Genomic DNA, 57,179 nt, shown 5'->3' with positions numbered 1-57,179 from the left:
TGCATCGCCCGGGAGAGGACGAAGACCAGGGCCTTGTCGGCTCCTGTGCCGCCGCCCGCGCTTTCGATCTCCGACAACAACTCCAGACACAGCCGGGTCTTGGGGCTCTCCCGCAGCGCGGTGGCGGATGACAGGCCCCGTGCATCCGAGAGCAGCGCGGGATGCTGATAGAGCTTCTGGAGCGCGGAGAGCGCCCAGAACGAGCCTTCCGAGGACATCTTCCGCGCGATGAGCCGTTCGTGCGACTCCTGCTCCTCCGTCATCTCGACCAGCCTGCGATGCGGCCTCTTGGGTGGCAGGTCCTTCAGGGCCTCCGCCTTCTCCCGCCGCAGCAGGGTGCATCGCGGAGAGGGATAGCCCAGGCGTTGGCGCAGCGTCTGGGCAGCCTGCTCTCCCTGGTGTTCTTCCTGGAATGCCGCGCGCGTGCCGAAGACACGGGGTTGCTGGCACTGGAGCGCGTCGTAGATGGCCCACACATCCAGCAGCTCGTTCTCCACCGGCGTGCCCGTCAAGCCGACCGCGAACGAGCGCTTCAACGCACGGGCAGCGCGCGAACGAAGTGTGTCCGGGTTCTTGAGGTTGTGCGCCTCGTCGAACACGACGACGTCGAAGTCCACCTTCAACAACGAGCGCTGGTAGGCCCCCAGCGTCTCGTAATTGGTGAGCACCATGTCCTGCCGCGACAGGAAGGTTCCGTTGAGTTCCCCTTCGCGTTTGACGGCTTCCAGACCGGGCCCGTGGAGGATGAAGGGCTCCCAGGTGGACTCGACGAAGAAGCGCTCCAGTTCCTGGCGCCAGTTCTCCAGCAGGATGGTCGGACACACGACGAGCTGAGGCTTCAATCGTGCCCCAGGAGGAAGCCGCTCCTGGAGCGTCATGCGCCGCAGCGTGAGGAAGCAGGCCACCTGAAGGGTCTTTCCCAGGCCCATGTCATCCGCCAACAGGACACCGGGCGTCGCTTCTCGCGCGCGACGCCACAACCACTCGAGGCCCTGTCGCTGATGAAGCTTGAGTTCGACGCCCGTCACCATCACGGAGCGCAGCAGCGCCCAGGGCACCGCGGCCTCGTCGCCTGAGCGGGAAGCCCCCGTGGTCGAGGCGTGCAGCTCACGCACCTTCACGGCTTCGAGGGACTTCTTGGCGCGGGAAGAGGGCTCCGGGCCTCCGCTGGTGGCGGGAGCCGTTTCGGACTCCGGCTCCGACAACTGGAGCGCCGTCACCAATTGGCGCCGCAGAGACTCCCCTGGCGCGATGCGGGTCCCCGCCACGACGAGCGGCTCCGTGCTGCCTTGCGCCAGCGCGGCCTCGTTCGCGGCGTGGAGCTCCAACGCGAGTTCCCGCGAATCCAACCGCAAGGGCACGGCATCACCGCCGTCCGGCGAATCAGCGCGCAGCGTGAATGAGAAGTCGCCCTCCTTGTCACATGGGTCGAGCCATTCGAGCCCCGAACCCTCGACGCCCACGGCGGGGTCCCGCCCTCGAAGGACCTCGAAGCCCAGCACGCGCGCGGAGTAGTGAGAGAGGTCGATGATGGCATCCGCGTTCACGCCCTCGGGGATGATGACCGTGGGGTCCTCCATCTCCCGTTGGACGTCCGCGGCGAGGCGGCGCTGGAGGGAACGGACGTTCTCCAGGATTCGTTCAGTGCCTTCGGGAAGGACCAGGGGCCGCCGGGCATCGTCCCCGGCGATGCCTCCCGCCTGAAGACTCGCGAGCGGCAATGCGGTCTGGGTCCCATCCGGATGGACCGCGTAGGGTCGCAGCGAGACGACCTCGGTCGCCTCCGGGTCCTGCTCCCAGCGCAATCCCACGCGGGCGACGGGTTGCGGCTGAAATCGGCTCAGGTATCCCCGCGCGGTGTACCGGACACGGTCTGGCAGCAGCCGAGCCACCTCCTCCAGGACGCCGCGAACCCGCATCACCCGCGCGAGCTGTTCCTTCCGGGGTGCATGGGTTGCCAGGCGGGCTTCCACACACGCCCAGGCGGCGGAGGGTCCCAACAGGATGGCCTCGCCGCGCTCGGACAAGACGAACCATGGAGTGGGATGGGGCGCGTCGGGGAGCAGCGCGTCCGCTACTCGAACCCGGTATCGGGCCCCCGCTCCACCCGGGACACCCACCACCTCACAGCCGATGTCCTGCTGTTCGAGCCCGACCAGGTCCATCAGGAGGTGCTGGAGGACCCCCCATTCCTCATGCAGCGATTCGCGCTCCTCGTCGTCCCCTCCCCCTTCCACGGGCCTTCCCAAGGCAGCCCATTCGCCCTGGGAGAATCGGAGCTGGTGTCCATCGAACCAGCCTCGCGCCCGCCATTCGGCCTCGCGAAGGCCGACACGGAATGCGAGTTCCGGTGGCAAGTCCCGCCGGAGGATGCACAACTGCCCCGCGTCGATGGACCAGCGCTGAATCGTCCCGCGAGGCGTGGACGTCCGTGGCTCAAGAGACGGCATCGGGATGGCCCCCGCAAGCGGCTTTGCTTGCACGCGTGAATCAGAAGCAGGCCTTCCACTCGGACGCACTACCACCGGGGGGTGATGGCCAGGAGGAGGAAACTCGGCATTCTCCTGGCGCTCATCGCACGGTGTCGTGACTCACCAGCCGTGCCGATGGGGCTCCACACCTCCATGACACCAGCCAAAGAAGATGCCTTGTCAAAGCACCGACACCGCAGAGCTGCCGCCATCACCTTCCTGATGTTCGTGCTGACTCTTGCCCTCACGCTCGACTCCACGCGTTCTCCCGTGGATGCGTCGACACCTCTATCCGAGACAGCCGATCCCAGAACGCCACTCCCACTTCGTGCACCGCTGACACCAGAAGTGACCCTACAAATCGGAGATGCCTCGGTGTCTCGGCCCTCTATGTGGCTGCGGGGGCGGGTCGTCTCGGCGCGAACCGGGCTGGGCGTTCCCACCGCTATCATCGTCGTCCTACGTCAGGGCAGAGTCGAATCCCTCCAGAGCAACCGGGACGGCGATTTCGAGTTCGTGCCTTCGATACCGGGCGACTACGTCGTCGTTGGGGCGTCTCATCCTGACTTTCAGCCTTTCGCGCCCGCCCACGGGAACGACGGCGTGAACCTCCGATTTGAACCGGGGACCTCCTTCGCGAACTTCACGCTCGTGCTCGCCCCGCTGCTCTTCTGCGACGGCATTGTGAAAGACGAACAGGAGCGGCCGGTCCCGCACGCAAAGGTCCACTTCCTGTCCACAGGTCGATGGGACCCTGTGAGCGCGCCATCCCAGAGGACCTTCGAGGCCGATGAGACAGGCCACTTCCGCATCCCCTTGATTCCAGACGCACTGATTCAAGCGGAGTCCGGACAGGCCCACTCCAAGGTCGAGTGTCTGTGCCTCATCACCGAGTGCCCGCTCCGGCTCGACCTGAGTGATGAAACGCCTGCCGCGAACCTCCCCTACATCGAGGGCACGGTACTCGACACGCAGGGTGACCCCGTGCCGAACATCCGCGTCAGCGCCACATCGGCAGGCCTTCGACGAGCTCGGAAAGAGGGTGAAGCCCCCATCAATGACGGCGGCATCGACGAGGACCTGCTCAGCATGTTGCTGGAAATCGGGACTCGCGACGAAGCCATCACCGATGAAAGCGGCCACTTCGTGATCGGCCCGCTCTGGCACGAGCCATACGACGTCTTCATTTCTACAGCCCCAGAGACAGCGGTCACAGTGATGGCCGGAACCCAGGAACTCCTCCTCACGCTCCCTGAGACAGGACAGGCGCGGGGACATGTCTTCGCGCAGGAGGATGACAGCCCCGTTACCAGCTTCTCGCTCGTGGTCGAGAAGTTCCGCCCAAACGGAGCGCTTGCAGGCGGACTGCTCGGGGACAGATTTCGTCAGAGCAGCATGCTGCATGACGCATCGGGCTCCTTCGAGCTCCGTCAATTGATGCCTGGGGAGTATCGTGTTCAAGCGGCGGCGCTCGGCTTCTCCTCCGCCACTCAGACTGTCGCGGTACGCGCCGGAGATACGGCTCAACTGTCCTTTGCCCTGAAGCGGGCAAGTGCCGTCCGCGGTATCGTCACAGACGCGAAGACCGGGCGCCCATTGAGTGGCGCCATGGTCACCTCCTGGAGGTCCCCGTTACAAGGCGATTGGTCGGAGGCTGTTGCCATGGGCGCCATCAACACCCGACCCCTCCTGGCTCGCACCACCGTGGACGGCTCCTTCGAGCTGGCGTCGGGAGATGAACCACTCTGGATCAGCCACGAAGGCTACAACCCGTGGGTGCTTCGGGAGCGCGCACAAGCGGGACGCGCCCTGCATGTCATGCTCTCTCCCCTTGGGAGGGGACAAGCCCCGTTCGAGGAGTATGGAGGCGTGGGCATGGTCTACGAGCAAGCTCCTGGGCTCGACGACACGTGGCGGGTCGAGCGAGTGGTCCCAGGAAGCCCGGCGGAGCGATCAGGCATCAACGAAAGTGACATGCTCCTCGCCATTGATGATGTCTCCGCCATCGGCATGGACATGCTGGAGGTCGGCTCCCGCGTCCGGGGAGAGCCCGGGACCCAGGTTCGGCTGCGCCTCTCGACCGGTAGCGCAGGTCGTGAATATGAAGTCGTGCTCACGCGGACGCGCCTCCCGCAGTGACGGTTCCGAAATCGAGCTCTTCTCGACCAACGGGAACCTCCTTGTCACGCCACCCAGTCGCTCGACAACCGGGTGGGCAACGCGCGCCAATACAGTCCCGGCGGCTCCCGCATGACGGTGCGCATCCACGGCGAAGCGTCACGGGTCATGCTGTGCGTCCACAACGAGGGGCCCCTCATTCCCGACGACCCCAAGCAGCGGCTCTTCCGTCCACTCCAGCGGGCTCGGAAGCACGACGCCAACGCGGGGCGCAGCACCTGTCCGGGGCTCTTCTTGATGTCTCGCACACGGTGCGAAGCCATGACTTCAGACACACTGAAGGTTTCCATCCTGGAATGCCCGGCGCGCGTCGCGTCATCCATGGCGCTGTTTCGTCTGCCCATTCGATGACCTACGCTCGAAGCGCGGCAAACACGGAAACCCCATCAAGGAGCACACATGCGAGGCATTCTCGGAGGACTGCTGTCGGTCGCGCTGCTGACGGGCTGTGGCGGAATGGAGCAGGTCGAGGCGGAAACGGCTGCCGCTCCCACTGAAGGCAATGACGTGTCGGCGATGAGCCTCTGTCCGACCAATTACCTCCTCAAGTACTACGACTCGACCTACACCACCCTCATGGGCTCGGTGGAGTGTGAGTGTGGCTCGGAGCCCATCTTCCGGGGAGAGATCACGCCCTATTACAAGAAGTACACGCTGAACGTCTGCCCCTGAGCGACGACTGGTCCGCTCCCTGTGACGGAGCGGACCAGTCGCACGCGGGGGTCGACCGACGTTCTCAGCCGTGGCCCCAAGGTGCGCGCCAGTGACCAGGTCGGCTCACGGAAGGGCGGTGGGGACCACGCAGATATGGACCGAGGCGGAGCGGACGCCGCCCAGCAGGTCGCTCGCCGTCATGGTGACGAGGTAGTTGTTGCAGGGCGCAGCCGGGAGCTCTCCGCGGCGGAAGCCTGGCTCCCGATGACCAGCTGGACCGAGCCGGAGGACGACGCCTCCGGACCACAGCCGGCGACGAGCGCCAGCGCCGAGGCAAGGACAGACAGAGCTTGCAATGCACGCATGGGCTGTTCCTTCTCGCGCAGGCGGAGACTCGCCTGACAGGCCGCGAGAGCAACAGGGTGCATCAGCAGCAAGGCAGGCAGAATGGGGGGAGAACACTGACACCGACCCCTGGGGCCGGCGAGACACCCATTGCAGGCTCCCCCCGGCGTCAAGCCGAGGGAAGTCGTACTCGTACAGCACTGAATCCCGTCCAACTCGGACCAGGGTCAATTCCCCAGGATCCACACGGGTGACCAGTGATCTTCTCCCGTTCCAGTACCCAGGACTCCTCCCTCGTTGCTGCCCCAAGCCCACACATTGCCGTCCGAGCGCCTCGCGAGCGAGAAGTTCGCGCCCGCGACGACCATGCTGATGTCATCAAGGGCGGAGACCTGCACAGGCGTGGAGCGAATGACGTTGCGGCCGTCGCCGAGGCGCCCATTTCCACCGTGGCCCCAGGCCTCGACAGTCCCGTTGGAGATCCGTGCGAGCGAATGGACAAGGCCCGAGGAGATGGAGGTGACCCCGCTGAGTTGGGTCACCACCACGGGCTGGTATCGGTCGATGAGGGTCCCATCGCCGAGTTGGCCGTAGAGATTGCGACCCCATGCGCGGACGGTGCCATCGACGAGCAGCGCGAGCGAGAAGTGGCCGCCCGCGGCCACCGCGACGACATGACCGAGACCAGGAACGGTCACGGGCTCGAGTCGAGGAATGGTGGTGCCATCACCCAACGAGCCATCGACGTTCTCACCCCATGCGCGGACGGTGCCATCGGCGAGCAACGCAAGCGAGTGAGTAGAGCCAGCGGCCAACGCGACGACACCGGAGAGCCCGTTCACGCGCCTGGGGATGAGCCGGGTGTCGGTGGTGCCATCGCCCAGTTGACCATGCGTATTGCGCCCCCAAGACCAGACGGTGCCATCCCCCAGCAACGCAAGCGAGTAGCCGTTGTTGGCGGCCATCGAGCGGACATTGGCGAGGTTGGGAACCAGGATGGGCTGGGGTCGGTCCACCCGGGTTCCATCTCCCAGTTCACCAAAGACGTTGCGCCCCCAGGCGCGGACGGTGCCGTCAGTCATCAGTGCCAATGAGTGATAGAACCCAGCGGTCAACGAGACGACACCAGGGAGCCCTGACGGTGGAACGGGTACGGGCGTTGGCCGGTCGTCCGTGGTGCCATCGCCCAACTTGCCATGGGTGTTCGAGCCCCAGGCCAGGATGGTGCCATCGGCGAGCAGCGCGAACGAGTGATAGAGGGCGGAGAGGTGGACGACGGGACTGACGTTCAACCGCTGCGTCGACGTGGTCGCGCCTGGGAGGTCCGTCCGCCCTTCATCGAGGCCACATCCCATCAGCGCCACCATGGCGCCCAGACACATGCACAGCGATTGGCTTCTGGCTATCCGGCTCATGAGGGCCCCCTTGTCCACGATGTTCCAAACTCTCGAAAGACTGTCAGAATCCTATCATACCAGAGGTCCGCTTCGGAGCCCCGTGCGCCCGGCCCAAGATGAGAGCCAGCCTTCGCCCCGACGGGCCGACATTGCCGCCAAGCACCGCTGAAGGATCCCCTCATTTAGCGAGTTGATCCTCAGTCGCCTGCTTGGCTGGCGCGTGCGCCAAGGCAGTGGCGCGGTGCAGAAGACGCAGCCATGCTGGAGCGCAAGGTGGCCCTCAACGAAGAGCAGGTGCGGACCTTCCTCGAAGGACTCTTCGAGGAGGACCTGCACGCCAGACGAGTGCTGTCGCTTTCGTACGCGACACTGGGCGCGGTGCATGCGGCCTCGCTGTCGGTGCATGCCATCGGACAGGCGCTGGCCTGGGCGCGCGGAGGCGTGGAGAAGCATGGCATCAAGCAGGTGGACCGGCTGCTCTCCAATGAGGGCGTAGACGTCTGGAAGCTGTTGCCCTCCTGGGTGGCTTTCGTCCTGGCGGAGCGGACCGAGGCGCTGGTGGCGCTCGACTGGACGGACTTCGATGCGGACGGGCACACAACGCTGGTCGCCAGCCTTGTCACCACCCACGGCCGCTCCACGCCCCTGCTGTGGATGACGCTTCAGAAGAGCGTGCTGAAGGGCAACCGAGCCGAAGCCGAGGACACCCTGCTGCTCCACCTGAAGCACTGCGTGCCCGAGGGCGTGAAGGTGACAGTGCTGGCCGACAGAGGGTTCGCGGACAGCAAGCTGTATGCGCTGCTGGGCGAGCTGGGCTTTGACTACGTAGTGCGCTTCCGCCAGGACGTGCGGGTGGAAACGGCCCAGGGCCAGCAGCAGCCCGCCTCGGGATGGATGCCGGCCTCCGGCCATGCCAAGAAACTGGAGCGCGTGCGCGTCACCGCCGACAGGGCGCCCGTGCCCGCCGTGGTGCTGGTGCACCAGAAAGGCATGAAGGAGTCGTGGTGTCTGGCCACCAGCCTTGCTGACGGCAGCGCGCGCGAAACGGTGACGCTCTACGGCCGCCGCTTCACCTGTGAAGAGACGTTCCGAGACATCAAGGACCTGCGCTTCGGCATGGGCCTGTCCGAACTGCGCGTGAAGAGTCCGGAGCGCCGTGACAGGCTGCTGTTGGTGAGCGCCCTGGCCCAGGCGTTGCTGACGCTGCTGGGCGCCGCGGGCGAAAGTTTGGGCATGGAGAAGGGCCTGAAGGCCAACACGGTGAAGACGCGCACCTACTCCCTCTTTCGCCAGGGCTGCATGTACTACCAGGCCATGCCCATGATGAAGGAGGAGCGGCTGCTGCCCCTCGTGCAACGCTTCTCCGAGCTCCTTCACTCACACCACGTCTTCCGTGAAGCCTTCGGTTTCATATGAGGGGATAGCTCAGCAAGCACCGGGCAGCACGAGAATCCTCCCGCGTCAGGAGTTGTCGGAGATGGGGGTGTCCGCGAAGCGCACCTGCTGGAGGGCATCCTCGACCATCAGGTCATAGGTGTACTTGTGCTCCGTCGCGTTGAAGGCCGCCGTGGTGGCCGGGTGCTTCCAGTTCTTCCCTTCGTCCAGGCTGACCTGGATGGCCCCAGCCCGCTGCGGAGCAGTCCCGGGTGCCTTCACGCCAGCGAAGACGAACTCGGGGTCGAACCTGACTGGGCGTGGCCCGGTTCCGTAGACAGGTTGGTTACGCTGCCATCCTCTTCGTTGTGGACACTCGCTCGAACTCGACTGGGCTGATGTAGCCCAGGGAGGAATGACGCCGCTTCCGGTTGTAGAACACCTCCATGTACTCGAACAACGCTCGCTTTGCTTCCTCACGTGTCTTGAAGTGGGTGACGTAGACGAGCTCCAGCTTCAGCGTGGAGAAGAAGCTCTCGGCCACCGCGTTGTCCCAGCAGTTGCCCTTGCGCGACATGCTGCACGCGATGCCGCGCTCCTCGAGCAGCCGGCGGTAGTCCTCGCTCGCGTACTGCTTGGGTTCAAGGGGTCGTCGCAACACTCCAAGAAGGAGATGTCGCGATGGGCACAAGAGGACGTCGACGCGCGGAGCGGGCCGGGCGCACACGGATGTCGTCGCCCGGTCGTCCACCGGTGGGCAGGCGTGAGCATCGAGAGCGCTTTTGGGCGGCCATCGCCCGAGGTCTTTCGAGTGAGGATGCAGGGTCAGCAGCCGGCGTGTCACCGGTGGTCGGGACGCGCTGGTTTCGCGAGAGTGGCGGAATGCCGCCGTTTCGCCTGGCCAAGCTGTCGCAGCGCTACCTGTCGTTCGCTGAGCGCGAAGACATCGCTGTCTTGCACGCCCAGGGGTGCGGAGTACGCCACATCGCGCAGCAAATCGGCCGCTCGCCATCGACGGTATCGCGAGAGCTGCGCCGCAACGCTGCGACCCGGGGCGGCGCCTTGCAATACCGCGCCACCGCCGCCCAATGGCACGCTGACCGACGCGCCCGGCGCCCCAAAGCAGCGAAACTCGCGGTGAACGACAAGCTGCGTCGGTACGTACAGGATGGCCTCGCTGGCACGCTCTGCGCCGCCAATGGGGTAGCCGTGCCAGGCCCGACTGTGGGCTGGAAAGGCCGACGGCATGGTCGCAGGCAGGACCGGCGCTGGGTGACGGCGTGGAGCCCGCAGCAAATCGCCAACCGACTCCAGGTCGACTTCCCGCAGGAGTCCTCCATGCGCATCTCCCACGAGGCCATCTACCAAGCGCTCTACGTGCAGGGCCGCGGCGCACTCCGGCGTGAGCTGGCTGCGTGCCTGCGGACGGGCCGGGCCCTGCGGGTACCCAGGGGGCGCACCAAGAGGCGCGGCAAACACTTCGTCAGCCCAGACGTCATGCTTCGTGAGCGGCCTGCCGAGGCAGATGCCCGCGAGGTGCCGGGGCACTGGGAGGGCGACCTCATCGTCGGTTTGGGCAGCTCGGCCATTGGCACCCTGGTGGAGCGCACCACCCGCTTCACAATGCTGCTGCATCTGCCCCGAATGGACACCTACGGTCAGCCCCGGGTGAAGAACGGCCCTGCGCTCGCTGGACACGGCGCCCTGGCAGTTCGCGACGCAATTACAGCATCCATCATCACGCTGCCCGAACAGCTTCGCCGCTCACTGACCTGGGACCAGGGCGCCGAGATGGCGCAACACGCCCAGTTGCGCATCGACACCGGCCTGGCCGTCTACTTCTGCGACCCGCACAGCCCATGGCAGCGCGGCACGAACGAGAACACCAATGGGCTGCTGCGCCAGTACTTCCCCAAGGGCACAGACCTGGCCAGGCACTCGAGCCGCGCCCTCGCCGCTGTCGCCGCAGCGCTCAACAGACGCCCTCGCAAAGCACTCGGATGGAAAACACCTGCTGAAGCCTTCAACGAGCACCTATACTCATTGCAGTCCAACAGCGTTGCGACGACCGATTGAATCCGCCCTGGCTGCCGCGGTCCGAGTGGTGCAACTCGGGCGCGGGGCGGCCGAGCAACGCCATGTCGAGCGCGCGCAGGACGAGGCCCCGGTCGATTTTCTCGCCCATCGCCCAGCCCACCACCTTGCGGCTGAAGAGGTCCAACAGTACGGCCAGGTACAACCAGCCCTCGTCAGTCCAGACGTAGGTGATATCGCCGGCCCACGTGCGGTTGGGCCCGTCGGGCAGGAAGTTCCTCTCCAGCGTGTTCGGCGCCACCGGGTGGCTGTGGGCTGAGTCGGTGGTCCGCACGAAGCGACGCGGGACGCGAGCGCGCACGCCGGCCTGGCGCATCAGGCGAGCCACCCGCTTGCGGGCCACGCGTCGGCCACGCGCCTTCAGCTCCGCGTGCACGCGAGGAGCGCCGTATGTGCCTCGGCTCTCCTGGTGCACGGCGACCACTTCAACGCTGAGGGCCCTGTCACTCCTCTTGCGCTCGGACTCGGGCCGTTTCGCCCAGGCGTAGTAGCCGCTGCGGGAGACGCTCAGGTGACGACAGAGGGAGGAGACCGGAAAGAGGGCCTTCTTCGCGTGGATGAAGGAGAACTTCACTTCATCTCCTTCGCGAAGAAGGCCGCTGCATTTTTTAGTATCTCCCGCTCCAGCCGCAGCTCGCGGTTCTCCTTGCGCAGCCGAGCCAGTTCCTCGCGTTCCGCTGTCGTCAACGCACCGGGCTTGCCCTCGCCCCTGTCCGTCTTCGTCTGCGCCACCCACAGCCGCAGTGCCGACTCCGTCAGGTCCAGGTCGCGGGCGACTTGCGGGAAGGACTTGCCCTCCACCAGCACCAGCTTCACCGCCCCGGCCTTGAACTCCGCCGAGAACTCACGGCGCGGCCTCCGGGGCTTCTTCTGCTTCTCCTCGTTCGCGGACATCCCGTCCTCCTTCCATCACATCTCGGGTGTCCACGGAACTGGGCTACTCCCAGCCTTATGCAAGCGGGTGGAGCAGGCCAAGGTTGAACGGACTCGACGAAACTGCAGCAACTCCCACTCACGCGAGATCCACCTTTACGCTCACTGCCCTTCCACTCCAGTCATCGCCTTCAAACCGGACTCCCAACTCACTATGCTGCGAGGAGCCATGACGTTCTCACATGACCCTACACCACCAAGGGCGAGCAAGTCCGCGCCTCCCGCGACTGGGGCGACACGAGCCTACGCCGGGTACGAGTATCAACTGCTCGTCAGCCTCTGGAGCGCGTTGGTGCTGATCTTCGAAGAGAAGAGCGCGGAGCAGATCGAGATTGAGCCAGCTTCCCAGGAGGACATCGAGGCGGACCTCGACGTGCCTTTAGAGAATGCGTCAGCCGTGATTGAGGTCACTCGGCGGCTGGTTCTCCAAGTCAAGTTACACTCCTCCGCTCCCTGGTCCGTGTCCGAGTTTGAGCAAGTGCTGAAGGGACAGGACTCCTCGGGTGGAAACCGTAAGTCTGCGCTGCAGCGATTGATAGACGACCCGGGACATCGCTATGTCCTAATTACGGATGCCCAGTTGCCCCGAGCGCTCCAGGGATTCCGCATCGAGAGCCTCATGGCAGAGGCGCCAGCCCCGTTGCTCTCTAAGAAGATTCGATTGCCAACCGGTGTGGAGCGTGCGGCGCTCTCCCGAAGGATTGGCATTCTGGACCTGCAGCACTCCGAGCGGGTGGCAGCGCAGATCCACACGCTCCTCGCGCAACGGCTCTTCGTGCCTCTCACACGGGTGGAGGTTTGCAAGGAGCGACTCATGGAGCGGGCTCGTGCCAAGCTCCTGAACCGTGCGCCACGGCAATGGACACGTGGGGAGATTCTTCAAACCGCCGAGTCATTCGGTGGGAACCCGATGGTCAGCAGCGAACTCCGCACGTTCGTTCCTCCGGGGAACTACGCGAACCTTCAGCACAGGCTGGAGATAGGCCATGCGCTCGTTCTTCAAGGGCCACCTGGCGCCGGCAAGACGCAGGTTCTTGAGAAGCTGAAGCATGAGTACCGGACGAGGAGGGAGCCATTCGAGGTCCCTGCTTCATCATCCCTTCGGACACCTGGTGAGTTGCGGGAGGTATTGCAACGCGCAGGGCGCATCTTCATCGCGATAGAGGATCCCTGGGGCAAGTTTCAAAGGGAATCGGGGGCCGACCGTTGGGTCAGCGACCTCTACTCGCTCCTGAAGCTCGCGGGCCCAGACAAGAAGATCGTGATCACGACGCGAGAGGCCATCCTCCACGAGACAGGCAAGTATTCGACCGAGATGGTCCAGCGGTTCGTGGAGTCTCTAACCTACGAGCACTACGACTACAACGCACGTCGACGTATTTTCGATAACAAGCTTGCAAGCGCACACCCCTGGCAACGCGAGCTAGTCATTGGGTTTGAGCAACACATCCTCGACACGCTCTTGGCACCGCTGTCGATTGATCGATTCGTCGACAAGATAAAAGGACTCAAACGAGACAGTGATTTCGCGCTCACAAGAATGCTAAAGGAGTGCTCCGTCGATCACCTGGCGCATCACTTCATTGAGGAGTTGCAGGGTCTCGGCTGGAACGAGACACCAGTATCGGCCGCCATCGCTCTTTGGGGGCTCCTCTCGCTCTCCCAGGAGTCGACTTTCAGCGCGGAGGACTCGACCGAGTGGAGAAGACTCCTGAAGGGATGTACTCGCGCGCCGATGCCCTGGGATAAGTTCATCCAATGGATGGTGGCGGGCAGTTGGTTGACTCACGAGATGGGTCAATACAGTGCCCACTCCACCACAATAGAGGGACTTGAGCGCCTCCTCTCCGACGAGCGGGACCACGCCGAAGAGGTATTGGAGGGGCTCCTATCAAGCCTTGTCGACGCGAAACGACTGGACGATGGCTACAGCCTGTATCGCCGTGTTCCAGAAGACATCATCCGGACTCCTACAGCGATACAAGCGGCATTTCGCGATCACTTCCGGGCCCGACTCGTGGCAGTGGACCGTGCGCGATTTCAGAGCATGTTCTACATCGCCAACGAACTCTGCGATGGCGAGGACACCCCTGTGTCTTTGCTCGTAGATGGAATTGCTGGCTCCATGCGCCGCCGATCGGAACAGTGGTTCACGATAGGCTCCTTCATTCCGCCGGTCTGGACCGCAGCGCAAACAGCCTTGGTCCATATCTCCGGGGAGGCCCGGGAAGTTGCGACACGTTACATCAGGTGGTTGCTCCCTTTCAGTCTTCACAAGTGTGCGGGCGCATTGGCCTCGTGGCTATGGAGCCTTGGCTGGGACCTGACTGAGGACTTCCGGCGAGCAGTCCATACAGGACTCAGCTCCCCTGGAGGAGCTGACGGCCTGGGAGAGGCCATTCATGGCTTCCTGATGGGCAAGGAACCCGCGCACGAAAAATTGCTGGAGGCCCTCCTGCGGGCCTGGGATGTCGCGGACCAAGCGGACGAGAACGCAAGTGCATCCATCCGCCATAAGGCTCAGCAAAAGATGACGAGCGAATTCGATGCTGATGTCTGGATGGACGCAAGCGCCGAAATCCACGTCGTGAGCGATGCGCTCACTGCGGCAGTGATGGAGCGCAGGCATCTGCAGGGCTATCAATGGTTGCTGGCTCATCCCCGGCGAAATGCTCTGTTGGGCTATTGGCGGAGCGCCCTCACCGCGCAACTTCCACGCATCATCTACTCTGAACTGGATGATGAGGAGAGAGAGGACGAGCGGGAGCAGATGGAGCAGGAACTGGTGGAGAGGGCGCAGATCAAGCGGGCACATGTGCAACCCGTAACAGCAGAGGAATTGCGTGCCTTCTACCATTGCTGCATGCCCGATAATGCCTGGGCACTTTGGACCTTGGTCAAGCATTTTCAGGTACCCGAACTCGTTCCGGAGTTGCTCGAAACGCTGGTCGCCGGTCCACCAAGATACATGGACAAGTGCCTGGATGCGCTCTGTTCACTGGCGACCACGAACGACTTTCCCGAACAATTGGATGCCGCCCTGAAGCGGGCTTCGAGCACCCGCCGCGACGCCATCCTCTTTCTAGACCAAATGTACGACTGGGACAGCGTGACCCACTCCGACTCGGCATGGGTCGTCAGCCAAGCGCTCGATGCGACGTTATCGTCACCGGCGATGCCCGCACTCGTCGCCTGTCGCCAAGTGGAGGAGAAAGGCGAGCCCTCACCCGTGGTGCTTGCCAAACTCGCTCCCGAGCATCGACACGCGTTGTGGGAGTGGTCCCGTGAAATGGAGTCTCGGCTCGGACGTGTCGCGCTCGTGGTGCTCGCGGCATTAGGAGAGAACGTCACAACGGAAGCCCAAATGGCGCTTCAGTCCGGGGAAACACCGCTCCGGATGGTCGCGCTCAAAGCGCTCGGATGGAGCCGCGAGCCGAGGGCTCGCGCAAGCCTGCTGCGAGCGCTCGCCGACGAACACTACGAGTGCCGACTGCTCGCGATCCGAGGACTCACTCCAGATGCGAACGAAGCCGAGCGACAGGCCATCACCGCACTCACTCAGGATGGAAGCGCACCCGTTCGAGAGGCTAGCGTCCAGGCCATCCTCGCGGGCCGATGGACGGAGGGACTTCAGTCCCTCTGCGCCCTGCTCTTTGACTCGCGCAATAGGAACTACGGGGAGTCTGACAGGAACGTCGACCACCACGTTGCCCGCGCCGCGAGCAGCGCTCTGGCGGCATTCCAACCACTACCCATGGAGATTGTCAGTTCCCTGCTGATGTTCTTGAGCGATGGCCTCACAGCTAACGTTGACGTCCACGTTCACGAGCAGATCCTCCAGTTGTTGACGCCTATGCCCCTTCCCGCCCTTCCGAACGTCCTGACGGAGCTTCTGAAGGATCTCGCCCAGAATCCTGGCAAAGGTCAGGCCCCCCTGCGCTTCGACGGCCGATCCCAGGGCGTGAACCCTAACGTGCTCGAACTCCGATCCGTCGCGATGTGGAGTCTCGTTGAGCACCTTGAATACCAGCCTACGGCCAGGGCAACCGTGGACCTGGAGCCGCTTCTTTCCATGTCCAACCACCCGCGCGAGCGATTAGCCATCCCAGCGTGGTCGGGGCTGGCAGTCATCGGTGAGCGAGCCTGGAACGCCTGCTATGAACTCCTGACCACCCGAGAGGAGCACACCGAGGAGCAGATTGCCCTGCTGGTACTCATATCGACGAGGTTCGGATATCGAGTGCGCCAGAGCCCCATCGCTGGACTAATGCCGGAAGGCGCTCCTCTCTGGAAAGTGGCGGAGTGGTTAGCCCTTACGGAGCCTGCACTGCTTCTGGAGTGGAATACGCGTTGGGCACAGGCGCCCGCAGTCCTCGATTGGTTAAAGGCGCTCGGAAGAGGCAACGCGTGGCGAAAATACGTCTGTGCATGGCTGGGGCACCAATTCGGAGGTCCTTTTATCGAGAGCTTGAAATCTCAGCCCTGAAAATCCAAAACTTTCGTGACGTTGAGGTGTTGAAGGCTCACGCGGCCCAGACGCGCGTCATCCACGTCCTCCACCCGCCCGACCGCTACCTGCCCTCACGCATCCGCGTGTTCCTCGACTTCGTCGCCACGCGCTTCCCACCGGCGCGGTGAAGCGCGGCGCGGCCTAGCGCGTGTTCAACGCGGCGTTCAGCGCCTCCGCCGCCGCGACGGCCCAGCGCTGGCCGATGGCGACATAGCCGGGCGCGTGGATGAAGGGCGGAAGTTCCTCCCGGGACCTGCGGTCGTGGTCCATGTTCAAGGGCATGGCATCCTGCGAGGCCCTCGCCAGCCGCACCGCCCGCCACGACGCGCCCGCGGCCTCCAGGACCCGCAGGTAGTCGTCCCGCTCCAGCCAGCGCGCGGCATTCTCCAGGAAGACGGGCCGCATCGCCCGCGTCGCCGGTTGGACGGGGTGCTCCTGCTTGGCCCGCCGGCGATATTCCTTCAGCTCCTCCTGGCGCAGCGCGATGAGCCGCTCCCGGAAGGAGTCCTCCGTGTCCTCCATGAGCTCCAACGTGGCGCGCCCTTGCTTCGCATAGAACATGTCCGTCGCGTCATCCGCTCGGGCCCTGGCTTCCACGAACGCGACGTAGTCTCGGGTGGCCGCAAGCAGCGCCCGCTCCGCCTCTTCCAGGGGTTTTATCGTCGCCGGCCGTGACTCCTCCGGCACCACGACGAAGCACTCCTCATAGGGCCCGCTCAGGCCTCGCGGGTCGAGGCTCGAGTGCTTGTAGCGGTACCAGACGACGCGCTCCGGGAAGACGAGGGCGAGCTCCGGCAACGGGGGCTGTCGCGGTGGCGGCGTGTGGAGCGCCCAGTCCCCCGGGTCGACGGTGCTCAGCGTCCGGATCGCTTGCAGGCCTCGCGCCCGCTGGCGCTCCAGCCACGCGTAGAACGAGGGCTCGAAATCCCCATCGAATGCAAAGCCGCGAAAGACATCCCGCTCCCCCCTCGCCGCGCCCACCCACGGGTCGTCGAGCACCGACGCCCGCAGGTCGAGCCCACCGAGCCGCGCATTTCCGACGATGACGGCCTGCCATGCATAGAGGTGGACCAAAATGAGCATTCCCCTACCCTCCCGAGCCCTCACGCCGCTGGCAAGTCCCCACGCGCCGTACGGTTCCGCCGGCTGCGCGCCTGCCTGTGCGGCGAGTCACGGCTCACTGGATGAACCTCCTTAAAGCAAGCATTGCCAAGGCCTCCTCCCCTGGACGCAACCGCGAGGAGGCCTCTCAGGTACAGCCAATCCCAGACGGCGCGACTTCCACACCGCACCCCACCCGCTGCGTCATCGTGAATCAGTGGGGTGGTACGAAACCCAGGTGACACCGCGGCACCAGCCCAGCAACAACCCCACGCTGTAAACACGCACCTGGACCTCGCTCGATGCGGATGTGGTGAGCATGCCCCCGCTGTCGGTGACCTACACCACCGGCATTGGCACTCCGTTCCAGAACCCGTGGGAGCCAAGGATTGGGACGGTGCGCGTTCCTGACAGCACGAAGCCCCGGCGCTCCGGCCGTTTTCCTGGCAGCGCTTCGGGGATTGAGAGGGACGGACATGTTGCGTCAAATGGCGGGAGTGATGGCCTTGCTGCTGGTGGGCTGTGGCACGGAGTCCGAGGTCAGGGAGGACACGTCCCTGCAGTCACGGCGAGAAGGCATCATCGTGGGTGGCAATGACCTCATCCCGGTGGCGGCGGATGGCTCGAACATCCCGGCGAAGTACCGCCCGCTGCTGGATGCCTTCGGCCTGTTGCAGTTCGCCTCGGGGGGCTCCTGCACCGCGACCCACCTGGGCAACGGCGTGGTGATGACGGCAGGCCACTGTTTCGCCGCGGGCTCCGGCGAACAGTCGAACATCGCATGTCCCGCGAACACGACCGTCGCCTGGGGAAAGCGCGCGGGGACAGGCCCCAACCTGATCTCGCTCTGTACCCGCATCCTGGCGATGCGGAACTCGACCGCCTGGGACTACGCCTTCATCGAGGTGAGCCCGCCGCCCTCCGCGGCGGTGGGGTTCCAGTCCAACGCGGGCGGTGTCGGCAATCCGGTCGGCTCCTCTGGAACCATCTTCAGTCACCCCCAGGGCAGGGACCTCGAGTGGTCGCAGACGTGCTACATCCCTCCTCTCGCCGCCGGCTTCCTCCACTCCTGCGATACGGAGTCTGGAAGCAGCGGTGCCGCGATGATTGAAGACGACTCGCTGCAGGTGGTCGGGTTGAACCACTCGAACAATGGCATCCACAACCAGGGCATCTATCTGGACCACACCTCCATCGGGTGGCTCTGGCGGGCGCACCGGCCCACCGGGGAGCTGAAGGCGTGGGGCGGCAAGTGCCTGGACGCGCAGGGCGGCGGCACCGCGAACGGCACCCCGTTCCAGCTCCACTCGTGCAACGGTTCCTCGGCGCAGACGTTCCGGAGGGAAGGGCTGGCCTTCGTCGGCAACGCGGGCAAGTGTCTGGACGCGCCCTCCGCGACAGTCGGCGCGACGACCCGGCTCTTCGACTGCTTGGGGAGTGGAAGCCAGCAGTGGCGGATGGAGAACGTGGAGCTTCGCCACATCTCCGGCAAGTGCGTTGACGTCCCCTATGCGTATGACGGCTCGGGGACCTGGCTCTTCGACTGCTGGGGGGGCCCCAACCAGAAGTGGACGGTGACGGATTCGGGCCTCATCCGCGCGCCGGATGGCCGGTGTCTGGATGTGCCGTGGAGCACCGCGAATGGCACGCCGGTGTGGGCCTATGCCTGCCATGGCGGCGCGAACCAGCGGTGGACGTTCAACCCGGGCGGGGAGATTCGCAGCCTTGGCGGGAAGTGTCTGGACCTCGCCGATGGGGATACCACCAACCGCACCCCCTTCCGGCTCTGGGACTGCAATGGCTCATCCGCGCAGAAGTTCCATCTGCGCGGGGAGATTCGGGGGCCGGGCGGACTCTGCCTCGACAACCCCTGGAGCACGTCCGACGGGACGCTGCCGCTCGTGTGGACCTGCCACGGGGGTGACAACCAGAAGTGGGAGCATCGCTGGTAGAGCGCGAACAGCTCACCAGACTCCCGGTGAGCGTCAAGGTAGATGTCGCGTGTCGGGATGAACCACGCCCGGGAGGCGCCCACCCGTAACGACACGTTCCCAAGCGTCGAGTCCGCGACCGAGCCGCCTCTATCGCTCGTCGCGAAGAGGCCCCCGTCGACCCGGGCGCGACGCCAGTCGCGTACTCCAGGAACGCGCCCCGCGTTCCCCGAGGACGCAAGTCCGCATCGACCAACCCTGTCATTTCAAGGCCTTCGCGCATGGCATGTCAATTGCCATACCCGTTCACAGCCAGGACATTCCGCCGCACTTCTCTTGCCGGGAGCGCTTGCCCATGAACTGCGTCGATTGCAAATGCCCCTTGGTCGGCGGTGGGCTGAAGAAGTACTGCCCCAAGTGTAGCCGCGTCTACAGGAAGATTGGCCCGGCCTACCACAAATCAGACACCATCTATCGGCCGGACTTCCAACTACAGCCCGACGTCCCAACGCGAAACCCTGGGTTCAAGACATCCATCAAGGAGGTCTTTCTGAATCCACCTGCCCCGCTCAAGCCCTTCCCGTTTCAAGATCAGGGCCACTACGGCGGCTTTGGGCTCACGCACCGGCCTCTCCTCCACTTCATCTGGCTGGGAACCCCACCGTCATCATTGAAACTCAGGGCCGCACTCGACTGGGCTCACTACCTGAAGGACACCTGGGGTGGAGTCTGCCTTTGGATTGAGCCCGACTGCTTCAAACTCTTCCAAGGAATGACGGACGGGGGGGAGGTTGAGGCGCTCGAGACCCCAGGCGGCAACGTCATCAAGCCCATCGACAAGCTGACGCGCCACGGAAGCGCGCCTGTCTACTTCGCCTTCTTCGATAAACACATCAAGGTGCTTGCGAAGTCCCTCGGCCAAGACCATCAAGCCAGGCTTCACATACTGAAGGCGGCGATTGACTTCGAGCGACAGAACAGGGCTCCCTTCTCCCTGGTCCAGGTTGCCTCCGACATCCTCCGCATCATCCTGCTTCGATACTACGGCGGCGCGTACTTCGATTTCGACGTCAGCCCCAGCAGCTACTGCCGCTCCGCGAAGCTGCCAGACCCACAGAGAATTCCCCTGGGCAAGAATGGCTTCGTCTGCCATCGCAAGGGCCCTTTGAACGAGAACGACATCATCTTCTCCGACCCCTCCGTCTCCCCGCTTGTCCTGGAGGGGCTTCTCGAAGACATGTGCAAGTTCTACGGAGTCGCTCCGAGCGCGCGAGCAGACATGCTTACGCGCCTCATGGAGTCGGAGCTCCAGGAAAGAACCCAAAGCGTGCTCGACAAGTATGAGGCCAGCAGGAACCCGAGTGGAGAGCTGCTCAATCAGCTTGCCGTGCTGGTGCAGGACGACACCCACCGAGGAGTCAAGGCGACCTATCCCAAGGCGGTCGACGACGAGGTGCTCGAATTCGTCAAGCTCTTGAACGACTCCATTGAGTCAGCGACATTCTCCGGCTTCCAGTTCCATCCATCCTCTGAGAACGAGCCCAAGTGGGAGAGGATGAAGGCGCATTTCAGCCACGAAACGCTGACAAAGCCCTTCTATTCATGGAAGGACCCTGGGGCGAGTGCCGCGCTCCAACGAATTGACGCCGTCACGACAATTCAAGCCGCCATTCGGGGTTTCCTGGTGCGAAAGCAGCGCCCGGAGCAGCCCGCGCCCCAACTCTTGCATCAGGATTCAGGCGAGGGAGAGCCCATGCACGAGGAGCCTGACCTTGATGAGAGACTCTACCGGCTGCGGCAGCCCACGAAGGCATACTCCGGAAGCACCTCCTTCAATATCCTCGAAGGGACCTTCCAGATGACCCTGGAGCGCGACAACGAGCGCTACAGCGGCATCCTCCTGAGAGATGCCCGGGTGCTTGAGTTTCGCGCCGGGAAAACGTCCAGGATGCGCGACGTCCATGCGCTGCGCGTCTTCGTTCACACGGACGTGCTCCATTTCCCATTCATCGAGCTGGCCTGAGCCCGTTCCGCCGGACGTGGAGTGCGGCGGCGATCACCCGCGCTCGTCCCCGCGCTGCCCCGCTTCCTCGCGCGCTACCCGGACCTGACGCTCCGAGACCAGGAGGTGGACCCGGTCGCCAGAGGCGCGGACGTCCACCTGCGACTGGGTCCGCTGGAGGACTCGACGCTGGTCGCGAGGAAGCTGACCCAGGCTCGACTGGTGGCCTGCGCGTCACCTCTCTACATGGAGCGCCGTGGCACTCCGACGACGCCCGAGGACCTCGCGCGCCACGACTGCCTCGGCTTCATGCGCGACGGCAAGCCCCTGCCCTGGCTCTTGTGGGAGGGCGGCACCATCGTCCCGGTGGAGCCTCACGCGGGCCTGCACATCAACCACGGAGGCGCGCTGCGGATGCTGCGCTGCTGGGGCTGGGCATCGCCTGGCTCTTCGACTTCATGGTGGGCCGAGACCTGGCCTCCGGCGCGCTCGTCGAGGTGTTGGCGGCCCACGCGGCCCAGACACGCGCCATCCACGTCCTCCACCCGCCCGACCGCCACCTGCCCTCACGCACCCGCGTGTTCCTCGACTTCGTCGCCACGCTCTTCCCGCCGGCGCGGTGAAGCGCGGCGCGGACTAGCGCATGTTCAACGCGGCGTTCAGGGCCTCCGCCGCCGCGACGGCCCAGCGCTGGCCGATGGCGACATAGCCGGGCGCGTGGATGAAGGGCGGAAGGTCCTCCCGGGACCTGCGGTCGTGGTCCATGTTCAAGGGCATGGCGTCCTGCGAGGCCCTCGCCAGCCGCACCGCCCGCCACGACGCGCCCGCGGCCTCCAGGACCCGCAGGTAGTCGTCCCGCTCCAGCCAGCGCGCGGCATTCTCCAGGAAGACGGGCCGCATCGCCCGCGTCGCCGGTTGGACGGGGTGCTCCTGCTTGGCCCGCCGGCGATATTCCTTCAGCTCCTCCTGGCGCAGCGCGATGAGCCGCTCCCGGAAGGAGTCCTCCGTGTCCTCCATGAGCTCCAACGTGGCGCGCCCTTGCTTCGCATAGAACATGTCCGTCGCGTCATCCGCTCGGGCCCTGGCTTCCACGAACGCGACGTAGTCTCGGGTGGCCGCAAGCAGCGCCCGCTCCGTCTCTTCCAGGGGCTTTATCGTCGCCGGCCGTGACTCCTCCGGCACCACGACGAAGCACTCCTCATAGGGTCCGCTCAGGCCTCGTGGGTCGAGGCTCGAGTGCTTGTAGCGGTACCAGACGACGCGCTCCGGGAAGACGAGGGCGAGCTCCGGCAACGGGGGCTGTCGCGGTGGCGGCGTGTGGAGCGCCCAGTCCCCCGGGTCGACGGTGCTCAGCGTCCGGATCGCTTGCAGGCCTCGCGCCCGCTGGCGCTCCAGCCATGCGTAGAACGAGGGCTCGAAATCCCCATCGAACTCGAAGCCGCGAAAGACGTCCTGCTCCCTCCTCGCCACGCCCACCCACGGGTCGTCGAGCACCAGCGCTCGCAAGTCGAGTCCGCCGAGCCGCGCATTGCCGACGATGACGGCCTGCCATGCATAGAGGTGGATCGAGACGAGCATTGCCCTACCATCCCGAGCCCTCACGCCGCTGGCAAGCCCCCAGGTGCCGTACGGCTCCGCGGGTTGAGCACCTGCCTGTGAAGGCGAATCACAGCTCACTTGATGAGCCTCCTTGAAGCATGCGTTTCCAAGCGAGGAGTGATTCGTGAAGAACTTCGAGCAGCGGCGCGACGTCTCCGGAGTCGAGCATTCCACCACCGGGGACGAGCGGACCGACGGAGGTGCTCCGGAGTCCCCTTCCCCACATCCACGAGTGGCCGCCCTGCAAGCAATGGGGGCGAGGCTCAATCAGGGTCCACGCGAGTCGGCGTTCCCTCGGGACGCGCGGGCGTTACGTCAGGACGCCGGGGGGGCGTCTCTCTCTGAGCTCCTGTCGGGACTGGCTCGGAGCAGTGGATGGCACGCGCCTTGCCATGCAACTCACCGCTCCTCCTTTCTCCCCCGAGCCGACCATGTCTGAGTATGCAGGGAGTCGTCGAAGTGCGTCCCTGGATGCGTTGTTTGTCGAGACGCCCAAGTCCACGCTGCTTGAGTCCAGGAAGCAGCCGGAGGTCGGCAAGCCGCTCAAGAAGTCGAGCCCGCAGCAGAAGGCGCTGCTCAACCGCCTGATGGCGATGCACCCCGTCGACCACCTGTTGATGGGCGCCTCCGAACATCCGCGACTGCATCCAGGAGATGAACGAGGCGTTCCGTCTCAGTGGCGTCACCGTGAGAGGGCGACTGGTGGCCATCGAGCGGTTTTCGCCTCCGCCGCCCTTCATCAGCACCGGAATGTACCGGGACGCGTTGCTGGGAGAGCCGGCGAGCGAAGGGGAGCGCGAGCGCCGCCGGCAGGAGCCCATCCCGAGGGGCATGGATGACTACTACGGGACCATCCGAGACAGGTGCCTGACGCTCCGGGAGCGCTACCTGCCGCACGTCACCCTCTTCGTGGCGGGGAACCTTGGAGACCCCATCAGCGGAGGCATTGGCGTCACGCACTGGGACGAGTCCATCGTGGTGGTGCCAGCCGCCAAGCTCCTGGATGAGCACGCGCCCGCGCACGAGATAGGTCACCTCTTTGGGTGTGAGCACAACCGGGAGGCCGTCACGGTGCGCATGGGCGCATCCTGCTACGGCTACATCGCCGACCACTGGCGCACCATCATGGCCTACAACACCACCTATCCCCCACGCAGGGTCCCCGTCATCGGACGCTTCAGCAATCCCAACGTCATCTACGACGATGAAGTGAACCCGCCGCACGTCACGGGTGACGAGGGCGCGAACAACGTCGCGCAAATCAATACATTTGCTCCGACGATTCTCGGGATTCGCGGCTGAGGATGCACCCGCCCTTAGGATGGAGGAGCCCGAAGCCACGCTGCTGATGTAGAGGCGGGTTTTCTCAAGGCAACCAGCCCCGAGCCTTCAGGGCTGGCTGGAGACTCCGTCCATGCCGAGGGTGCGCCGCGAGCCAGGTCTCTCCCGATGCGCGCCCCGCGACGAGCACCTCGCATCCCTCCCAGACTCCCGCGCGGTAGGACGTCCCTGGCTCCAGCCCCTCGAGGACCGTGAGGCCGGGAGCCTCCACATCCAGTTCCGAGAGCGGCACCGACAGGGACCAGGACGTCCCAGGCAATTTCGGGAGGCTCACCGCCTCCACGTGGCGCGCGGCGAGCCACTCGATGAGGGCTTCATAGCGCGCATGAGCGAAGCGTGTTCCAGCCGAGGTGGCGAAGGGGCGCTCGGGGACGACCCAGAAGGCATCCGCCAGTTGCACCGTCGAGGGCGACAGAAAGGGGAACGGACGGGAGAGCCCCGGCAAGGTCTCCACCTCGGGCTTGCACACCACGGTCGTCGAGTACCACCCACCCACACCCAGCAAGACCAGCGCGTGGCCCACACAGGGCAGGTAGCCGGGGAAGCGCGGACGCACGGTCCCCTCGTTCGCGGAGATGCCCAGCACGGGTGGGTCGGTGACGTCGGGCTCCGACTCGTCGGTGATGGAGAAGCCCACGCCTCCCGTGTCGGTCTCCACGAGCCGGAAGCGCCGAGGCAGGTCCGAGAGCGTGAGCTGAAACCCGTCACCCCGTGAGCGCCACGTCTTCAGGTACCGCTCCGCCTGACCAGGACCGCGCGCCAGCTCGGGGTCTCCGACCGAGTCGGCGAAGAGCGAAGACCAGCCGATGACCTCCCAGAAGGCTCGGAGGTGAGCGGACTCCTCCGGCCCCAGGGGGACGTCGCGTCGCATGGGGCCATAGCTCGGCCGGAAACGCTCCAGCAGCGCCCGCAGGCGGAGGGCCTCCTCGCGAATCACGTCGGGGGGTGGGGGCGTGAGCGGGGTCATACCGAGACAGGCTCCTGGGAACCGGGCAGCACGAGGCTTCGCACGCGTCCGGAGTGGTTGGAGTTGGGGTGTCCGCGAAGCGCACCCGCAGGACAGCAGCTTCTCTCGTCAGGTCATGGACATACCATGGGGAGACGCAGGCAGATGCATTCATCTTGTCATTGCAATAGACTGGCTTCTGTTCCACTCACCCGACGAGGCCACTCATGAAGCACTCTCTTGCTGTGACGGCGGTGTTGCTCAGCCTCTCTCTGCTGGGCTGTGGCGGTCCGGTTTCCGAGCCTGCGCTGGAGCCAGAGGCGGTGTCAGAGAGCGGCGAGTCCTCGACGGTCTCCCAGTTTGGTACGTGTACGGCGCAGTGTTCGGGAGGCCAGACAGTCTCCTGCTCCGGCAACACCTGTTCCCAGACGGACTACCAGGGCGTGACGTGCGACGGTGTGTTCACCGCCTGCCCGTCTTCCCCAGCGTGCACGGGCCACATTTCTTGCAGCGTGCTGGTGGGCAAGCGTTGCTTCATCGAAGGCGAAACGCAGCCCTGCTGCGACGGCGCCTCCACCACTGAGCTCTATTGCGCGTATTACAACAACAACAGATTCATCTGGGTGCACTGACGAGCCTCCAGGGACTTGGGGCCCTCACGTGCTCGCCATGGCGCTCGTCGCGCGTAGCGAGGACGCTGGCATCTCTGTGTATTGATGGCCGTCACGCTCACGCTGGCGCGAGGCGGTGCCCCAGCTCCACGGCCAAAGAAAAAGCCCAGCAACCTCACGGCTGCTGGGCTTCTCACTGCTGTGGAGGCGGAGGGAATCGAACCCTCGTCCGAAAGCCTTCGGTTCTTCGACCCTACGTGCGTAGTCCGCGATTTGCTACGTCCTCAGGACTCCCACGGACGGGATTCCTGAAGCCGGTCCTGGAAAGATCTCGCCACCTCGGGCCCAGGCACCCTTGGCAGCCAGCCCGCATTATGACGGTCGATCCCAACCCCACGGGCCGAGAGCGGGGGGACCGCGCACTAACAGCTGTTTTTAGGCAGCCAGCGCGAGCTCAACGTTGTCGTTGGCTTTTGTGTCTTTGCCGGGTTGGATTTACGAGCTACCTGACAAGCTCGGCACGCGTCTCGAACTTCTATGCCCCCGTCGAAACCGGGTCGCCCCCGGGGTGTTGACTGACTGCCTGCTGCTCTTGCGGCCACCGCTTCGACCGCGTCTTCCTCACATTAACCGCTGACGGCCGCGCGTCAATCCTCCTGAGCGTCCACCGCCTCACCTTCTCGCACGAAGGCGGACACTCGGCCTGGAAGTCGCTTCCCCTCCAGCTTCGCCGTCGTAGGGTCGCCTCCCCGCTCGGACAGCCCTCGCGCTCCCCAGCGGCCACGAGGACCCCGAATGAGACGACTGCTTCCCCTCCTCCTGCTCGTACTGGGCACCGCGCTCCCCGCGCTGGCGCAGAAGAGCGCCGCCACCCAGTCCTTCCCGTACACCCTCCAGACGGACAAGCTCCCCAACGGCCTCACCGTCGTGCGCGTGCCCTACCCGTCCCAGGGAATCATCGCGTACGTCACCGTGGTGCGCGTCGGCTCACGCAATGAAGTCGAGGCCGGCAAGACGGGCTTCGCCCACTTCTTCGAGCACATGATGTTCAAGGGGACGAAGCGTCACCCCGAAGGCGAGCGCGAGCGCATCCTCGGCACGTTCGGCTTCGACGACAACGCCTTCACCACCGACGACATCACCCTCTACTACTCGTACGGACCGACGGCGGGGCTGCCCCAGCTCATCGACATCGAGGCGGACCGCTTCCGCAACCTTGAGTACTCCGAGCCGTCCTTCCGCACCGAGGCCCTCGCGGTGCTCGGCGAGTACCACAAGAACGCCGCGGCCCCGTACCTCAAGATGGAGGAGACGCTCAACGCCGCCGCCTTCACCAAGCACACGTACCGCCACACCACGCTCGGCTTCTACGACGACATCAAGGCCATGCCGGAGGCCTACCAGTACAGCCGCGACTTCTTCGAGCGCTGGTACACCCCCGACAACGCCATGCTCTTCATCGTCGGCGACTTCGATGACGCCCAGGTGATGAAGCTGGTGCGTGAGCACTACGGCCCGTGGAACCGCAAGACGTCCACCATCACCGTCCCCACCGAGCCCCCGCAGACGCAGCCGCGCACCGCCCACGTCGACTGGCCCCAGCCCACGCAGCCGCGCCAGGTGCTCGCGTGGCACACGCCCGCCGCGTCCGCCAACACCGCCGACTCCGCCCTCCAGACGGTCCTCGTCGCCTACCTCGTCGGCCCCACCAGCCCCGCCTACAAGCAGCTCGTCCTCGAGAAGCAGCTCGTCGAGTCCATCGGCAGCGACTACTCCGAGCACCGCGACCCGCACCTCTTCACCCTCACCGCCACCCTCAAGGACGAGAAGGACCGAGACCGCGTGCGCCTGGCCCTGCTCAAGGAGGTCAGCAACCTGGCCGCCGGCAAGGTCGACGCCGCCCGCGTCAAGGCCATCCAGGACAACGCGCGCTACGGCGCCCTGATGGCCCTCCAGACGCCGCGCGAGGTCGGCATCCAGCTCGGCTGGTACGCCGGCATCCTCGGGACTCCGGATGGCTTCCAGCGCCAGCTCGCGAACCTGGCCAAGGTGACGCCCGCGCAGCTCTCCGACTTCACCAAGCGCCACCTCAAGGCCACCAACCTCACCCAGCTCAGCCTCACCCCCAAGGTCGATGCCGCCGGAGGGACGAAGTGATGAACGCCAAGGCCCTGCTGTCCCTCACCGCCCTCTTGTCCCTCGCCGGTTGCGCCTCCACGCAGAAGTCCGCGCCCGAGACGACGCCTCCTCCCGCGACGGAGACTCCGGCCACGCCTCCCGCCGCCGAGAAGACCCCGGCGGCGCCGAAGGAAGTGCCCGCAGCCCCGTTGAAGCAGCCCAAGCCGCTGGAGCTGGTGGTCCTCGCCCGCCCGGACACGCCCATCGTCACCTTCCGGCTCGTCTTCCACACGGGCTCCATCGATGACCCGAAGGGCAAGGAAGGCCTCACCGCGCTCACCGCCTCGCTGATGGCCGAGGGCGGCACGCAGAAGCTCACCTCCGCGCAGCTGCTGGAAGCGCTCTTCCCCATGGCCGCCGAGCTGGAGGCCTCCACGGACAAGGAGTTCACCACCTTCTCCGGCCGCGTCCACAAGGACTTCCTGCCGCGCTACCTGGACATCTTCACCGACGTGCTGCTCGCGCCCCGCCTGGACACGTCCGAGCTGGAGCGCCTGCGCGCCAACGCCGTCAGCGACGTGGAGAACAGCCTGCGCAGCGCCAACGACGAGGGGCTCGGCAAGGTCGCGCTCGATGCGCTCATCTACAAGGACCACCCCTACGCGCACTACACCGGCGGCACCGTGCAGGGCCTCAAGTCCATCACCCTGGATGACGTGAAGGCCCACGCCCAGCGCGTCTTCACTCAGGACCGGCTCGTCGTCGGCCTCGCGGGAGCAGTGGACGATACGCTCAAGCAGGCGCTGCTCTCGCGCCTGGGCACCCTGCCCGCCACCGGCGCGCCTCGCGTGACGCTTCCCACCCTGCCCACCACGTCGGGCCGCGCCGTCATCATCCAGAAGCAGACACTCTCCACCGCCGTCAGCATGGGCTACGTCAACCCGGTGCGCCGAGGTGACGCGGACTTCTTCCCGCTGGCCTTCGCGCTCACCCACCTGGGCGAACACCGTCAGTCCATCGGCCTGCTCTTCAACGAGCTGCGCGAGAAGCGCGGCCTCAACTACGGCGACTACGCCTACGCCGAGCACTTCATCGAGGACCCGGGCACCACGTACAACCGCACCAACATCGCGCGCACCCAGCAGGACCTCACCCTGTGGATTCGCCCGGTGGAGCCCGGCAACGCGATGTTCGCCACGCGCGGCGCGGTGTACTTCCTGGACCAGCTCGTCAAGGAGCCCATCCCCCAGGAGCGCTTCGACTTGATGCGCGGCTTCCTCCAGGGCTACTCGCGCCTCTGGGAGCAGACCGACCCGCGCCGGCTGGGCTACGCCATCGACTCGCTCTTCTACGGCACGCCTGACTTCCTGGAGCAGTACCGCCAGGCGCTCACGAAGATGACGCCCCAGTCCGTGCAGGAGGTGCTGCGCCGCCGCCTCCACCCCACGGGCCTCAACTTCGCCTTCGTCACCCAGGACGCGGAAGGCCTCGCCAACGCCCTGCGCTCCGGCCAGCCGTCGCCCATCACCTACGCGTCCGACAAGTCCCAGGAGCTGCTGGACCTGGACAAGGTCATCGTCCCCTACAAGCTCCCCGTGAGCCCGGACGCCATCACCGTCATTCCCGCGCAGTCCTTCATGGAGAAGTAGCGCAGGGCTGTATTTCGGCCCGAGGGGTGGGTCATTTGTTTCCGCCCCTCGGGACCGGATGGTATGAGCTGCCATCATGCGAGGCACCAGCTCCGGCCACTCTCCACGGTGGCGGCCCCTGAGCGGTTCCGCCGTCCGACTCGTCCTGATGAGCCTGCTGTTGGCCTCGGCGACGGTCCACGCGGAACACGACCCCTTCTCCCGAGGCTTCGACGCCGTTCCCGTCAAGCCCACACCCGCGCAGAACAGCGGCATCGCGCTGGAGGGCACTGGTAGCAACGAGCCCGTCGGCAGCTTCCGCGGCGCGCTGCTGTTCGACTTCAACTGGCGCATCCTCGCCCTGAAGGATGGCGAGGAGAAGCTGGCCGACCTGCTGCCGTACCGGCTCGATGCCCACCTGCTCTTCGCCTACCAGCTCCACGAGCGGTTGGAGCTGGGCATCGACCTGCCCTTCACCCTTCTCCAGGGCGACAACTTCCACCTGCTGGGTGAAGTGCTGGGGGCCCCGAACTTCCCGGGCGCCGCCGGGGTGAGTCGCACCACGCTGGGCGACCTCCGCCTGGTGCCGCGCGTCCACCTGCTGGACCGCGAGAAGTTCCCCGTGGGCCTTTCGCTCATCGCGGAGGTCCGCGCGCCGACAGGTGACGCGGACAGCTTCACGGGCGAGCGGGGCTTCGTCTTCGCGCCGCGCCTCGCGGTGGAGCAGCGCTTCGAGGTGCTGCCCATCCCCCTCCGCGTGGTGGGCAACGTGGGCGTGAAGCTGCGCAAGCATGCGCAGTACCTGAATCTGTTGGTGGACGACGAGCTGACGCTCGGCGCTGGCGTCATCGGCGAGCTGCCCAACCTGGGCCGCTTCACGGACGTGCAGGCCACGGCGGAGATGCACCTGGGCACGCCGCTGGTGCGCCCCTTCAACTTCGACCAGTCCGACTCGCTCAAGACGCCGTGGGAGCTGCTCGTCGGCGCCCGCGCGAAAATCTGGGGCAACTGGGGGCTGGAGCTGAACGTGGGCCGTGGCCTCAACCTCTCCAGCGGCTACGGGCGCGAGGCCCTGCGCGTGATGTTCGGGCTGCGCTACGACGAGCGCTTCCAGGACTCGGATGGCGACAACGTGCCCGACGTGAGGGACCGCTGCCCCAACGAGGCCGAGGACAAGGACGGCTTCCAGGACAGCGACGGCTGCCCCGACCCGGACAACGACGGCGACGGCGTGGTGGACGGCGAGGACAGCTGCCCCGACGTGAAGGGGCTCAAGGAGCGCAAGGGCTGCCCCGAGGTGGACACCGACGGCGACGGCATCACCGACGAGTTCGACAAGTGCCCGGACAAGCCCGGCCCCAAGGACTACGACGGCTGCCCGGACACCGACGGCGACGAGGTGCCCGACAACGAGGACGACTGCCCCGAGCAGTTCGGACCGCCGGAGAACAACGGCTGCCCGTTCGACTCTCCGCCGTACGTGTTCGTCGAGTCGGACCGCATCCGCATCAAGGGCAACGTGCTCTTCGAGACGGGCTCCGCCGTCATCCAGAAGCGCTCCTACCCGCTGCTGGACGAGGTGGCGACGGTGCTCCGGAAGAACCCCACGCTGGGTCCGGTGCTCATCGAAGGCCACACGGACAACAAGGGCTCGCGGCAGCTCAACATGGGCCTGTCCGACAAGCGCGCGCGCTCGGTGCTCGACTACCTGGTGTCCAAGAGCATCGACCGCAAGCGACTGAGCTCCGCGGGCTTCGGCTTCGACAGGCCCATCGCCACCAACGACACCGCGCTGGGTCGCGCGAAGAACCGCCGCGTCGACTTCAAGCTCGTGCGCTCCGAAGTGGAGACCGAGGGTCGGGAGACCGTCGTCCCGGCGGGGCAGCAGCCTCCCGCTGGCAAGCCCTCGGGCACGACGACGCCTCCGGCCACGGACACCAAGCCGGCGACGACTCCAGCAACGCCGGCTCCCGCCTCGAAGCCTCCAGCAACGGACGCAAAGCCGGCGACGACTCCAACCACGCCGGCTCCCGCCCCGAAGCCTCCGGCCACGGACGCAAAGCCGGCCACGACTCCGCCACCGACGCCCGGCAAGTAGTCGGGCCACTCACCGACGAGAACCGAGGCGCCCCTGCCCCACGAGGACAGCGGCGCCTTTCTCATGCGCGTTGTCGGGTCGCGATGGTGGGATGGAGCATCTCTCAGCCCCACGGACATCGGTGCCGGAAGCAGGCGCGCCCGGCGGCCACGCCTCGCGACGGTGTTGTTCCGTCACGATGGCCGCGAGCACCGCTACTGCTTGAGGGCCCGCTCGATGCGACGGCGCAGGGCGTCCTCGGACAGGGCACCTCGCTGCGCGTCCGTCACCTTGCCCTCGCGGTCCAGGAAGTAGAGCGTCGGCAGCGCGTTGACCTGGAAGGCCCGCGCCACGTCGTCCCCGGCATACACCACGTAGGGCTTCAAGTCGGGAAGGTGGCGCTGCATGAAGTTGTCCACCAGCTTGGGCGCCATGTCCCCGTCATCCCGACTGGCCGCCAGGAAGACGAGCCCCTGGGACTCGTACTCCTTCGCCAGCTTCACCAGCGCCGGCATCTCCTCGCGACACGGCGGACACCACGTCGCCCAGAAGTCCAGCATCACCACCTGGCCCCGGAGGTCCTCCAGCTTCAGCACGCCACCTTCGTGACGCTGAAGCTCGAACGAGGGCGTGGCCGAGCCATCCGGAACCAGCTGCGAGCGCCGGGCCTCCAGCACACCCAGGTACACCACGCCCGCCAACCCCAGCCCGGCAATCAGGGCCATGAACAGCTTCGTCCCGCCGCCTGTCGGCCTCGCGGGCGGCGGCGCGCCGATTCCTTCCTGCGTCACGAGAATCCACTCCTGGTCAGGCGGTCATGCACCTGACGCAACACCCAGCGCACTCCGCTTCGGGCCACCGGTCTCCGCGACACCCACCGCGCCACGTCCGGACCCCAGCGATAGTAGCCACGGATGAACCCTCGCCCGAGCGGGCTCTTCCGCAGAACGTCGTCCCGGTACGCTCGGAAGGCCACCAGCTCCGGCGCGCCCTCGCCAAACGCCACCGTCGCCACGAAGCACGACGACGCGGGGCTCACCCACATGAGCCGCTGGTTGGTGAGGTTCACCACCACCTTCAGCTCCCGCGCCTCCGTGTAGAGGAACGCGAGCAAGTCCCTGCGCGCGGCGGGGAACTCCTGCCCACCAGCTTCTTCGAACTCGATGCGCGAGGAGTTGGTGGTGCCCACCTCGTCCACCGTGAAGAAGTAGCGCTTCGAGCTGCGGCGGACCTCCACCTCCAGCCCTCGCAGCTCGCCAAAGTACGCCAGGAACGGCGTGCCGCACACCGGGCAGACGAAGCGGTTGTACGCGTGGCTCGTCAGGAAGGCGTAGTCGCCCACGCGCTTGCAGCCCGTGTTGGGACACACGAGCTTCACGCTCGCCTGCGGCGCGGGCCGGGGGTCATACCGCGAGCCCCCCGACGGCTTGTCGAACACCGCGGGGGGACGCGGCGGCGCAGTCACCAGGTGCCGCGTCGGATGCGCGGCCCGCTCCAGCTCCAGCGCGCGTCGCCAGGCCGTCTCGGCCGCCTCCAGTCGCCCGCTCGCGGTGTGGCACAGCGCCTCGCCATGCGCGAGCAGCGCGGCCACCAGTTTATCCAGCGCGGGCGCCATCGAAGGGTCGCGCCCCGCCGCCAGCGCCTCCGCCAGCACCCGCTCCATCTCCGGCAGCAACGCCTGCGCCGCCTGACGTGAGGGGTCCTCCGCGCGGCGATACACCGGCGGCTCGGGAATCCGACTGAACAACGACGACGCGGCGGCCCGGACGCGCTCCACCACCGCGTCTCCACGCCCCACGTCCAGCTGTGCCGCCTTGGCTCGGGCGGCCTGAAAGAGCTCTTCGGGCTGCAAGGCGGCGGACATTAAGGGCACGGAGTCGCCCTGTCAGCGCGGATCACATACACGCGGTCGGAAACTCGCCACCCCACTTCGTCCGATGTAAGAAGACGTAGGAGGCTGTGAGCATGGGAGCTTTGAAGTTCATCGTCTGGACGGTCTGCGCGGTGGGGCTCGGCATCTTCCTGTCGACGGGAGAGGTGGACGGCCGCACGCCCTTGCAGCACATGGAGCGGACCTGGAAGCGCACCGTGAAGCCGGACACCATGGACCGGATGAAGGACGGGCTGGAGGACGCCTACGAGGACGCGAAGGGCGCTGTCTCCCGCACGACGCCCGCCGCCCCGCGCGAGCGCATCAGCGCGGAGGACCGGGCAGCGGTCAACCGCATCATCGCGCAGAAGAAGTAGCCTGGCCGACAGGTCCGCTTCCGCGACAGGTCTCCCCTCCCTAGGTTGCGTGGGTGGTCGGGTGGTCGGTCGGGGCGGAGGCGGGGCATGGGCAGGGCTCCTTTCATCAAGAGTGTCGTCATCCTCACCGCGCTGGCGTGCGCGCTGGCGACCCCAGCGCAGGCCGCCGGGCGCGGTCGCGGACGTCTGTGGCTCGAGGCCCAGAACCGTTCGCTGGACAACCAGCGGGCCACGCTGAGTGACGTGGCTCGCAAGGCGATGCCGTCGGTCGTCTCCATCACCACCCGACAGCTGACGGAGGAAGCCGCCGTGTCGGGCGAGGAGCCGCAGAAGGGCATCGGCTCCGGCTTCATCATCCACGCCGACGGCTACATCCTCACCAGCGCCCACGTGGTGGAGGGCGCGTCGGAGGTCGTCGTCTCGGTGATGCACCCTCGCGGCTATGCGGAGGAGTACGTCGCGCGCGTGGTGGGCGAGGACGCGCGCACCGACTGCGCGCTGCTGAAGATTGAAGCCCCGCGCCGGCTGCCGGTGCTGCGGCTGGCGTCCGCGTCGCACGTGCGCTCGGCGGACTGGATTGTCGTCATCGGCAACCCGTTCGGCCTGTCGCACTCCGTGACGGTGGGCGTGGTCAGCTACATGGGCCGCACCGACGTGACGCCCAACGGCCGCGACGGTGACTTCGACTACATGCAGATGGACGCGTCCATCAACCCGGGCAACTCCGGGGGCCCCGTGCTCGACTTGCACGGCGACGTGGTGGCGGTGGCCAACGCCGTCAACGTGGCGGGCCAGGGCATCGGCTTCGCCATCCCCATCGACATCGCGAAGACGGTGATTCCGCAGCTGCGGGCCCACGGCCGCGTGCGCCGGGGCTGGCTGGGCATCAGCGTGCAGGACTACTCGCCCGAGGTCGCCGAGCAATTCAACCTGGGCCTCGGCCAGGGCGTGGTGGTGACGGAGGTGGTGGAGGGCGGCCCGGGAGAGCGCGCGGGCCTGCTCCACGGCGACGTCATCGTCGGGCTCGACACGCGGAACGTGCGGCGGGCGCACACCTTGCGCTGGCAGGTGGCGGCCCGGGGCGTGGGCCACGACGTGCGGCTGCGCATCCACCGGCTGGGCAAGCCGATGCGGCTCAAGGTCCGGCTGGAAGAGATGCCGAGCGAGGAAGCTCCCGCCCCCACCCTGGCCTCCCGACGGCAGGGGCGGCGGCCCACTCGGGGCCATTCCTCCGTGCTGGATGACCTGCTGTCGCCCGTTCCCAGGTCGAAGACGCTCCCGCCCACGGCCCCGGAAGTCGAGCCGGCCGCCCCGGGTTCCGAGGACGGCGCACCGGCGCCTTGACTCCCGCGCGGACACCGGTCTTCCGGCGTCTCCTTGCGTTCGGGTGGCATGGGCGCTAGACAGTGCGCCTTTTTCGTACCCGGCGGATGGTCCACGTGTTCGTGGCGCCGAGGTACCCGCATCGTTTCGCAGGAGAGGTTCCACAATGGCCGAGGCCACCCCGACGACCCAGAAGAAGCTCACCCACTGGCCCCGCACCGCCAAGGGCAGTGGCAAGAAGGCGTGCTCCGTGGAGGGCTGCAAGCGCCCCTACCGCGCCAAGAGCTACTGCTTCTTCCACTTCAAGCAGTGGCGCCAGGGCGACCTGCCCCACTCGCGCTACCGCACCTGCTCCAAGGACGGATGCCGCGTCAAGACGCTCAAGGCCGGCCTGTGCGAGAAGCACTACGGCGAGACGTACAAGAAGGACGCGGCGTAAGTCCCGCGCCGTCGTGCTCGCAGCGGCGCCGGGGTCTTCTCCTCCCTGACTGAATCCCCAGGGAGAAGTGCCCCGCGCCACCGCGCGACCTGATTGCTTGAAGGCCGTGAGCCACCGCTCCGCCTCGCACCGGGTCAGCTTCACCCGCCTCCACATCCGCTCCAGCTCGTCGACTCAGGTGCGAGTCGTGGTGCCAACCACGCACACTCCTGGGACCTCGAGTGCGTCGGGTGCGGAACAACGGGGAGTTGCACCCCAGGACGCATGCCTCCGAGTTTAGCTGGTTGATCCTGGTGCGGATCGGTATATTCCCGCCGGTATGCGTCGCTGGCTCCCTGGGTTGCTCCTCTCGCTCGTCTCCGTGCTCACCGCTTGTGGCGGTGCGGGCACGCCCGTGCGCGCGACCATGAGTGCCCGTCAGGCGCTGTCGCATCCGCCAGAGTTCCTGGAGTTCGAGTCCCCCGCGACGCGCCTCGAGATGTTCCGCGAGGTGGCCCGTCAGTCGGACCTGGAGGCCGGGCAGGCGGCGCAGGCGCTGGTGCTCTTCCCCATCAGCCAGCACGGTGAGCTGCTCGCCGCGCCCGGCTTCGACTCACGCATGGACCTGTTCCAGGCGCCTGACGCGGGCAAGGGCATCGAGTTGGTGCTGGAGGCTCGCGCCGCGGAGCGCTGGCCGGAAGATCGGCGTGAGAGCCTGCAGGGACTGTCCGAGCGTGAGGCGGCGGAGCTGGTGGCTCGCACGCTGCTCGCGCACTGGGGCATCCAGCCGGAGAGCGCGGTCCAGGTGGACCGGGCGTCCGGGGCTCCTTACGCGGTCGCCTACGTGGACGGCGTGCTGCGCGTCAACCCGGCGTTCCTCTACCTGGCGGCGGCCTACGGTCCTGCTTCCATGCCGGCCACGCTCCAGTAGAGTCCCGCGCCTCAGCAACAGGCCCACCCATCTCTCGCCGTGCCCCACTTTCCAGAGGGGCGGGCCGCGAGGCGCCAGTGAATACCTCCGCTCTTCACGCTCAGCTTCCCCATACGCTCCAGCAGACGAACCTGCCGGGGCTCGGTCAGCACTATCGCGGCAAGGTCCGTGACACGTACCGGAGCGGCGACACGCTCGTCCTGGTGACGACGGACCGGCTCTCCGCGTTCGACCACGTGCTCACCACCATCCCCTTCAAGGGCGAGGTGCTCAACCGGCTCGCGGCCTTCTGGTTCGAGCGCACGAAGCACATCTGCCCCAACCACGTGCTGGACGTGCCGGACGCCAACGTCACCGTGGCGCGCGCCTGCCAGCCCTTCACGGTGGAGGTGGTCATTCGCGGCTATCTCACCGGGAGCCTGTGGCGCGACTACGAGAAGGGCACGCACACCGCCTACGGCCTGCCCTTCCCCGCGGGCCTGCGCAAGGACGAGGCCTTCCCCGAGCCCATCATCACCCCGTCCACCAAGGCGGAGTACGGACTGCACGACGAGCCCATCTCGGAGAAGGAAATCCTCGCGCGGGGCCTGGCCAGCGCGCGCGACTGGGCGCGCATCACCGAGGCGGCGCGCGGCCTGTTCGCGGAGGGCCAGAAGTGGGCGAGCACCCGTGGCCTCATCCTCGTCGATACCAAGTACGAGTTCGGCAAGGTGGGCGATGACCTCTACGTCATCGACGAGATGCACACCCCGGACTCCAGCCGCTACTGGGTGGCGGACGAGTACGAGGCGCGCTTCGCCAAGGGCGAGGACCAGCGCATGTTGGACAAGGAGAACATCCGCCAGTGGCTCATCCGCGAGCGGAACTTCTCCGGCCAGGGCACGCCCCCGCCCATCCCCGATGACGTCCGCGTGGAGCTGGCCACCAAGTACGTGGCGGCCTTCGAGCAGATTACGGGAACGACGCTCGCGCTCGAGCCGGGAGACGTGCACGCGCGAATCGAACGGAACCTGCGCCAGAAGGGCTACCTGAAGTAGCCCTCCCAGCGGGACGGCGGGGCGCTACTCGCTCCGGCCGAAGACGCGGCGGAAGACGTCATCCATGTGCCGCGTGTGGTAGCCCGGGGAGAAGCAGTCGTTGATCTCCTCGGGCGTCATCATCTTGCGCAGGTCCTCGTCCGCGAGCAGCGCCTGCCGGAAGTCCACGCCCTCTTCGTAGAGCTTCATCGCGTTGCGCTGGACGATGACGTAGGCGGCCTGTCGGTCCATGCCCTTGCGCGCCAGCTCCAGCAGGAGCCGCTGCGAGTTCACCACGCCCCCGAGCAGGTCCAGGTTCTTCTTCATCTGCTCCGGGTAGACGCGCAGGTCCTCCATCAGCCGGGCGAAGCGCACCAGCATGAAGTCCGCGAGGATGGTGGCGTCCGGGCCGATGACGCGCTCCACGGAGGAGTGGGAGATGTCCCGCTCGTGCCACAGCGCCACGTCCTCCATGGCGCTCACCGCGTAGCCGCGCAGCAGGCGCGCCAGACCCGTGAGGTTCTCCGAGAGGATGGGGTTGCGCTTGTGCGGCATCGCGCTGGAGCCCTTCTGCCCGGCGGTGAAGGGCTCCTCCACCTCGCGCACCTCGGTGCGCTGCAGGTGGCGAATCTCCACCGCGAACTTCTCGATGCTGGAGCCCAACAGCGCCAGCGCGGTGAAGTACTCCGCGTGCCTGTCACGCTGCACCACCTGGCTGGAGGCAGGCGCGGCCTTGAGGCCCAGCTTCTTGCAGACGTGCTCCTCCACTGCCGGGGGCAGGTGCGCGAAGGTGCCCACCGCGCCGGAAATCTTGCCCGTGGCGATGGTCTCCCGCGCGTGCAGCAGCCGGGTGCGAGCGCGGCGAAGCTCGTCGAACCAGATGGCCAGCTTGTGGCCGAACGTCACCGGCTCCGCGTGGATGCCGTGGCTGCGGCCCATCTGGAGCGTGTGCTTGTGCTCGAAGGCGCGCTTCTCCACCGCCGCCATCACCCGCTCCAGGTCCTGGAGGATGAGGTCCACGGCGTCGCGCAGCGTCATCGCCAGGGACGTGTCCAGCACGTCCGAGGACGTCATGCCCAGGTGCAGCCAGCGCGCGCTGGGGCCCACCCGCTCCTCCATGAAGGTGAGGAAGGCGATGACGTCGTGCTTGGTGGTGCGCTCGATTTCGTCGATGCGCGCGGCGTCCTCGGGCGTGAAGTCTCCGGCCTTCTGGAGGCAGTCCGCCAGCGCCTCGCGCGGGGCCAGTCCCGCCTCCACCATGCCCTCCAGCGCGGCGAGCTCCACGTCGCGCCATCGGCGCAAGCGAGCCACGTCGTTCCAGAGGTTGGACATCTCCTGTCGGCTGTATCGCGGAATCACTCGTAGACCTTCACGGCAAAGTCCTTCCGTGCCGCGAACCGGAGCAGCTCCAGCACGGACTCGGAGGACGGGCCCAACTTCCGGGCGGTGGTGAGATTGATGGACAGGTCCAACCCCTCCGGCTGCGCCACCGCCAGCGCTCCCGGGTCGATCTTCTCGTGGATGATGCGGTTGGCCAGCCGGCCCGCTTGGAGGCCAATGGCCATGGGGCTGGGGGACAGCGCCAACGACGCGCCCTCCTTCACCTGACTGGGCGTGAGCGCCACGAGCGGCAGCCGCTTCGACTGCGCGAAGGCGATGAGTTCCTGCACGACAGCGGCGTTGCCCACCGTCTTGTCCGCCACCATCAGCAGCGCGTCGACGCGGCCGGCGGCGCCCTCCAGCACCTTGCCCACCTTCCCGGGAGAGTCCACCTCCAGCGGGAGGATGGACAGGCTCCGGGACGCCGCGGACGTCTGTGCCTGCGTCAAGGTGCCGCCGGAGAAGCGAGGGTCATGCACCATGCCCACGCGTCGGGCCTTGGGTGCCACCGCGAGCAGCGCCTCCAGCTCCGGGCCCAAATCACTGGTGAGGGAGATGCCGGTGACGTTGGGGCCCTCCAGGCCGTACTTCTCGAAGTACGGCACCATGGCGAAGAGGACGGGCACGTCCTCACCCAGCGAGCGGCGAGCGGCGTTGGCGGCCAGTGGCCCGAGCGCCAGCACCAGCGCGGGCTTCTGGGCCGCGAGCTTCTTGAAGATGCGCGCGGCGGTGCCGGGACTCTCGTCCAGCGTCATCTCCTGCACCTCGGCTTTCGCCTCCGCGGCGAAGCCGGCGATGACGGAGGCATAGGGCGCCAGGTTGGCGGACTTCACCGCCACCACGCGCGGACGGGCAGCCCCTTGAGCCCCTGCTACTGCTGGCACCAGCAAGAGCAGGAGCGCGAGGGCCCGCCAGCTCATGGCTTCACGCTCGCGCAGCAACGGAAGCCCACGGAGAGCGAGGTCTTCTCCGGGGCGCTGTAGGTCCGCGCACTGCACCTCGACTTGCCGTATGGCTCGTCGAACGAGCCACCCTTCTGCACGGCCCCACGCTTGGGGTGCACGGGGCTCGTCCACTCCGCCACGTTCCCGGAGAGGTCCGCCACGTGATAGCCCGACCGACATCGCGGGAACGTCCCGGAGGGCGCGGCCGCTGGAGGCGTTTCTGGAAGAGAGACCTTCGTGTTGCACGAGCCTTGAACGTCGTCCTCGATGGAGGCGTAGCGCGCGCTGCCCGGTCCCTTGCATGCCTTCTCCCACTCCTCTTCCGTGCAGAGCCGCTTCTCCGCGGCCTCACACAGCCCGCGCGCCTGCTCCCAGGTCACTTCCACCCGAGGCATTCCTCCCTGCTTCCTCGAGTCCGAGTATTCGAACTCGTCCACGCAGAAGGAGTCCACCTCGGTGTACCTGTAATAGAGTTCGCCTACTTCCCCCTCGCTGTCGTCGGGCCTTCCCTGTTGGAAGGACCCACCGCTCACCAGCTGCATTCCCTCCGGGCACTTCTCCGCCATCACGACGAGGGGAGGAGCATTGGCTTCCGGGGCCGCCTGGCGGACGGACGAACCTCCCATAGGCACCACCGGTGAGGTCCGCTGGATCGACCGCAGGTGGCGCAGCAACAGGTAACCGCCACCGGCCCCCAGCGTGAGCCCGCCCACCGTCAGCACCACCATCCAGATGAACGCCGAGCGGCGGCGCGCGGACGAGGACTTCGACGGACGCGTGGCCCGGTGAGTGGGAGCGATGCGCGGCGCCGAGCGCGCCGCCGAGGTGATGGGTGAGTCCACCGTCCGAGCGCCCGACAGCGCCGGAGAGGACTCCAGCGTACGAGCCGTGCGGATGGCCGGCACCGGCACCGCGGGCGCCGCATCCAGCGTGCGTCCCAGGGGGCGAGCCCCGGAGACCGCGGGCGAGGACTCCAGCGTGCGCGCCGACCGCGCACCGGAAACGGAGGGAGCGGGCTCTTGCCCCGCCGCGTCCGGCTCCTTGGCCCGAGGTGCCGAGCGCGGCTGCGCGGCGGGCACGGGTCCTGAGGCACGCGGCGCGGGCGCACCACCCCGGGCAGCGGCGGGCTCGGGGGGCAAGCGCCCTCCGTGAGCGGGCTCGGCGGAGCCCCTGGCGGAGCGTCCACCCTGTGAAGACTCCGAGGCGGCTTTCCCCCCCGCGGACGCCTCCGAAGCGGAGCGCCCGCCCTGCGGGGAATCCATGGCGGCCCGCGCGGCGGACGCGGTGATGAACGGCAGCGCCTGCTCCGTGAGGTGCTGGGACGCGCCGGGGTTCGCGCCGATGATGGCGGCCAGCGTCGCCGCGTCGAGCGGCTGCGTCGCGTCGGGTGGAGGTGGCTCCTCCTCGACGGGCACGGACGGCTTCGGCGACGTCACGATGCCGGTGGGCACGGGCATCATGTCCGTGGGCACCGGCGGCGGTGGACGCGCGGACATCCTCACCGCGGCGGCCTGCGCCGAGCCCACGGGAGGCGGCACGCCGCGCACGTGCGTGGCAACGGCAGCGGGAGCCCGAGAGAGGATGCTGGCGAACTCCGCGTGCAGCTCGCCCGCCGTCTTCGGCCGGGCCAGCGGGTTGATGTTGAGCGCGCGCCGGTAGAGCGCCTCGAAGGACGTGGGCAGGTCCGGGTGCAGCGACGTGAGGCCGGGCACCACGCCGTCGGTCGGCACCAGGCCCGTGAGCATCTCCCCCATCACCACGCCCAGCGAGTACACGTCCATGCGCGTGTCCAGCTCACCGCCCGCGACATACTCGGGAGCGACGTAGATATCCGCGCGGTGGCTCTTCTGAGCCTGGACGAAGGGGAGCTGCGGCACCGCGAGCCCGAGCCCGTAGTCCGTCACCTTCAGCAGGTCCGGCAGGACGATGACGTTCTCCGGCTTGAGGTCGGAGTGCGGACCGAAGCGATGGGCCGCGTCCAGCGCCGCCGCCATCTGCGCCAAGAGCGGCTCCACGTCCTTGAGCGAGAAGAGCTGCCCCCGCGTGGCGCGCTGCTCCATCATCCGCCGGAGCGTCATGCCCTCCAGCAACTGCATGGTGAAGAAGGGCCGCTCACCGTCGAGCCCCTCCTCGTAGACGCGCAGCAGGTTGGGGTGGTTGAGCTTCTTGCCCACCCGCATGGAGAACGAGAACTGGGTGCGCTCCTCGGGCTGCTGGACGAGGCGCGGGTGCACCGTCTTGAGGGCGACCTCGACGTCGATCTCCTGGTCCTGGGCGCGGAAGACGAAGCCCATGGGGCCGGAGCCCACCACCTCTTGGATGGCATAGCGGCCGGCGACGACGTCCCCTGGCTTGTAGGGGGCGCCATCGAGGCCGCGCTTGCGGACGACACCCGCCGCTTGTCGCGCGGCAGCGTCGTACTTCATCCCGCAGGTGGGACAGGTGTCGGTCGTCTCGGGGACGTGGCTGCCGCAGCGGTAGCAGAGCAAAGCAGTCGGACTCCAGGGGCCGGTCGAAGGAGGAGACCACGAGCGGGGTGCGCGGTCCGGCCTCATATTCTGCACGCTCCCCTGTCATCAAGGAACGATGCCGTCGGCTTCGCTCGCTAACGGCCGGTGGACCCGAAGCCGTTCCCCCCCCGTGACGTCACATCGAGGACCTCCACCTCTTCCAGCCTGGCGGACGTCACCGGCGCCACCACCAGCTGGGCCACCCGGTCGCCCCGACGCAGCGTGAAGGGCTCGCTGGAGAGGTTGACGAGGATGACCTGCACCTCCCCCCGGTAGTCCGCATCCACCGTCCCAGGGGAGTTGAGCAGGGTGATTCCGTGGCGCAGCGCCAGCCCCGAGCGAGGCCGCACCTGCCCCTCGTAGCCCGGGGGCAGCCCCAGCGAGAGGCCCGTGGGCACCACCATCCGCCCCAGGGGCGCGAGCACCTGCTCCCCCTCGATGTCCGCTCTCAAATCCAGCCCGGCGGCGAGCTCCGTCTCGTAGCGGGGAAGCGGCAAGGGCTCCGGATGGGCACGCACGCGGCGCACCTGCACGGTGAGGGACGAGGCCATGGCGCGGATGTACCACACCCCTGTCCCGTCTCCAGTTCCCGCGCCAACGTCACGGGTTGTCCGCGAAAGCGACGACAGGCCCGGGAAGCCGAGAGGCACCGGAACGCGCCCCATCCTCGTGACTCGGCGGAGAGCGCCGCTGCTCAGGGTGCGCTGTCGTGGGACACGGCGCGAACCGAGGCGCGGAACTTGAGCGGGTCCATGGGCCGGGAGGCCAGCTCCAGCTGATAGTGGAGATGAGGCCCCGTGGAGCGCCCGGTGTTGCCGGAGCGGGCGATGAGCTGCCCGCGCGTCACCCGCTCCCCCACCCGCACCAGCAGCTCCGAGTTGTGGCAGTACGCCGTCGTCACGCCCCGGCCATGGTCCAGCACCAGGACACGGCCATTCACCGCGTCCTCGCTCGCGCGCCGCACCACGCCCTCCGCCACGGACGACACCGCCGTCCCCGTGGGCACGCTCAGGTCCACGCCCGTGTGCATCCGCCGCGTTCCCAGCACCGGGTGGTGCCGCTCTCCGAACGGGCTCGACACGCGAGCGCTCTCCGACACGGGCCACGCGAGCCCGAAGGCGGTGGACAGCGCCAGCGCCTGCGCCGCGCCCACCGAGGCCGTCTCGAAGCCAGGAGGAAGCTGCCGGTTCAGCGACTCCAGCGTCGGCGCGCCGCCTTCGGCCACCACGCGCTCCTGGGCGTAGCGCGCGGGGACGCGGCCGACGAAGAGGGCCGTGAGTCGCGCCTCCTCCCGAGGGAAGTCAGCCTCCAGCGCCGCGTGAAGCCTGCGCGCGGCGACGGGCCCCTCCACCGGGTCCAACAGCCGGTCCATGGGAATCCCCAGCTCCTGGGCCAGCGCCGCGGAGGGCTCCCGTGCGCGCGCATCCAGGCCCTTCAATGCGAGGTGCGTGCCCCAGGCCAGCGACTCCGCATCCGTCAGCGGACGCACCAGGGACACCTCGGGAGCCAGCATGGGCGCGGCGAGCGAGGTGCCCGTCATGCCGTCGTAGTACGCCAGCAACGGGCGGGCGGTGCTCTTCGTGGAGAAGGCCCAGGCGGAGGCCTTGCGCACCAGCGCGCCCGCGGGCGTGTGGTGGTACGCCGTCCACACGCACAGCACCGCCATGCAGAAGTCCAGCAGCCCCCTGGCGCGGCTCGCGAACATGGCGGTCCTCAGCGCAGGAAGGAAAGGAGTGGAGTGGCGTCCAGCACGGCGGCCAGTGCCAGGGGCACCACCACCGCGCATCCCAAGAGGCCCCGGGTGAAGGCCCGTCTGCCGCGCGCTTGTGTACAGGCCGCGTCCGCGTGCTGGAGGTTGCGCAGCACCGCGCGCCAACCCAGCGTGGCCAGCACGCCCCCCAGCGCCCCCAGCGCCAGGCCCCTCGCGACCCAGTCCGAGACCTGGTCCCCCATCAGCTCACGCCACGACAGGTACACCGTGCCCTGCATCAGCTTCGCCACCGTGCACGCGCCGGCCACCACGACGGCCGCGGTGGCCAGGGGCCGCAGCCAGCGCATGGGCGTGGGCTGGCGCAGGCAGCGTCGCCACAGCGCACGCCACGAGGGCTTCTCCTCCCGCCCCTCCAGCGCCACGCGCCACGCCTCCGCGGGCTTCACGGCCGCCGTCGTGGACTCGCGGTAGCCCAGGGCCGGCAGCGCCAGCACCAGGTCCGCGGCCAGCTCCCACACCAGGGCGAGGATGCGGGCGATGCGCGTGCGCAGCTCCAGCGACACCCACTCCACCATGGGCGCCGTCACGTCGTAGCGGCCCACCAGCCCATCGAAGGCCGCGTCCGCGCGGTCGACCAGGGACACCAGCCTGTCATCCAGCGTGTCCGCCGCCGCGTGCACCCCCACCGCCACCAGGGCCAGGAGCCCCAAGGGCATGAAGGCCCACCGGAAGGAGCCGAGCAGGCGCGAGACGTCGGTGACGAAGCAGGTGGAAGTCGGTGGCGTGGCGGACGGCGAGCGGGGCGGCAACGGGGCCTCTGGGAAGGCGGGGCTCGCACGTCCAACGCACGGCCCCCGTCCCCAGGTCTAAACCAGCGCCGGCCCAAACGAAAACGCCCCCTGCCGCACAGTGGCGGAAGGGGGCGTTGGCACGACTCCGAGCCTCACGAGGAGGCTCGGATGCGAGGCGTCAATCAGGCCTTCGCGTCGGGCTGGGTGGCCTCGGGGGCCGGCTGCGCGGCGACAGCGTCAGCGGCGCCCTGCTGGGTCGCCGCGCGCTCCGCCATCGCCTCCTTGCGCGACAGGCGAATCTTGCCCGTCTTGTCGATGCTGACCACCTTCACCAGCACCTCGTCGCCCTCCCTCAGCACGTCGGAGACGCTCTTGACGCGCTTGTCGGACAGCTCGGAGATGTGGATGAGGCCGTCGGTGCCCGGGAACAGCTCCACGAAGGCGCCGAACTCGGCGATCTTCCGCACGGTGCCCGTGTAGATCTTCCCGATTTCCGCCTCGCGGGTCAGCGCCTGAATCATCGCGATGGCGGCCTTCACGGCGTCGCCGTTCGCGCTGGCGATGTCCACCCGGCCGGAGTCCTCGATGTTAATCGCCGCGCCCGTGCGAGCGATGATGTCCTTGATGACCTTGCCGCCCGGCCCGATGACGTTCTTGATGAACTCGGGACGAATCTGGATGGTGGTGATGCGGGGCGCGTACTGGCTGATTTCCTTGCGGGGCTGCGCCAGCGTCTTGAGCATCTCGCCCAGGATGTGGATGCGGCCCTGACGCGCCTGCTCCAGCGCGCGGCTCATGATCTCCGTGGTGAGGCCGGTGATCTTGATGTCCATCTGGATGGAGGTGATGCCCTTGGTGGTGCCGCACACCTTGAAGTCCATGTCGCCCAGGTGGTCCTCGTCACCGAGGATGTCCGACAGGATGGCGAGCTTGTCGCCCTCCTTCACGAGGCCCATGGCGATGCCGGCCACCGGCGCCTTGATGGGGACACCCGCGTCCATCAGCGCCAGCGTGCCACCGCACACGGAGGCCATGGACGAGGAGCCGTTGGACTCGAGGATGTCCGACACGAGGCGAACCGTGTACGGGAAGGACTCGCTCTTGGGCACCATGTTGCGCAGCGCGCGCTCCGCCAGCGCACCGTGGCCGATTTCACGACGGCCCGGACCGCGCAGCGGCTTCGTCTCGTTCACGCTGAACGGAGGGAAGTTGTAGTGCAGCATGAAGCGCTTGAAGGACATGCCTCCCAGCATCTCCAGGCGCTGCTCGTCGTCGCTGGTGCCCAGCGTGGCCACCACGAGCGCCTGCGTCTCGCCACGGGTGAAGACCGCGCTGCCGTGGGTGCGCGGCAGCACGCCCACTTCGTTCGTAATCGTGCGGACCACGTCGTGACCGCGGTCGCCGATGCGGCCACCGTTGACCGTCATCTCGCGCATGTGCTCGTACTTGAGGTCTTCCACCACCTGCTTGGCGTGCTTCTCCACCAGCGGGGAGTAGGCCTCCGCGAGCTGCTCCTTGAGCTTCGCGATGGTCTCCTTCTTCGTCTTGGAGAGCGACTCGTACCGGGCGCCCTTCTCCTTGATGGCGTAGCCGGCCTTGATGCCGTTCATCGCCAGCTCGCGCACCTTGGAGCGCAGGCCCTCGTCCACGGAGGCCGGCTTGTCGAACGAGCGCACCTGCTTGTTCAGCTCGCGGCGCAGCTCGTCCTGCATGTCCAGCGCGGGCTGGGCGGCCTGGAAGCCGAAGTCCAGCGCGGCGACCATGTCCGCCTCGGACACCTCTTCCGCGCCACCTTCCACCATGACGATGGCCTTGCGGCTGACCGCCATGACCAGGTCCAAATCACTCTGCTCACGCTGCTTCGCGGTGGGGTTGGCCACCAGCTGACCGCCCACGCGGCCCACGCGGATGCCGGCGAGGGGGCCGTCGAACGGGATGTCCGACACCCACAGCGCCGCGGAGGCACCGGTGATGCCGTGCACGTCGCCCTCGTTCTCCGGGTCCGCGGAGATGACGCTGGCGATGACCTGCGTCTCGTACGCGTAGCCTTCCGGGAACAGCGGACGCAGGGAGCGGTCCACCACGCGGGAGGCCAGCGTCTCCTTCTCCGTCAGCCGGCCCTCGCGCTTGAAGTAGCTGCCGGGGATGCGGCCCGCCGAGTACAGCTTCTCCTGGTACTCCACCGTCAGCGGCAGGAAGTCGATGTCCTTCTTCTCCCGCGCGCTCACCGCCGTCACGAGCAGCATGGTGTCGCCGTAGCGCACCACCACGGAGCCATCCGCCTGCTTGGCCAGACGACCCACTTCAATGCTCAGCTCGCTCTCGCCAATCTTGACGCTCTTCTTCAGCATGTCCTTGCCTCGGTATTCTTCGGGCGAGGACCCCACCGCACGCACCTGGCCCGCAAGGGACCTGGCACCCCGGGAGGGCCCTCGGGGTGTATGAGCGGTCGCCAAGGCCCGAAACAGGCACATGACAGGCAACCGCCAGCCTGTACTGCGGAAGGGCGCTTGCGGAGCGCCGGAGGGATGTCTCGGAACTTTTGATCCCTGATCGCACCGGCCGACAACCGTGTCAGCCGGTCCGAACGGAAACCAAAACCTCCGTCGGCACCACTCCCTCGCCCGCCTCCACCCACCGCTTCTCAACTGCTTCTCTGTCCTGCCACTTCCCTGCGTCTGAAACGCGCGGGGCGCTGGTTGAACCAGCGCCCCGGGTCCTGCCGAGATGCCTACTTGCGGATGCCGAGGCTCTCGATGAGCTTCTTGTAGCGGGTGACGTCCTTCGACTTCAGGTAGTCCAGAAGCCGGCGACGCTGACCGACCAGCTTCAGCAGACCGCGGCGGGAGTGGTGGTCCTTCTTGTGCGTCTTGAAGTGCTCGGTGAGCTGGTTGATGCGCTCGGACAGCAGCGCGACCTGCACTTCAGGGGACCCGGTGTCCGTCTCGTGGGTCCTGAACTTCGTCACCAACTCCGACTTGCGCTCCTGATGCAGCGACATGTGATTCTGTCCTTCGTGCCCCGCTCCGGCGTGAATACCACTTGAGTCGCCCAGGTCCGCGGAGGGGTACAGACCGGGTCTCATGCTCCACTTCTAACGAGCGGGGGGCTTATAAGCTTCACCCTACCCAGGGTCAACCTTGGACGCCTGCCCGTACGCCCCACGGGGTGTGGAGCGTGCGAAGACGCACAGCCAGGGAGCAGCCAGGCCTAGACGAGCACTCGCAGGTAGCGCAGCCGTCCGCTCACGCTCTCCGCCACCGCCAGCAGCGCGCCGTCAGGCCCTGTCACGCGCAGCCGCCCTGGACGCAGCGAGGAGGCGACCTCCACCGGCACGCCGTGGGACACGCGCTTGGCATCGTCGGCCCCCACCCGCACCTCAGGAAGGTCGACCAGGGCCTCCGCGATGGGCACCAGCCGCGAGCCCAGTGTTCCGTCCTTCAACAAAGCCGGCACGTCCGCCAGCGGCAGTGCTCGGGCCAGGGTGAAGGGACCACTGGCCGTGCGACGCAGGGCCTCCAGGTGAGCCCCGCAGCCCAGCACCCGTCCCAGGTCGAAGGCCAGGGTGCGCACGAAGAAGCCCTTGGAGCAGCGCACGGACAGGTGGAGGCGGTCCGCGGAGAAGTCCCGCAGCACCAGCTCGTACACCGTCACGTGCCGGGCGGCGCGCTCGACTTCCTCGCCGGCGCGAGCCAGCTCGTACAGTCGCTTTCCGGCCACCTTCACCGCCGAGTACATGGGCGGTACCTGGTCGAAGCTTCCTCGGAAGCGCGCCAGCGCGGCCTCCAGGAGTGCGGGCGTCAGCGCGGGCACCGGCGCCTGTGCCGTCACCTTCCCCTGAGCATCCTGCGTGTCGGTCTCCGCGCCCAGGCGCACCGTGGCGTCGTAGGCCTTGTCGCCCTCGGTGATGAAGCCGGCCACCTTGGTGGCCTCTCCCAGACATAGGGGCAGCACGCCGGTGGCCATGGGGTCCAACGTCCCCGTATGACCCACCTTCTTGATTTTCAGCAGCGAACGCACCTGTCGCACCACGTCGAAGGACGTGGGGCCAGAGGGCTTATCGATGACGAGGACGCCGTCCATGTCACGCCAATCTTGTGGGCCCGGGGCTGGAACTACCAGCCTTCCTTGCTCCGGACCTCGCGAAGCAGACGGTCAATCTTGTCCCCCTCGCCCACCGATTCGTCGAACGAGAAGAAGATCTCCGGCGACACGCGCAGGTTGACGGCCGACGTGACGTGGCGGCGCACGAAGCCCTTGGCCGCCTCCAGCCCCTTCTGCGTGTCCGAGCGCTCCTCGGCGGTGCCGATCATCGAATAGAAGACACGGGCCACGCGCAGGTCCGGGGAGACCTTCACCCCGGTAATCGTGATGTAGCCGATGCGTGGGTCTCTCAGCTCGCCCCGGGTCAGCAAGTCGCCGATGGCCACCTGGATTTCCTGCCCCACTCGCTCGGGTCGGGAATGCGTCGTCATTTCTTCTCCCAGTCTCGCGGGTTGCGCAGGGAGCGGGCTCGAACCCGCGCCTCGTCCAGCGTCATCCGTCCACCGCCCGACGGTGACGGGCGGCCCGTACCGGGGTCGCCGTCGTTGTCGCCGTCATGACGGCGCTCCCACTCGCCCAACCCCTCCGCCTCCGCCAGGGAGGCCCGCTCGCCCCGCAGGAAGCGAGCAATGGCCGCCTCCGACGAGGCCGCCGTCGCTTCCGGTGACAGCGGTGCTTCGTCTTCGTCGTCCAGGGCGGACTGCTGGGCCCCGGCACCCGCCGTACCGCCGGCGGCGAAGAGCTGATCTCCAAAGGCGAAGATCTCCGTCTCCCGAGCCATCAGCGGGGCGACATACATCTCCTCGATGAAGTGGATGACCTTCTCCAGTTGCTCGTCCACGTGGCGGCGGTCATTGCCCACCACCGAGAGGGCGAGCGAGGCCTTCTGCCAGAGGTCCTGGTCCTCCACCTCAGCCACGGCCACGTTGAAGCGAGCCTTCACCCGGTCCGTCACCCGGCGCAACACCTGTCGCTTGGACTTCAGCGAGCCGCTGTCCGGAATCTGGAGGGTAAGACGTGCGACACCTACGAACATGCCAATCCCCCGACCCCTGGGGACCTGGCGACTGCGCGAGGCCCCCAGGGCGAAACCTCCCCGGGAAGGTGGGGCCTTCCCGGGGGCGAGAGGACACGCGGCGCGAGACTAGGTGAGGCTCTGCCGGGTCTCTTCGATCTCGTAGGCCTCGATGATGTCGCCGGCCTTGAGGTCGTTGAAGTTCTCGATGCCGATACCGCACTCGAAGCCCTGAGCGACCTCCTTGACGTCGTCCTTGAAGCGCCGCAGCGACGCCATCTTCCCGGCGAACAGCTGCTTGTTCTCGCGGATGAGGCGAACGATGGCGCCTCGCTTCATCACACCATCCAGCACCGCCGCGCCGGCGATGGTGCCCAGGCGAGGAACGTTGAAGGTGCTGCGGACCTCCGCGCGGCCCAGCTTCTTCTCCGTGCGGATGGGCTCCAGCAGGCCCTCCATCTCCAAGCGCACCCCGTCGATGAGCTCGTAGATGATGGTGTAGCTCTGCAGGTTGACTTCCTGTGCCTTGGCCGCGGCCTCCGCGCCGGACTCCGGGTGCACGTTGAAGCCGAGCACCACGCCCTTGGAGGCGGCCGCCCGCATCACGTCGCCCTCGGTGATGGCACCCACGCCGGAGTGGACGACCTCCACCTTGACCTTGTGGGTGGAGAGCTTCTGGACGGCCTGCTTGACGGCCTCGGCCGAGCCCTGCACGTCCGCCTTGATGACGACGCGCAGCTCCTTGGGACCGCCGCCCGCCTTCGTCTTGGCGAACAGCTGCTCCAGGGACTCGCGGCTGACCTTGCCGAGCTCGGTCTGCCGCTCCTTCATGTTGCGGTGCTCGGCGATCTGCTTGGCCGCCTTCTCGTCCGCCACCACGTTGATGGCGTCGCCCGCGCTGGGAACACCGGACAGGCCGATGACCTCCGCGCAGTAGCCCGGCTTGATTTCCTTCACCATCTCCCCGCGGCTGTTGTTCATCGCGCGGACACGGCCGTAGTGCGAGCCGGTGACGACGGCGTCGCCCAGCTTGAGCGTGCCTTCCTGCACCAGCACCGTGGCGACCGGGCCACGGCCGCGGTCCAGCTTGGCCTCGATGATGGCGCCGACCGACGGGCGGTTCGGGTTGGACGTGAGCTCGAGGACCTCGGCCTGCAGCGCCAGGTTCTCCAGCAGCAGGTCCAGGTTCTGCTTCGTCTTGGCCGAGACGGGAACCATGATGGTGTCGCCGCCCCACTCTTCCGGGACGAGCTCGTGGGCTGCCAGGTCCTTCTTCACGCGGTCCGGGTTGGCGCCGGGCACGTCCATCTTGTTGATGGCGACGACGATGGGGACCTCGGCCGCCTTCGCGTGCTTGATGGCCTCCACCGTCTGCGGCATCACGCCGTCGTCGGCGGCCACCACCAGCACCACGATGTCCGTCACGTTGGCGCCGCGGGCGCGCATGGACGTGAAGGCCTCGTGACCCGGGGTATCCAGGAAGGTGACGTCACCCCGCGCGGTGGTGATGCTGTACGCGCCGATGTGCTGGGTGATGCCGCCCGCCTCGCCCGACGCCACGTTGGCGCTGCGGATGGCGTCCAGCAAGCTCGTCTTGCCGTGGTCGACGTGACCCATGATGGTGACGACCGGCGGACGCGGACGCTCGTCCTCGGGACGGGCCTCCACCTCGGGCAGGTAGTCCTCCACCTCGAAGCCCACGCGGTCGATCTTCCAACCGTAGTCCGTGGCGATGGCCTCCGCCGTGTCGGCGTCCACCATCTGGTTGGCCGTGGCCATCTTCCCCTGCGCCATCAGCTTCTTGATGAGCTCCGCGCTGCGCACACCCATGCGCTGGCCCAGGTCGGACACCGAGATGGCCTCCTGCAGCTTGATGACCTTCTTCTCCTCGGCCATCTGGGTGATCTGCGTCTTGGCGCCCTTCTTCGTGGGCTTCTTCTTCTTGCCACGGATGGGGATGGTGACGCGGCCCCAGACCATGTCCGTCAGTTCCTGCTTGGACACGCTGGTCGTATCGCCACTGGTGCGCTTGCGCTGGCCACGCTCCTTGTTCTTGGAGACGTCCACCAGCTCGCGGCCCCGGCCCAGGTGGTCCGGAACCACCTTGTATTCACGGCGCTCGGGGATGCCCAAGCGGCCCGGCGCCATGGGGTACTGCTTCGCCTGGCCGGCCGTGGGGGTGACGCGACGCACCTGGATGAGCGGGCGCGAGATGACGACGGCCTGCGTGGCCGTGGGACGCGCCTGACCACCCGTCGGAGACACCTGGGCGTGAGGAACACCGCCCACCATGATGGTGGGACCCTGCGGCGCGGCGGTGCCGCCAGCCGCGCCCGGTGCTCCGGGAGCCGAGCTGGGACGCACCGGCCCCTGGCCGGGACGCGCGCTCTGGCTCTGGTACGACGGGTAGCTCGGACGACCGCCCGGACCACCAGGACGCCCACCCGGACCGCCCGGACCACCGGGACGTCCGCCAGGACCACCCGGACCACCAGGACGCCCACCCGGACCGCCCGGACCACCGGGACGTCCGCCCGGACCACCCGGGCCACCCGGACGACCACCGCCCGAGGGACCGCTCCGCTGCCCGTAGCCCGGCGCGGGGCCCCGAGACACGACGGTCGCGGACGAAGACGGGGGAGAGGACGTCCGGACAGTCGGCGGAACCGGCGAGCGAGGAGGGGGTTGGGGCAAGTGGGTACTCTCCTGAGAAGGGGAACGTGGCTGCGCGACGGCAGCAGGGGGAACGGCGGGGGCGCGAGGCGCCTCGACCGGGGCCTTGGGAGCCTCCGTGGCAACCGGAGACGTGGCGACTTGAGCGGGCTGCTGCTCGGTCACCGGGGGAGCCGTCGGAGCCGCGGGCGCGGCGGTGACGGCGGGAGACTCCACCACGCTGGGGGCCGGAGCCGTCTCGACAGAGACGGGCGGGGGCTCCACGGCGCGGGGCGCCTCCTCGGGAGGCTGGTAGGCCTCGACGTGGGGGTGATGAGCGGACTCGACGGGTCCGGAATCGTAGTGGTCATTGGAGTCCGCGGACTGCGACTCCATGCCCGCTTCGGCGGAGCCCGCGGGCGGGCCCACCTTGCGGCGCACCACGAACCCCTTCGCCGTCACGGGAGGCGCTGCCTGCTTCGGCTTGCGCTTGTCCAGGATCTTCTGGACGGCGGCGGTCGCCTGGTCGTCATCGAGGGAGGACGAATGGCTCTTGACGTCATAACCGAGAGCGGACAGCTCGGTTACGACCTCCTTGTTGTCGAGCTCAATGCCGTGGCCCTTGAGCTCCTTGGCGATTTCGTGGACGCGCTTCTTCGACATATTGCCCTTGTTGGCCTGCGGCACCCGGCGACTCCGGGGCGCAGCACCCTAGCTCAAACCCGAAAATGTGTGCGAGTGGTCCTTAACACCCACTCCCCCCCAACACCCCTCCGCCCTCATGGCGCAGGCTCCTATGCCTACCCGAGCTGTGACGGGTCTACCAACCCCGCCTTCCCGCGAAAAGCCCGACCAAACGCCTTCCGCTTCAACGCTGCCGTCATACAACCGACACCGCACAGGTAGGCGCCCCGTCCGGGCAGCCGCCGCTCCCTGTCCACCACGATGGCACCCCCAGGCCCTATCACGAACCGGGTGAGCTCCGCCTGCGATCGCTTGGACCCGCATCCGACGCACATCCGGACCGGGCCTGACCGCGCGCTCTGCTCCGCTGGTACCGAGCGACCTGTCGGGCGCCCCACGTCGTCCCTCTCCTCTTCCTAGCTTCCCGCTAGCTTACGGCGACTTGGTGGCTTCCGCGCCACCATCCAGGGTCGCCGTCGTGATTCCGCGCTCGGCGTTGAGTTCCGTGCGCAGCTTGGCCTCCTCCACGAGGTAGTTCTCCGCCGCGCTCTTGAGCTGGCGCGCCTTCTTGATGCCCACACCCGGAACGTCGCCCAGCTTCGCCAGGTCCTTCTCGTTGGCGATGTCCTCCACCGTGCGGTAGCCGGACGCCATGAGCTGTTCGATGGTCTTCTCGCCAACGCCGCGCACGCGAGCCATGCGCTCGGCCTGGGACAGCTCGTCGGGGTGGCGGCGAGCCTCGGCCAGCCGGGCCTGCTCCCTTTCATAATCCATCCGGGACAGCTCCGCCTGGTCATCCACCATGCGCTTCCGGGCTTCCTCCTGCATGGAGGGGACGCGGGCGGGGTCCACGCCGGGGATCTGCGCCAGCATCTCCGCGTTGGCCTCGGCCACGTCCCGGGCCTGCCGGAAGCCGTGGGCGTAAAGCGTCTCCACCAGCATCTCGTTGACGCCCGGCAGCGAGCCCAGCGAGCGGCCGGCGAACTCGCGCATCTCGCGAACGCGGCTCTCGCTGTTGATGTCCAGCTTCCAGCCCGTCAGCTGGGCCGCCAGGCGCACGTTCTGTCCGCGCCGGCCGATGGCCAGGCTGAGCTGGTCGTCCGGGACGATGAGCTCCATGGCGTGGTTGGACTCGTCGATGATGACGCGGCTGACCTCCGCGGGCGCCAGCGCCGAGCACACGAAGCGGGCCGGGTCCTCGTCGTACGGGACGATGTCGATCTTCTCTCCGCGCAATTCCTGCACCACCGCCTGCACGCGGCTGCCCTTCATGCCCACGCACGCGCCCACCGGGTCCACGTCCGAGTCCCGGCTGGAGACGGCGATCTTCGCGCGGCCACCCGGCTCGCGCGCGGCGGCCTCGATGACGACGATGCCCTCGGCGATTTCGGGCACCTCCATCTCGAAGAGCTTGGTGAGCAGGTTGACCGAGGCGCGGCTGAGGACGATCTGCGGGCCCTTGGACTCGCGCAGCACGTCCAGCACGTAGGCCTGGACGCGGTCGCCCGGACGGTAGGTCTCACGCGGGACCTGCTCGCGCACCGGCAGCACGGCCTCCGCGCGGCCCAGGTCCACGATGATGTTGCCGCGCTCGAACCGGCGGGCGATGCCGGTGACGATCTCGTTCTTGCGGTCCTTGTACTCGTTGAAGACGTTCTCGCGCTCCGCGTCCCGCGTGCGCTGCAGGATGACCTGCTTGGCCGTCTGCGCGGCGATGCGCCCGAAGCCGCGGCGGAAGGTCTTCAGCCGGAGGATGTCGCCGTACTGGTCGTCCTGGGCCTTGGCCTCGTTGGCGTCCTCGTCCCGGTAGAAGATCTGGAAGACGAGCTCGTCACCGGGCTCCACTTCCATGCCCTTCTTGTGGGCCTCCGCCAGGATGATCTGATTGACCGCCTGAACCGGGTCGGTGATTTCGTCGACCACGACGATGGCCTGGAACAGCTCCACCACGCCCTTGTCCGCGTCGTACTTCGCCTCGAGGTTGCGGTCCTGGCCAAAGTGCTTCTTGGCCGCGGTCTTCATCGCGTCCTCGAGGGTGGCAATCAGCACAGCCCGCTCGATGCCCTTGTCCTTGGCGACCTGGTCCAGGACGAGGTTGAGATTGACGTTCGGGTTGGCTTGCTGCGTAGGCATGGTCTTCTCCTGAATGGGCCACGGGCCCCCCGCGCGGCAGGGTGCCCTGTATGTCGACGTCTAGAACTCGAACTCCAGGTTCGCCTTGGCGATATCCTTGAAGAGGATGTGGAAGGTTCCGGCGCCTTCCACCTCCACCGAGATACCGTCGCCCGCCACCCCGGTCAGCGTGCCAGTGAAGCTCTTGCGCGGCGGCTCGCCCACCGGCCCGAACGTCTTCACCTTCACCTTCTGACCCTGGACGCGCTCGTAGTGGTTCGGCTTCCTCAACGGCCGGTCCACTCCGGGGCTGGAGACCTCCAGGCTGTACTCGTGGGGGATGATGTCCTCCACGTCCAGCACCGGGTCCACCGCGCGGGACACCTGACTGCACTCGTCCAGTCCTACCCGGCCCCCTGGCTTGTCGATGAAGAGCCGCAACACCCAGCCCTCGCGCTCCCGGATGTACTCCAGGTCCACGAGCTCCAGGCCCTCGCCCGCAACGAGGGGTTCGAGCACTGAAAGGGCCCGTTCCTCCACCGTCTGCTTGAGGTTCTTCTCCGACATGACTGGGAAACCAGACTCCAAAAACGCGAAAAGCGGGCACGGCGGCCCACTTTTCGAGGTGAAAATCGAAAAATGTCGGGCGCGTCCGTAACACACGCCCCAGCGGGGTGTAAAGGAAGGACGCTCCCTCTCGGGTCCCGTGAAACCTGGCCAACAGGGCAAGGAATTCCCAGGGGTTCCGCGTACCGGACGGGCGTTATAACGGGCTCCATGCACCTCATCGCCGCCGCCCAGATGGTGTCCACTGCGGACAAGGCCTTCAACGTGGAAGTCGCCACCCGGCTCTTCCGGCGCGCCTGCGACCTGGGTGCTCGCCTGGTGGGATTGCCAGAGAACTTCTCCTGGATGGGACCCGAGCCGGAGCGCCAGGGCGCGGCCGAGGGCTTGGATGGACCCACCCTCTCCCGGATGGCGGAGCTGGCGCGCGAGCGGAAGGTGACGCTGCTCGCCGGCAGTGTCCTGGAAACCGGCGCGCCCGGCGGTCGGCTCTACAACACCAGCGTCCTGTTCGGCCCGGACGGCGAGCGGCGCGCCGTCTACCGGAAGATGCACCTGTTCGACGTGGAGGTGGGGGATGGTGCGACCTACCAGGAGTCCGCGGCGGTGGCACCGGGGACGGAGGTCGTGGCGGCGGACACGGAGGTGGGTCGGCTGGGGCTCTCGGTCTGCTACGACTTGAGATTCCCGGAGCTCTACCGCCGGCTGTCCAAGGACGGGGCGACGCTGCTGGCGGTGCCTGCGGCCTTCACCCTGATGACCGGCAAGGACCACTGGGAGGTGCTGCTGAGGGCGCGCGCCATCGAAAACCAGGCGTACGTGCTGGCGCCCGCCCAGGGCGGCCGGCACTCGGCCCAGCGGCAGACGTATGGCCACGCCATGGTGGTGGACCCCTGGGGGCTGGTGACGGCGAGGGCGTCGGAGGGCGAGGGCCTGGCCGTCGCCCCGGTGGACCCGGAGCTGCAGTCGCGCATCCGTCGCGACCTGCCCTGCCTGCGACACCGCCGATTGGATTAGCCTGGGGGAACCTGCTTTTCCGGACGGACCCCTTCTCGTGAATGGTCGACGTTGGCTCCCCATGCTGCTCGCGCTCGCGCTCCCGGCTTCGCCGCTCGGCTGCACCGCCGAGGACGCGCCCGCCGTGCCCACGACGTCCAACACTCCAGCGCCCGTGCCTCGCGCGCACCTGCGCGGGTTGAAAGGGAACGTCCAAATCAAGCGCGCCACCGCCGACGAGTGGAGCACCGCCAGTGAGGGCGTCCCGTTGTTCGAGAACGACAAGGTGCGCACCGAGGCCGGTGCGGGCGCGGACCTCGTCTTCAGCGGCACTGGGAGCATGGTGCACCTGGGCGATGACTCGCTCATCGGCATCGCTGAAACGCGCCCGAGGCCCGGCCGTCCCCGCACGGACCTGACGGTGCTGCGCGGACGCATCGACGCGGAGTTGAAGCAGCCCGCCAATCAGTCACTTTCCGTGGGCACCTCCGCGGCCACCATCCAGGCGGGAAGGGAGATTGTCTTCCAATG

At 67.2% G+C, this 57,179-nt stretch carries 46 protein-coding genes, 1 other RNA gene and 3 pseudogenes (3 of these 50 running past the window's edge); 24 read left to right on the top strand and 26 right to left on the bottom strand.

All coding sequences use genetic code 11. The features are described 5' to 3' along the window. A protein-coding gene (locus tag ACN469_RS11740; RefSeq protein ID WP_498767165.1) for a DEAD/DEAH box helicase crosses the window boundary here: on the bottom strand, positions 1-2,237 show its 5' portion. The gene continues 463 nt to the left of window position 1, outside the view; 2,237 of the gene's 2,700 nt are visible here — the first part of the coding sequence; its start codon is at positions 2,235-2,237; its stop codon lies beyond the left edge, outside the window. 411 nt (positions 2,238-2,648) lie between these two features. Here ACN469_RS11740 and ACN469_RS11735 point away from each other — a divergent pair, with 411 nt between their 5' ends. The 3 genes from ACN469_RS11735 (at position 2,649) to ACN469_RS11725 (ending at position 5,321) form a co-directional block, all read left to right on the top strand. Further along, positions 2,649-4,610: a carboxypeptidase regulatory-like domain-containing protein gene (locus tag ACN469_RS11735; protein WP_498767163.1), complete on the top strand. Its 1,962-nt coding sequence runs from the start codon at positions 2,649-2,651 to the stop codon at positions 4,608-4,610. 111 nt (positions 4,611-4,721) lie between these two features. Next, positions 4,722-5,000, top strand: a complete 279-nt coding sequence (locus ACN469_RS11730; RefSeq protein WP_498767161.1) for a hypothetical protein — start codon at positions 4,722-4,724, stop codon at positions 4,998-5,000. A gap of 48 nt (positions 5,001-5,048) precedes the next feature. Next, positions 5,049-5,321, top strand: coding sequence for a hypothetical protein (locus tag ACN469_RS11725; protein WP_498767159.1), 273 nt, complete (start codon positions 5,049-5,051; stop codon positions 5,319-5,321). 554 nt (positions 5,322-5,875) lie between these two features. Here the strand turns inward: ACN469_RS11725 and ACN469_RS11720 are convergent. Beyond that, complete coding sequence (locus ACN469_RS11720) at positions 5,876-7,063, bottom strand: RCC1 domain-containing protein (RefSeq protein ID WP_498767157.1); 1,188 nt, start codon at positions 7,061-7,063, stop codon at positions 5,876-5,878. Between the two features lie 240 nt (positions 7,064-7,303). On the opposite strand from ACN469_RS11720, the gene ACN469_RS11715 reads away from it, so the two are divergent. Next, positions 7,304-8,461, top strand: a complete 1,158-nt coding sequence (locus tag ACN469_RS11715; RefSeq protein ID WP_498767155.1) for an IS4 family transposase — start codon at positions 7,304-7,306, stop codon at positions 8,459-8,461. Positions 8,462-8,506: 45 nt separating this feature from the next. Here the strand turns inward: ACN469_RS11715 and ACN469_RS11710 are convergent, their stop codons facing one another. Both ACN469_RS11710 and ACN469_RS11705 read right to left on the bottom strand, forming a co-directional pair. Continuing rightward, on the bottom strand, positions 8,507-8,701 hold the full coding sequence (locus tag ACN469_RS11710; protein ID WP_498767153.1) for a hypothetical protein: 195 nt from the start codon (positions 8,699-8,701) through the stop codon (positions 8,507-8,509). Between the two features lie 64 nt (positions 8,702-8,765). After that, positions 8,766-9,053: pseudogene (locus tag ACN469_RS11705) on the bottom strand (IS3 family transposase); the annotation flags it as partial. A gap of 47 nt (positions 9,054-9,100) precedes the next feature. Here ACN469_RS11705 and ACN469_RS11700 point away from each other — a divergent pair. Further along, entirely contained in the window at positions 9,101-10,495 is a 1,395-nt protein-coding gene (locus ACN469_RS11700) for an IS30 family transposase (protein WP_498765136.1), read from the top strand. 7 nt (positions 10,496-10,502) lie between these two features. Here ACN469_RS11700 and ACN469_RS11695 read toward each other — a convergent pair. After that, positions 10,503-11,407 (bottom strand): annotated as a pseudogene (locus ACN469_RS11695) (IS3 family transposase); the annotation flags it as partial. Positions 11,408-11,738: 331 nt separating this feature from the next. Between ACN469_RS11695 and ACN469_RS11690 the strand changes: the two are divergent. After that, complete coding sequence (locus tag ACN469_RS11690; protein ID WP_498767152.1) at positions 11,739-15,932, top strand: HEAT repeat domain-containing protein; 4,194 nt, start codon at positions 11,739-11,741, stop codon at positions 15,930-15,932. A gap of 26 nt (positions 15,933-15,958) precedes the next feature. Continuing rightward, on the top strand, positions 15,959-16,084 hold the full coding sequence (locus ACN469_RS11685) for a hypothetical protein (RefSeq protein WP_498767151.1): 126 nt from the start codon (positions 15,959-15,961) through the stop codon (positions 16,082-16,084). A gap of 13 nt (positions 16,085-16,097) precedes the next feature. Here the strand turns inward: ACN469_RS11685 and ACN469_RS11680 are convergent, their stop codons facing one another. After that, entirely contained in the window at positions 16,098-17,039 is a 942-nt protein-coding gene (locus ACN469_RS11680) for a hypothetical protein (protein ID WP_498767150.1), read from the bottom strand. Positions 17,040-17,533: 494 nt separating this feature from the next. Between ACN469_RS11680 and ACN469_RS11675 the strand changes: the two genes are divergently transcribed. The 3 genes and pseudogenes from ACN469_RS11675 to ACN469_RS11665 all read left to right on the top strand — a co-directional run bounded on the left by ACN469_RS11675 (position 17,534) and on the right by ACN469_RS11665 (position 21,613). Then, the gene (locus ACN469_RS11675; protein WP_498767149.1) at positions 17,534-19,009 is read left to right on the top strand and encodes a ricin-type beta-trefoil lectin domain protein; all 1,476 of its coding nucleotides are present in this window, start codon (positions 17,534-17,536) and stop codon (positions 19,007-19,009) included. Between the two features lie 334 nt (positions 19,010-19,343). Further along, positions 19,344-21,011, top strand: coding sequence for an IQ calmodulin-binding motif-containing protein (locus ACN469_RS11670; RefSeq protein ID WP_498767148.1), 1,668 nt, complete (start codon positions 19,344-19,346; stop codon positions 21,009-21,011). Positions 21,012-21,032: 21 nt separating this feature from the next. Continuing rightward, positions 21,033-21,613 (top strand): annotated as a pseudogene (locus ACN469_RS11665) (substrate binding domain-containing protein). Between the two features lie 13 nt (positions 21,614-21,626). Here the strand turns inward: ACN469_RS11665 and ACN469_RS11660 are convergent. Further along, positions 21,627-22,568: a hypothetical protein gene (locus tag ACN469_RS11660; protein WP_498767147.1), complete on the bottom strand. Its 942-nt coding sequence runs from the start codon at positions 22,566-22,568 to the stop codon at positions 21,627-21,629. A gap of 675 nt (positions 22,569-23,243) precedes the next feature. Here ACN469_RS11660 and ACN469_RS11655 point away from each other — a divergent pair. Continuing rightward, a complete protein-coding gene (locus tag ACN469_RS11655) occupies positions 23,244-23,891 on the top strand; it encodes a M12 family metallo-peptidase (RefSeq protein WP_498767146.1) in 648 nt (215 codons plus the stop codon). Between the two features lie 64 nt (positions 23,892-23,955). On the opposite strand, the gene ACN469_RS11650 is transcribed toward ACN469_RS11655, so the two are convergent. Then, the gene (locus ACN469_RS11650) at positions 23,956-24,897 is read right to left on the bottom strand and encodes a hypothetical protein (RefSeq protein WP_498767145.1); all 942 of its coding nucleotides are present in this window, start codon (positions 24,895-24,897) and stop codon (positions 23,956-23,958) included. A 206-nt stretch (positions 24,898-25,103) separates the two neighbouring features. Here ACN469_RS11650 and ACN469_RS11645 point away from each other — a divergent pair, with 206 nt between their 5' ends. Beyond that, positions 25,104-25,508, top strand: coding sequence for a hypothetical protein (locus ACN469_RS11645; RefSeq protein ID WP_498767143.1), 405 nt, complete (start codon positions 25,104-25,106; stop codon positions 25,506-25,508). A 178-nt stretch (positions 25,509-25,686) separates the two neighbouring features. Here ACN469_RS11645 and ssrA read toward each other — a convergent pair. Continuing rightward, positions 25,687-26,052: a transfer-messenger RNA gene (ssrA, locus tag ACN469_RS11640) on the bottom strand. A gap of 230 nt (positions 26,053-26,282) precedes the next feature. On the opposite strand from ssrA, the gene ACN469_RS11635 reads away from it, so the two are divergent. The 3 genes from ACN469_RS11635 to ACN469_RS11625 all read left to right on the top strand — a co-directional run bounded on the left by ACN469_RS11635 (position 26,283) and on the right by ACN469_RS11625 (position 31,331). Beyond that, the gene (locus tag ACN469_RS11635) at positions 26,283-27,644 is read left to right on the top strand and encodes a M16 family metallopeptidase (RefSeq protein WP_498767141.1); all 1,362 of its coding nucleotides are present in this window, start codon (positions 26,283-26,285) and stop codon (positions 27,642-27,644) included. Continuing rightward, positions 27,644-29,254, top strand: a complete 1,611-nt coding sequence (locus tag ACN469_RS11630; protein ID WP_498767139.1) for a M16 family metallopeptidase — start codon at positions 27,644-27,646, stop codon at positions 29,252-29,254. Before ACN469_RS11635 ends, ACN469_RS11630 begins: the two co-directional genes overlap by 1 nt. A gap of 76 nt (positions 29,255-29,330) precedes the next feature. Continuing rightward, positions 29,331-31,331, top strand: a complete 2,001-nt coding sequence (locus ACN469_RS11625) for an OmpA family protein (RefSeq protein WP_498767137.1) — start codon at positions 29,331-29,333, stop codon at positions 31,329-31,331. A gap of 194 nt (positions 31,332-31,525) precedes the next feature. On the opposite strand, the gene ACN469_RS11620 is transcribed toward ACN469_RS11625, so the two are convergent. Both ACN469_RS11620 and ACN469_RS11615 read right to left on the bottom strand, forming a co-directional pair. Beyond that, complete coding sequence (locus ACN469_RS11620; protein WP_498767299.1) at positions 31,526-32,035, bottom strand: TlpA family protein disulfide reductase; 510 nt, start codon at positions 32,033-32,035, stop codon at positions 31,526-31,528. Positions 32,036-32,097: 62 nt separating this feature from the next. Beyond that, on the bottom strand, positions 32,098-33,174 hold the full coding sequence (locus ACN469_RS11615; RefSeq protein ID WP_498767135.1) for a BRcat domain-containing protein: 1,077 nt from the start codon (positions 33,172-33,174) through the stop codon (positions 32,098-32,100). A 101-nt stretch (positions 33,175-33,275) separates the two neighbouring features. Between ACN469_RS11615 and ACN469_RS11610 the strand changes: the two genes are divergently transcribed. The 5 genes from ACN469_RS11610 to ACN469_RS11590 all read left to right on the top strand — a co-directional run bounded on the left by ACN469_RS11610 (position 33,276) and on the right by ACN469_RS11590 (position 37,266). After that, complete coding sequence (locus ACN469_RS11610; RefSeq protein WP_498767133.1) at positions 33,276-33,557, top strand: hypothetical protein; 282 nt, start codon at positions 33,276-33,278, stop codon at positions 33,555-33,557. Positions 33,558-33,644: 87 nt separating this feature from the next. Further along, a complete protein-coding gene (locus ACN469_RS11605) occupies positions 33,645-34,901 on the top strand; it encodes a S1C family serine protease (protein ID WP_498767131.1) in 1,257 nt (418 codons plus the stop codon). Between the two features lie 145 nt (positions 34,902-35,046). Next, a complete protein-coding gene (locus ACN469_RS11600; RefSeq protein WP_498767129.1) occupies positions 35,047-35,319 on the top strand; it encodes a vegetative protein in 273 nt (90 codons plus the stop codon). 319 nt (positions 35,320-35,638) lie between these two features. Next, on the top strand, positions 35,639-36,229 hold the full coding sequence (locus ACN469_RS11595) for a hypothetical protein (RefSeq protein ID WP_498767127.1): 591 nt from the start codon (positions 35,639-35,641) through the stop codon (positions 36,227-36,229). 77 nt (positions 36,230-36,306) lie between these two features. Beyond that, positions 36,307-37,266, top strand: a complete 960-nt coding sequence (locus tag ACN469_RS11590) for a phosphoribosylaminoimidazolesuccinocarboxamide synthase (RefSeq protein WP_498767125.1) — start codon at positions 36,307-36,309, stop codon at positions 37,264-37,266. Between the two features lie 24 nt (positions 37,267-37,290). Here the strand turns inward: ACN469_RS11590 and purB are convergent, their stop codons facing one another. From purB to ACN469_RS11560, 6 genes are all read right to left on the bottom strand, one after another. Then, complete coding sequence (purB, locus tag ACN469_RS11585; protein ID WP_498767123.1) at positions 37,291-38,604, bottom strand: adenylosuccinate lyase; 1,314 nt, start codon at positions 38,602-38,604, stop codon at positions 37,291-37,293. After that, positions 38,601-39,545: an ABC transporter substrate-binding protein gene (locus ACN469_RS11580; protein ID WP_498767121.1), complete on the bottom strand. Its 945-nt coding sequence runs from the start codon at positions 39,543-39,545 to the stop codon at positions 38,601-38,603. Before ACN469_RS11580 ends, purB begins: the two co-directional genes overlap by 4 nt. Then, entirely contained in the window at positions 39,542-42,058 is a 2,517-nt protein-coding gene (locus tag ACN469_RS11575) for a protein kinase domain-containing protein (protein ID WP_498767119.1), read from the bottom strand. The genes ACN469_RS11580 and ACN469_RS11575 overlap by 4 nt, the downstream gene beginning before the upstream one ends. A gap of 116 nt (positions 42,059-42,174) precedes the next feature. Further along, positions 42,175-42,630, bottom strand: a complete 456-nt coding sequence (gene dut, locus ACN469_RS11570; RefSeq protein WP_498767297.1) for a dUTP diphosphatase — start codon at positions 42,628-42,630, stop codon at positions 42,175-42,177. A 143-nt stretch (positions 42,631-42,773) separates the two neighbouring features. Continuing rightward, positions 42,774-43,784, bottom strand: coding sequence for a M23 family metallopeptidase (locus ACN469_RS11565; protein ID WP_498767117.1), 1,011 nt, complete (start codon positions 43,782-43,784; stop codon positions 42,774-42,776). Positions 43,785-43,792: 8 nt separating this feature from the next. Next, on the bottom strand, positions 43,793-44,506 hold the full coding sequence (locus ACN469_RS11560) for a hypothetical protein (RefSeq protein WP_498767115.1): 714 nt from the start codon (positions 44,504-44,506) through the stop codon (positions 43,793-43,795). Here ACN469_RS11560 and ACN469_RS11555 point away from each other — a divergent pair. Next, positions 44,505-44,660 carry a hypothetical protein gene (locus ACN469_RS11555; protein ID WP_498767114.1) on the top strand — a complete coding sequence of 52 codons (156 nt, stop codon included), beginning with the start codon at positions 44,505-44,507 and terminating at the stop codon, positions 44,658-44,660. The genes ACN469_RS11560 and ACN469_RS11555 overlap by 2 nt on opposite strands. 103 nt (positions 44,661-44,763) lie before the next feature. On the opposite strand, the gene pnp is transcribed toward ACN469_RS11555, so the two are convergent. The 9 genes from pnp to rimP form a co-directional block, all read right to left on the bottom strand. After that, positions 44,764-46,932 (bottom strand): polyribonucleotide nucleotidyltransferase, encoded by a 2,169-nt coding sequence (gene pnp / locus ACN469_RS11550; protein WP_498767112.1) that lies wholly within the window; start codon positions 46,930-46,932, stop codon positions 44,764-44,766. Positions 46,933-47,312: 380 nt separating this feature from the next. Then, entirely contained in the window at positions 47,313-47,582 is a 270-nt protein-coding gene (rpsO, locus tag ACN469_RS11545) for a 30S ribosomal protein S15 (protein ID WP_141644273.1), read from the bottom strand. Positions 47,583-47,791: 209 nt separating this feature from the next. Further along, positions 47,792-48,664 carry a tRNA pseudouridine(55) synthase TruB gene (truB, locus tag ACN469_RS11540; protein ID WP_498767109.1) on the bottom strand — a complete coding sequence of 291 codons (873 nt, stop codon included), beginning with the start codon at positions 48,662-48,664 and terminating at the stop codon, positions 47,792-47,794. A gap of 32 nt (positions 48,665-48,696) precedes the next feature. Beyond that, positions 48,697-49,056, bottom strand: a complete 360-nt coding sequence (rbfA, locus tag ACN469_RS11535; protein ID WP_141644243.1) for a 30S ribosome-binding factor RbfA — start codon at positions 49,054-49,056, stop codon at positions 48,697-48,699. Next, a complete protein-coding gene (locus ACN469_RS11530; protein WP_498767107.1) occupies positions 49,053-49,661 on the bottom strand; it encodes a DUF503 domain-containing protein in 609 nt (202 codons plus the stop codon). The genes rbfA and ACN469_RS11530 overlap by 4 nt, the downstream gene beginning before the upstream one ends. 108 nt (positions 49,662-49,769) lie before the next feature. After that, positions 49,770-52,955, bottom strand: a complete 3,186-nt coding sequence (gene infB, locus ACN469_RS11525; protein WP_498767295.1) for a translation initiation factor IF-2 — start codon at positions 52,953-52,955, stop codon at positions 49,770-49,772. Positions 52,956-53,092: 137 nt separating this feature from the next. Then, complete coding sequence (locus ACN469_RS11520) at positions 53,093-53,311, bottom strand: YlxR family protein (RefSeq protein WP_498767105.1); 219 nt, start codon at positions 53,309-53,311, stop codon at positions 53,093-53,095. Positions 53,312-53,408: 97 nt separating this feature from the next. Next, entirely contained in the window at positions 53,409-55,109 is a 1,701-nt protein-coding gene (gene nusA, locus ACN469_RS11515) for a transcription termination factor NusA (protein ID WP_498767103.1), read from the bottom strand. A gap of 60 nt (positions 55,110-55,169) precedes the next feature. Next, entirely contained in the window at positions 55,170-55,655 is a 486-nt protein-coding gene (gene rimP, locus ACN469_RS11510; RefSeq protein ID WP_498767101.1) for a ribosome maturation factor RimP, read from the bottom strand. A gap of 210 nt (positions 55,656-55,865) precedes the next feature. On the opposite strand from rimP, the gene ACN469_RS11505 reads away from it, so the two are divergent. After that, the gene (locus ACN469_RS11505; RefSeq protein ID WP_498767099.1) at positions 55,866-56,669 is read left to right on the top strand and encodes a carbon-nitrogen hydrolase family protein; all 804 of its coding nucleotides are present in this window, start codon (positions 55,866-55,868) and stop codon (positions 56,667-56,669) included. Positions 56,670-56,730: 61 nt separating this feature from the next. After that, positions 56,731-57,179: the 5' portion of a FecR domain-containing protein gene (locus ACN469_RS11500; protein ID WP_498767293.1), read on the top strand. It continues 1 nt past the right edge of the window; the window shows 449 of its 450 coding nt (coding positions 1-449); the start codon lies at positions 56,731-56,733; the stop codon is cut by the window's right edge — 2 of its three bases fall inside, at positions 57,178-57,179. Further along, positions 57,177-57,179, top strand: the beginning of a protein-coding gene (locus ACN469_RS11495; RefSeq protein ID WP_498767097.1) for a peptidoglycan-binding protein LysM. It continues 897 nt past the right edge of the window; 3 of the gene's 900 nt are visible here — the first part of the coding sequence; its start codon is at positions 57,177-57,179; its stop codon lies beyond the right edge, outside the window. Before ACN469_RS11500 ends, ACN469_RS11495 begins: the two co-directional genes overlap by 4 nt.

Source organism: Corallococcus terminator (assembly GCF_049194865.1).
In the GTDB taxonomy this organism is placed as follows: Bacteria; Myxococcota; Myxococcia; order Myxococcales; family Myxococcaceae; genus Myxococcus; species Myxococcus terminator_A.
This window is presented reverse-complemented; position numbering and strand designations above follow the sequence as displayed.

Excerpts from the sequence above, each read along its gene's own strand:
- ACN469_RS11605 (WP_498767131.1), top strand. The coding sequence starts at position 33,645 with ATGGGCAGGGCTCCTTTCATCAAGAGTGTCGTCATCCTCACCGCGCTG.
- nusA (WP_498767103.1), bottom strand. The coding sequence starts at position 55,109 with ATGCCTACGCAGCAAGCCAACCCGAACGTCAATCTCAACCTCGTCCTG.
- ACN469_RS11700 (WP_498765136.1), top strand. The coding sequence starts at position 9,101 with ATGGGCACAAGAGGACGTCGACGCGCGGAGCGGGCCGGGCGCACACGG.
- ACN469_RS11720 (WP_498767157.1), bottom strand. The coding sequence starts at position 7,063 with ATGAGCCGGATAGCCAGAAGCCAATCGCTGTGCATGTGTCTGGGCGCC.
- ACN469_RS11625 (WP_498767137.1), top strand. The coding sequence starts at position 29,331 with ATGCGAGGCACCAGCTCCGGCCACTCTCCACGGTGGCGGCCCCTGAGC.
- ACN469_RS11620 (WP_498767299.1), bottom strand. The coding sequence starts at position 32,035 with ATGGCCCTGATTGCCGGGCTGGGGTTGGCGGGCGTGGTGTACCTGGGT.
- rimP (WP_498767101.1), bottom strand. The coding sequence starts at position 55,655 with ATGTCGGAGAAGAACCTCAAGCAGACGGTGGAGGAACGGGCCCTTTCA.
- ACN469_RS11555 (WP_498767114.1), top strand. The coding sequence starts at position 44,505 with ATGAAGGCCCACCGGAAGGAGCCGAGCAGGCGCGAGACGTCGGTGACG.
- rbfA (WP_141644243.1), bottom strand. The coding sequence starts at position 49,056 with ATGACGACGCATTCCCGACCCGAGCGAGTGGGGCAGGAAATCCAGGTG.
- ACN469_RS11655 (WP_498767146.1), top strand. The coding sequence starts at position 23,244 with ATGAACGAGGCGTTCCGTCTCAGTGGCGTCACCGTGAGAGGGCGACTG.
- ACN469_RS11675 (WP_498767149.1), top strand. The coding sequence starts at position 17,534 with ATGTTGCGTCAAATGGCGGGAGTGATGGCCTTGCTGCTGGTGGGCTGT.
- pnp (WP_498767112.1), bottom strand. The coding sequence starts at position 46,932 with ATGCTGAAGAAGAGCGTCAAGATTGGCGAGAGCGAGCTGAGCATTGAA.
- ACN469_RS11730 (WP_498767161.1), top strand. The coding sequence starts at position 4,722 with ATGACGGTGCGCATCCACGGCGAAGCGTCACGGGTCATGCTGTGCGTC.
- ACN469_RS11650 (WP_498767145.1), bottom strand. The coding sequence starts at position 24,897 with ATGACCCCGCTCACGCCCCCACCCCCCGACGTGATTCGCGAGGAGGCC.
- dut (WP_498767297.1), bottom strand. The coding sequence starts at position 42,630 with ATGGCCTCGTCCCTCACCGTGCAGGTGCGCCGCGTGCGTGCCCATCCG.
- ACN469_RS11645 (WP_498767143.1), top strand. The coding sequence starts at position 25,104 with ATGAAGCACTCTCTTGCTGTGACGGCGGTGTTGCTCAGCCTCTCTCTG.
- ACN469_RS11715 (WP_498767155.1), top strand. The coding sequence starts at position 7,304 with ATGCTGGAGCGCAAGGTGGCCCTCAACGAAGAGCAGGTGCGGACCTTC.
- ACN469_RS11725 (WP_498767159.1), top strand. The coding sequence starts at position 5,049 with ATGCGAGGCATTCTCGGAGGACTGCTGTCGGTCGCGCTGCTGACGGGC.
- ACN469_RS11505 (WP_498767099.1), top strand. The coding sequence starts at position 55,866 with ATGCACCTCATCGCCGCCGCCCAGATGGTGTCCACTGCGGACAAGGCC.
- ACN469_RS11520 (WP_498767105.1), bottom strand. The coding sequence starts at position 53,311 with ATGTGCGTCGGATGCGGGTCCAAGCGATCGCAGGCGGAGCTCACCCGG.
- ACN469_RS11530 (WP_498767107.1), bottom strand. The coding sequence starts at position 49,661 with ATGTTCGTAGGTGTCGCACGTCTTACCCTCCAGATTCCGGACAGCGGC.
- ACN469_RS11560 (WP_498767115.1), bottom strand. The coding sequence starts at position 44,506 with ATGCCCTTGGGGCTCCTGGCCCTGGTGGCGGTGGGGGTGCACGCGGCG.
- infB (WP_498767295.1), bottom strand. The coding sequence starts at position 52,955 with ATGTCGAAGAAGCGCGTCCACGAAATCGCCAAGGAGCTCAAGGGCCAC.
- ACN469_RS11600 (WP_498767129.1), top strand. The coding sequence starts at position 35,047 with ATGGCCGAGGCCACCCCGACGACCCAGAAGAAGCTCACCCACTGGCCC.
- rpsO (WP_141644273.1), bottom strand. The coding sequence starts at position 47,582 with ATGTCGCTGCATCAGGAGCGCAAGTCGGAGTTGGTGACGAAGTTCAGG.
- ACN469_RS11630 (WP_498767139.1), top strand. The coding sequence starts at position 27,644 with ATGAACGCCAAGGCCCTGCTGTCCCTCACCGCCCTCTTGTCCCTCGCC.
- ACN469_RS11670 (WP_498767148.1), top strand. The coding sequence starts at position 19,344 with ATGAACTGCGTCGATTGCAAATGCCCCTTGGTCGGCGGTGGGCTGAAG.
- ACN469_RS11635 (WP_498767141.1), top strand. The coding sequence starts at position 26,283 with ATGAGACGACTGCTTCCCCTCCTCCTGCTCGTACTGGGCACCGCGCTC.
- ACN469_RS11580 (WP_498767121.1), bottom strand. The coding sequence starts at position 39,545 with ATGAGCTGGCGGGCCCTCGCGCTCCTGCTCTTGCTGGTGCCAGCAGTA.
- ACN469_RS11680 (WP_498767150.1), bottom strand. The coding sequence starts at position 17,039 with ATGCTCATTTTGGTCCACCTCTATGCATGGCAGGCCGTCATCGTCGGA.
- truB (WP_498767109.1), bottom strand. The coding sequence starts at position 48,664 with ATGGACGGCGTCCTCGTCATCGATAAGCCCTCTGGCCCCACGTCCTTC.
- ACN469_RS11615 (WP_498767135.1), bottom strand. The coding sequence starts at position 33,174 with ATGTCCGCCGCCTTGCAGCCCGAAGAGCTCTTTCAGGCCGCCCGAGCC.
- ACN469_RS11610 (WP_498767133.1), top strand. The coding sequence starts at position 33,276 with ATGGGAGCTTTGAAGTTCATCGTCTGGACGGTCTGCGCGGTGGGGCTC.
- ACN469_RS11660 (WP_498767147.1), bottom strand. The coding sequence starts at position 22,568 with ATGCTCGTCTCGATCCACCTCTATGCATGGCAGGCCGTCATCGTCGGC.
- ACN469_RS11565 (WP_498767117.1), bottom strand. The coding sequence starts at position 43,784 with ATGTTCGCGAGCCGCGCCAGGGGGCTGCTGGACTTCTGCATGGCGGTG.
- ACN469_RS11595 (WP_498767127.1), top strand. The coding sequence starts at position 35,639 with ATGCGTCGCTGGCTCCCTGGGTTGCTCCTCTCGCTCGTCTCCGTGCTC.